General features: G+C 69.7%; 57 protein-coding genes and 1 tRNA gene (2 of these 58 cut by a window edge). 19 read left to right on the forward strand and 39 right to left on the reverse strand.

The genetic code is table 11. The annotated features are described in order from the left end of the window. The 12 genes from QE374_RS08390 to dnaK form a co-directional block, all read right to left on the reverse strand. A protein-coding gene (locus QE374_RS08390) for a ribokinase (protein ID WP_309733910.1) crosses the window boundary here: on the reverse strand, positions 1–60 show its start. It extends 846 nt beyond the left edge of the window; only the first 60 of its 906 coding nucleotides appear in the window; its start codon is at positions 58–60; its stop codon lies beyond the left edge, outside the window. Positions 61–67: 7 nt separating this feature from the next. Further along, on the reverse strand, positions 68–976 hold the full coding sequence (locus QE374_RS08395; protein WP_309733912.1) for a dihydrodipicolinate synthase family protein: 909 nt from the start codon (positions 974–976) through the stop codon (positions 68–70). After that, entirely contained in the window at positions 973–1710 is a 738-nt protein-coding gene (locus tag QE374_RS08400) for an SDR family NAD(P)-dependent oxidoreductase (protein WP_309733914.1), read from the reverse strand. The genes QE374_RS08395 and QE374_RS08400 overlap by 4 nt, the downstream gene beginning before the upstream one ends. Before the next feature lies 1 nt (position 1711). Beyond that, positions 1712–2605: a carbohydrate ABC transporter permease gene (locus tag QE374_RS08405; protein WP_309733915.1), complete on the reverse strand. Its 894-nt coding sequence runs from the start codon at positions 2603–2605 to the stop codon at positions 1712–1714. Beyond that, positions 2602–3528, reverse strand: a complete 927-nt coding sequence (locus tag QE374_RS08410; protein WP_309733917.1) for a sugar ABC transporter permease — start codon at positions 3526–3528, stop codon at positions 2602–2604. The genes QE374_RS08405 and QE374_RS08410 overlap by 4 nt, the downstream gene beginning before the upstream one ends. A gap of 56 nt (positions 3529–3584) precedes the next feature. Next, positions 3585–4892: a sugar ABC transporter substrate-binding protein gene (locus QE374_RS08415; protein ID WP_309733918.1), complete on the reverse strand. Its 1308-nt coding sequence runs from the start codon at positions 4890–4892 to the stop codon at positions 3585–3587. A gap of 40 nt (positions 4893–4932) precedes the next feature. After that, positions 4933–5925 (reverse strand): phosphoglycerate dehydrogenase, encoded by a 993-nt coding sequence (locus QE374_RS08420; RefSeq protein ID WP_309733920.1) that lies wholly within the window; start codon positions 5923–5925, stop codon positions 4933–4935. A gap of 149 nt (positions 5926–6074) precedes the next feature. Then, complete coding sequence (locus QE374_RS08425; protein WP_234073982.1) at positions 6075–6734, reverse strand: GntR family transcriptional regulator; 660 nt, start codon at positions 6732–6734, stop codon at positions 6075–6077. A 77-nt stretch (positions 6735–6811) separates the two neighbouring features. Next, complete coding sequence (locus tag QE374_RS08430; protein WP_309733922.1) at positions 6812–7255, reverse strand: heat shock protein transcriptional repressor HspR; 444 nt, start codon at positions 7253–7255, stop codon at positions 6812–6814. Positions 7256–7337: 82 nt separating this feature from the next. Continuing rightward, positions 7338–8330 carry a DnaJ C-terminal domain-containing protein gene (locus tag QE374_RS08435; protein WP_309733924.1) on the reverse strand — a complete coding sequence of 331 codons (993 nt, stop codon included), beginning with the start codon at positions 8328–8330 and terminating at the stop codon, positions 7338–7340. A 9-nt stretch (positions 8331–8339) separates the two neighbouring features. Continuing rightward, entirely contained in the window at positions 8340–8912 is a 573-nt protein-coding gene (locus tag QE374_RS08440; protein WP_309733926.1) for a nucleotide exchange factor GrpE, read from the reverse strand. 11 nt (positions 8913–8923) lie between these two features. Continuing rightward, a complete protein-coding gene (gene dnaK, locus QE374_RS08445; protein ID WP_309733928.1) occupies positions 8924–10795 on the reverse strand; it encodes a molecular chaperone DnaK in 1872 nt (623 codons plus the stop codon). A 262-nt stretch (positions 10796–11057) separates the two neighbouring features. Here dnaK and QE374_RS08450 point away from each other — a divergent pair, with 262 nt between their 5' ends. After that, positions 11058–12419 carry an MFS transporter gene (locus QE374_RS08450; RefSeq protein WP_309733929.1) on the forward strand — a complete coding sequence of 454 codons (1362 nt, stop codon included), beginning with the start codon at positions 11058–11060 and terminating at the stop codon, positions 12417–12419. Positions 12420–12543: 124 nt separating this feature from the next. Here the strand turns inward: QE374_RS08450 and QE374_RS08455 are convergent, their stop codons facing one another. The 4 genes from QE374_RS08455 to QE374_RS08470 all read right to left on the reverse strand — a co-directional run bounded on the left by QE374_RS08455 (position 12544) and on the right by QE374_RS08470 (position 16601). Further along, positions 12544–13179: an NAD(P)-binding domain-containing protein gene (locus tag QE374_RS08455; protein WP_309733930.1), complete on the reverse strand. Its 636-nt coding sequence runs from the start codon at positions 13177–13179 to the stop codon at positions 12544–12546. 38 nt (positions 13180–13217) lie between these two features. Further along, a complete protein-coding gene (locus QE374_RS08460; protein ID WP_309733932.1) occupies positions 13218–13676 on the reverse strand; it encodes a GNAT family N-acetyltransferase in 459 nt (152 codons plus the stop codon). Next, complete coding sequence (locus QE374_RS08465; RefSeq protein ID WP_309733933.1) at positions 13673–15346, reverse strand: BCCT family transporter; 1674 nt, start codon at positions 15344–15346, stop codon at positions 13673–13675. Before QE374_RS08465 ends, QE374_RS08460 begins: the two co-directional genes overlap by 4 nt. 73 nt (positions 15347–15419) lie before the next feature. Beyond that, positions 15420–16601 (reverse strand): ATP-binding protein, encoded by a 1182-nt coding sequence (locus QE374_RS08470; RefSeq protein ID WP_309733935.1) that lies wholly within the window; start codon positions 16599–16601, stop codon positions 15420–15422. A 105-nt stretch (positions 16602–16706) separates the two neighbouring features. Between QE374_RS08470 and QE374_RS08475 the strand changes: the two genes are divergently transcribed. Further along, a complete protein-coding gene (locus QE374_RS08475; protein WP_309733936.1) occupies positions 16707–19256 on the forward strand; it encodes a DUF2156 domain-containing protein in 2550 nt (849 codons plus the stop codon). Positions 19257–19262: 6 nt separating this feature from the next. Here QE374_RS08475 and dcd read toward each other — a convergent pair whose 3' ends face one another. Next, complete coding sequence (gene dcd / locus QE374_RS08480; protein ID WP_234073992.1) at positions 19263–19868, reverse strand: dCTP deaminase; 606 nt, start codon at positions 19866–19868, stop codon at positions 19263–19265. 50 nt (positions 19869–19918) lie between these two features. Between dcd and QE374_RS08485 the strand changes: the two genes are divergently transcribed. Beyond that, positions 19919–19989 (forward strand) — tRNA-Gly (locus QE374_RS08485). A gap of 616 nt (positions 19990–20605) precedes the next feature. Here QE374_RS08485 and QE374_RS08490 read toward each other — a convergent pair. Both QE374_RS08490 and QE374_RS08495 read right to left on the reverse strand, forming a co-directional pair. After that, positions 20606–21304 carry a hypothetical protein gene (locus QE374_RS08490; protein WP_309733939.1) on the reverse strand — a complete coding sequence of 233 codons (699 nt, stop codon included), beginning with the start codon at positions 21302–21304 and terminating at the stop codon, positions 20606–20608. Between the two features lie 106 nt (positions 21305–21410). Then, positions 21411–21626, reverse strand: coding sequence for a hypothetical protein (locus QE374_RS08495; protein WP_309733940.1), 216 nt, complete (start codon positions 21624–21626; stop codon positions 21411–21413). A gap of 92 nt (positions 21627–21718) precedes the next feature. On the opposite strand from QE374_RS08495, the gene QE374_RS08500 reads away from it, so the two are divergent. The 11 genes from QE374_RS08500 (at position 21719) to QE374_RS08550 (ending at position 31596) form a co-directional block, all read left to right on the forward strand. Beyond that, on the forward strand, positions 21719–22645 hold the full coding sequence (locus QE374_RS08500) for a DUF368 domain-containing protein (protein ID WP_309733942.1): 927 nt from the start codon (positions 21719–21721) through the stop codon (positions 22643–22645). A 110-nt stretch (positions 22646–22755) separates the two neighbouring features. Beyond that, positions 22756–23715: an aldo/keto reductase gene (locus tag QE374_RS08505; RefSeq protein ID WP_309733944.1), complete on the forward strand. Its 960-nt coding sequence runs from the start codon at positions 22756–22758 to the stop codon at positions 23713–23715. Beyond that, the gene (locus tag QE374_RS08510; RefSeq protein ID WP_309733945.1) at positions 23712–24584 is read left to right on the forward strand and encodes an amidohydrolase family protein; all 873 of its coding nucleotides are present in this window, start codon (positions 23712–23714) and stop codon (positions 24582–24584) included. The genes QE374_RS08505 and QE374_RS08510 overlap by 4 nt, the downstream gene beginning before the upstream one ends. Further along, positions 24581–25603, forward strand: a complete 1023-nt coding sequence (locus QE374_RS08515) for an alcohol dehydrogenase catalytic domain-containing protein (RefSeq protein WP_309733946.1) — start codon at positions 24581–24583, stop codon at positions 25601–25603. Before QE374_RS08510 ends, QE374_RS08515 begins: the two co-directional genes overlap by 4 nt. Further along, entirely contained in the window at positions 25600–26358 is a 759-nt protein-coding gene (locus QE374_RS08520) for an SDR family oxidoreductase (protein ID WP_309733947.1), read from the forward strand. The genes QE374_RS08515 and QE374_RS08520 overlap by 4 nt, the downstream gene beginning before the upstream one ends. Then, positions 26355–27002: a bifunctional 4-hydroxy-2-oxoglutarate aldolase/2-dehydro-3-deoxy-phosphogluconate aldolase gene (locus QE374_RS08525; RefSeq protein ID WP_309733948.1), complete on the forward strand. Its 648-nt coding sequence runs from the start codon at positions 26355–26357 to the stop codon at positions 27000–27002. The genes QE374_RS08520 and QE374_RS08525 overlap by 4 nt, the downstream gene beginning before the upstream one ends. Further along, positions 26999–27955 carry a sugar kinase gene (locus tag QE374_RS08530; protein WP_309733950.1) on the forward strand — a complete coding sequence of 319 codons (957 nt, stop codon included), beginning with the start codon at positions 26999–27001 and terminating at the stop codon, positions 27953–27955. The genes QE374_RS08525 and QE374_RS08530 overlap by 4 nt, the downstream gene beginning before the upstream one ends. Before the next feature lie 32 nt (positions 27956–27987). Then, a complete protein-coding gene (locus QE374_RS08535) occupies positions 27988–28839 on the forward strand; it encodes a fumarylacetoacetate hydrolase family protein (protein WP_309733952.1) in 852 nt (283 codons plus the stop codon). Further along, a complete protein-coding gene (locus QE374_RS08540) occupies positions 28836–29588 on the forward strand; it encodes an SDR family oxidoreductase (protein ID WP_309733954.1) in 753 nt (250 codons plus the stop codon). The genes QE374_RS08535 and QE374_RS08540 overlap by 4 nt, the downstream gene beginning before the upstream one ends. A gap of 55 nt (positions 29589–29643) precedes the next feature. Then, the gene (locus tag QE374_RS08545; protein WP_309733956.1) at positions 29644–30822 is read left to right on the forward strand and encodes a mandelate racemase/muconate lactonizing enzyme family protein; all 1179 of its coding nucleotides are present in this window, start codon (positions 29644–29646) and stop codon (positions 30820–30822) included. A gap of 9 nt (positions 30823–30831) precedes the next feature. Beyond that, on the forward strand, positions 30832–31596 hold the full coding sequence (locus QE374_RS08550; RefSeq protein ID WP_309733957.1) for an FCD domain-containing protein: 765 nt from the start codon (positions 30832–30834) through the stop codon (positions 31594–31596). 54 nt (positions 31597–31650) lie between these two features. On the opposite strand, the gene QE374_RS08555 is transcribed toward QE374_RS08550, so the two are convergent. The 9 genes from QE374_RS08555 to QE374_RS08595 form a co-directional block, all read right to left on the reverse strand. Next, positions 31651–31995 (reverse strand): L-rhamnose mutarotase, encoded by a 345-nt coding sequence (locus tag QE374_RS08555; RefSeq protein ID WP_309733959.1) that lies wholly within the window; start codon positions 31993–31995, stop codon positions 31651–31653. Next, the gene (locus QE374_RS08560) at positions 31992–32909 is read right to left on the reverse strand and encodes a carbohydrate ABC transporter permease (protein WP_309733962.1); all 918 of its coding nucleotides are present in this window, start codon (positions 32907–32909) and stop codon (positions 31992–31994) included. Before QE374_RS08560 ends, QE374_RS08555 begins: the two co-directional genes overlap by 4 nt. Next, positions 32896–33885 (reverse strand): sugar ABC transporter permease, encoded by a 990-nt coding sequence (locus tag QE374_RS08565; protein WP_309733964.1) that lies wholly within the window; start codon positions 33883–33885, stop codon positions 32896–32898. The genes QE374_RS08560 and QE374_RS08565 overlap by 14 nt, the downstream gene beginning before the upstream one ends. 16 nt (positions 33886–33901) lie before the next feature. Further along, on the reverse strand, positions 33902–35266 hold the full coding sequence (locus QE374_RS08570) for an ABC transporter substrate-binding protein (protein ID WP_309733967.1): 1365 nt from the start codon (positions 35264–35266) through the stop codon (positions 33902–33904). Positions 35267–35448: 182 nt separating this feature from the next. After that, positions 35449–36342 (reverse strand): ROK family protein, encoded by an 894-nt coding sequence (locus QE374_RS08575; RefSeq protein ID WP_309733969.1) that lies wholly within the window; start codon positions 36340–36342, stop codon positions 35449–35451. Continuing rightward, on the reverse strand, positions 36339–36626 hold the full coding sequence (locus QE374_RS08580; RefSeq protein ID WP_309733970.1) for a hypothetical protein: 288 nt from the start codon (positions 36624–36626) through the stop codon (positions 36339–36341). Before QE374_RS08580 ends, QE374_RS08575 begins: the two co-directional genes overlap by 4 nt. A 55-nt stretch (positions 36627–36681) precedes the next feature. Further along, the gene (locus tag QE374_RS08585; protein WP_309733972.1) at positions 36682–37722 is read right to left on the reverse strand and encodes an aldo/keto reductase; all 1041 of its coding nucleotides are present in this window, start codon (positions 37720–37722) and stop codon (positions 36682–36684) included. A 168-nt stretch (positions 37723–37890) separates the two neighbouring features. Beyond that, positions 37891–38727, reverse strand: a complete 837-nt coding sequence (locus QE374_RS08590) for an alpha/beta hydrolase (protein WP_309733974.1) — start codon at positions 38725–38727, stop codon at positions 37891–37893. A gap of 165 nt (positions 38728–38892) precedes the next feature. Then, entirely contained in the window at positions 38893–39717 is an 825-nt protein-coding gene (locus tag QE374_RS08595) for a ribokinase (protein WP_309733976.1), read from the reverse strand. Positions 39718–39826: 109 nt separating this feature from the next. Between QE374_RS08595 and QE374_RS08600 the strand changes: the two genes are divergently transcribed. Next, on the forward strand, positions 39827–40780 hold the full coding sequence (locus QE374_RS08600) for a nucleoside hydrolase (protein WP_309733978.1): 954 nt from the start codon (positions 39827–39829) through the stop codon (positions 40778–40780). 4 nt (positions 40781–40784) lie between these two features. Here the strand turns inward: QE374_RS08600 and QE374_RS08605 are convergent, their stop codons facing one another. The 3 genes from QE374_RS08605 to QE374_RS08615 are packed head-to-tail and all read right to left on the reverse strand — an operon-like array spanning position 40785 to position 42905. Then, positions 40785–41657 (reverse strand): EamA family transporter, encoded by an 873-nt coding sequence (locus QE374_RS08605; RefSeq protein WP_309733979.1) that lies wholly within the window; start codon positions 41655–41657, stop codon positions 40785–40787. Then, entirely contained in the window at positions 41654–42115 is a 462-nt protein-coding gene (locus QE374_RS08610; protein ID WP_309733981.1) for a hypothetical protein, read from the reverse strand. Before QE374_RS08610 ends, QE374_RS08605 begins: the two co-directional genes overlap by 4 nt. Before the next feature lies 1 nt (position 42116). Further along, a complete protein-coding gene (locus tag QE374_RS08615; protein ID WP_309733983.1) occupies positions 42117–42905 on the reverse strand; it encodes a serine hydrolase domain-containing protein in 789 nt (262 codons plus the stop codon). 76 nt (positions 42906–42981) lie between these two features. On the opposite strand from QE374_RS08615, the gene QE374_RS08620 reads away from it, so the two are divergent. Both QE374_RS08620 and QE374_RS08625 read left to right on the forward strand, forming a co-directional pair. Beyond that, the gene (locus tag QE374_RS08620; protein WP_309733984.1) at positions 42982–43290 is read left to right on the forward strand and encodes a DUF2470 domain-containing protein; all 309 of its coding nucleotides are present in this window, start codon (positions 42982–42984) and stop codon (positions 43288–43290) included. A 66-nt stretch (positions 43291–43356) separates the two neighbouring features. Then, complete coding sequence (locus QE374_RS08625) at positions 43357–44010, forward strand: biliverdin-producing heme oxygenase (RefSeq protein WP_309733986.1); 654 nt, start codon at positions 43357–43359, stop codon at positions 44008–44010. Between the two features lie 208 nt (positions 44011–44218). On the opposite strand, the gene QE374_RS08630 is transcribed toward QE374_RS08625, so the two are convergent. Further along, entirely contained in the window at positions 44219–45565 is a 1347-nt protein-coding gene (locus tag QE374_RS08630; RefSeq protein WP_307321021.1) for an ATP-dependent RecD-like DNA helicase, read from the reverse strand. Between the two features lie 86 nt (positions 45566–45651). Between QE374_RS08630 and QE374_RS08635 the strand changes: the two genes are divergently transcribed. Next, positions 45652–46716, forward strand: coding sequence for a hypothetical protein (locus QE374_RS08635; protein WP_309733990.1), 1065 nt, complete (start codon positions 45652–45654; stop codon positions 46714–46716). 1 nt (position 46717) lies between these two features. On the opposite strand, the gene QE374_RS08640 is transcribed toward QE374_RS08635, so the two are convergent. From QE374_RS08640 to rpmB, 5 genes are all read right to left on the reverse strand, one after another. After that, on the reverse strand, positions 46718–48751 hold the full coding sequence (locus QE374_RS08640) for a cytochrome c oxidase assembly protein (protein ID WP_309733992.1): 2034 nt from the start codon (positions 48749–48751) through the stop codon (positions 46718–46720). Between the two features lie 93 nt (positions 48752–48844). Beyond that, positions 48845–49132 carry an HU family DNA-binding protein gene (locus QE374_RS08645; RefSeq protein WP_137418589.1) on the reverse strand — a complete coding sequence of 96 codons (288 nt, stop codon included), beginning with the start codon at positions 49130–49132 and terminating at the stop codon, positions 48845–48847. A 258-nt stretch (positions 49133–49390) separates the two neighbouring features. Beyond that, the gene (gene rpsN, locus QE374_RS08650; RefSeq protein WP_137418588.1) at positions 49391–49696 is read right to left on the reverse strand and encodes a 30S ribosomal protein S14; all 306 of its coding nucleotides are present in this window, start codon (positions 49694–49696) and stop codon (positions 49391–49393) included. A gap of 3 nt (positions 49697–49699) precedes the next feature. Further along, entirely contained in the window at positions 49700–49870 is a 171-nt protein-coding gene (gene rpmG, locus QE374_RS08655; protein ID WP_005051772.1) for a 50S ribosomal protein L33, read from the reverse strand. Then, positions 49870–50106, reverse strand: coding sequence for a 50S ribosomal protein L28 (gene rpmB, locus QE374_RS08660; protein WP_137418587.1), 237 nt, complete (start codon positions 50104–50106; stop codon positions 49870–49872). The genes rpmG and rpmB overlap by 1 nt, the downstream gene beginning before the upstream one ends. A 297-nt stretch (positions 50107–50403) precedes the next feature. On the opposite strand from rpmB, the gene QE374_RS08665 reads away from it, so the two are divergent. Then, entirely contained in the window at positions 50404–55161 is a 4758-nt protein-coding gene (locus tag QE374_RS08665; RefSeq protein WP_309733996.1) for an SCO7613 C-terminal domain-containing membrane protein, read from the forward strand. Here QE374_RS08665 and QE374_RS08670 read toward each other — a convergent pair. Together QE374_RS08670 and QE374_RS08675 are read right to left on the reverse strand one after the other, a co-directional pair. Beyond that, a complete protein-coding gene (locus QE374_RS08670; protein ID WP_309736649.1) occupies positions 55145–55828 on the reverse strand; it encodes a DNA-3-methyladenine glycosylase in 684 nt (227 codons plus the stop codon). The two genes, QE374_RS08665 and QE374_RS08670, sit on opposite strands and share 17 nt — an antisense overlap. Beyond that, on the reverse strand, positions 55825–55975 hold the 3' end of the coding sequence (locus QE374_RS08675) for a hypothetical protein (RefSeq protein WP_309733998.1). The gene runs 1268 nt beyond the window's last position; only the last 151 of its 1419 coding nucleotides appear in the window; its start codon lies off the right edge, out of view; it ends in the stop codon at positions 55825–55827. Before QE374_RS08675 ends, QE374_RS08670 begins: the two co-directional genes overlap by 4 nt.

Raw genomic sequence — 55975 nt, forward strand, 5'->3', positions numbered from 1 at the left:
TGCCACCCGGACGACGAGATCCATGTTGGCGCTGCCGAGCACGGCGATCGACGAAGCCACGGCGGGCTCAGCGGTACGTCGCGATGACGCGCTCGATCTCGGCGAGCGCCGCCTCGTCGGGCTGCATGAGAGCCATGCGGCAAGTGCCGTCGGCGACGCCCATCGTCCGGTAGGCGGCCTTCATCCGGGCCATGTCCCCGCCGATGATCGAGACGATGTCGTCGACGGCGGCCTGGGCCTGCGCGATCTTCTGCGCGTCGCCGGTGTCCGCCGCGGCTGCGAGCGCTCGGAACGGCTTCGGCAGCACGGAGGAGACGCCGGAGACGACGCCCTGCGCGCCGACCTGACCGGCGGCGACGAGATCCTTGTCGGCACCCGTGTAGAGGATGAAGTCGTTCGGCACGACCGCGCGGTACGCGGCGAGCTCGTCCAGGCTGAGCTCACTGACCTTCGCCCCCACCACCGCGGGAAGCTCGGCGAGGCGAGCCAGCAGCTCCGGGCTCACCGTGATGCCGCTGCGTCGCGGATAGATGTAGACGTACAGGGCGCCGTCGCCCACCGCTGCCGCGACCTGGACGAAGTAGTCGTAGACGGCGGACTCGGCAGCGGGCAGGTAGTAGGGCGTGAGGGCGGCGAACTCGGTCACGCCGGCATCCTTCGCGATCTTCACGCGGCGCACGGCCTCGTAGGCGCTCGGCTGGCCGACGTGGGCGATGACGCGCATGCGACCCGCGAGCTCCTCGACCGCGGCGCGGATGAGCTGCGCGAACTCGTCGTCGTCGACCGCGGGGAACTCGCCCGTGGTGCCCAGCACGAAGGCGCCCTCGTTGCCGGAGTCGCCGACGTACCGGAAGATCGAGCGGCTGCCGTCGAGATCCAGCGAGCCGTCGGCGTGGAAGCTGGTGGGGATGGCGGTCACGATGTCGCGACGGGTCATGTCGATGCCTTTCGAGAGGATGCGGAGCGAGCCGCTCACGCGTAGGAGGTGTTGGCGGTGGGAGTCAGGACCAGCTCGTTCACGCAGACGCGCGGGGGCTGGCGGGCGATCCAGGCGACGGCGTCGCCCACGTCGTCGGGCGCGAGCATGAGGGCGCGGGCCTCGGCGGAGGGCGGGTTCGGCCGGGTATCGAGGATGTCGGTGGCCACCTCCCCGGGGCACAGGTGCGTGGCACGGATGCCGTGCAGCCGCTCCTGGGCGTTGAGCGTCTCGGCCATCACGCCGAGCGAGGTCTTGCTCATGGCGTAGGCGGCGCCCGCGCCCGGCGAGTGGCGCCACGCGGCCCACGAGGAGACCAGCACGACGAGTCCCGCGCCGGCGGCCCGCATCCCGGGCAGCACCGCGTGGACCGCGCGCACCGCGCCCTGCAGATTCACGTCCATGACGTGCGCGATGTCGGTCGCCGACACCTGGTCCCAGAACCGTCCGGCGACGTTCGTGCCCGCGCAGTAGACCAGGGTGTCGATGAGGCCGTGGGTCTCGGTGAGACGCGCGGCCGCATCCTGCACGGCATCGTCGTCGGTGACGTCGAGCACGAGCGCGGATGCGGCACCGCCGCTCTGGTGGACCGCGTCGAGGGTCGTGTCCAGCTCCGCCGCCCGGCGGCCCGAGACGACGACGTGGAAACCGTCGCGAGCGAGCGCCTGGGCCGCGGCGCGACCGATGCCGGTACCGCCGCCGACGACCCAGGCGGTGCGTGTTGCCTCGCCCATCTCAGCCCTTGGTCGCGCCGGCGGTCAGACCGCTGACGACGTAGCGCTGCGCGAACAGCGCGACGATCATGACCGGGACGGTGATGACCACGGCGGCGGCCATGAGCCCGCCCCAGTCGACCGACGCGTAGCTCGTGAAGTTCACGATCGCGACCGGCAGCGTGCGGGTGGACTGGCTGGAGAGCACCAGGGCGAACAGGAAGTTGTTCCAGCTGAAGATGAACGACAGGATCGACGCCGTCGCGATGCCCGGCAGCGACAGGGGCAGCACGACGCGGACGAAGGCGCCGATCTTGCTTGAGCCGTCGATCTGCGCGGCCTCCTCCAGCTCCGTCGGGATGCCGTCGAAGAAGCTCGACATGATGGCCACCACGAGCGGCATGGTCACGAACAGGTGCGTGAGGATCAGCACCGTGTAGCTGCCGACGAGCTGTACCTGCGAGAACAGGAAGTACCACGGGATCAGCAGGCTGACGCCGGGGATCACACGCGCCATCAGCAGGAAGCCGGTCGTGCTGCGTACCTTGTACCGGGCGATGCCGTACGCCGCCGGCACGCCGATCACGAGCGCGAGCAGGGTGGCCCCCACGCCGACGAGCAGGCTGTTGCCGATGACCGGCAGGAAGTTCTGCACGGTGAAGACGGTCTCGTAGTTCTTGAGCGTCGGCTCGAACGCGAACATCTTGTCCGGGTTCACGACGTCGAGGTTGCGCTTGAAGCTGGCCAGCAGCATCCACACGAGCGGCACGAGGAAGGCGAGCACGACGGCGACGATTCCGACGACGCGCGCGGTCTGCCCGGCGACGTCGATCGGGCGGCGGGGGCGGCGCTTGGGGGTGGCAGCGCGAAGGCCGCGACGGCCGACGGGCTGGACGAGGGCGCGGGTCTCACTCATACCCGGGTTCCTTTCTTGCGAAGGATCGCGAGGGCCAGCAGCACCACCACGATCAGCAGGAAGAAGAGGATCAGCAGCGCCGATGCCTTGCCGTACTGCGAGAACTGGAACGCCTGCCCGTAGGCGAGGATGTTGAGCGTCTCGGCCTCGTGGCTCGAGCCGCCGCCGATGCCCTTGGTGGCGTAGATGATGTCGAAGGTCTTCATCGCATCGATGGAGCGCAGGATGGCGGCCGCGCCGATCACGGGCGCGAGCAGCGGCAGGGTGATGTGACGGAAGCGCTGCCACGCGTTCGCGCCGTCCACCCGCGCCGCCTCGTCGGGCTCTTCCGGCAGGGTCGACAGACCGGCGAGGAGGATCAGGATGACCATCGGCGTCCACTGCCAGACGTCGATGAAGACGAGGGTGTTCAACGCGGTCGAGGGATCGCTGAGCCAACCTTGGCGCGGGAGACCGAGGAACTGCATGACGCTGTTGGCGAAGCCGATGGACGGCTCGAAGATCAGCAGCCACATCATGCCGACGGCGACGGGTGTGGCAACCAGCGGCAGCAGGATGAACACGCGAACCAGGCCCTGACCCCGGAAGGTCTTGCGCAGCAGGAGCGCGATCGCCAGCCCCAGGATGAGCTCGATGCCCAGCGCCAGGACCGTGAAGTAGGCGGTGCGGCCCACAGCCGGCCAGAACCGGTCGGTGTCGCCGAGCCAGGTGACGTAGTTGTCGAGGCCGACGAACGAGAAGGGCCGGGTGACGGCGCCCGCCGAGTCGGTGAGGGAGAGGAAGACCGTGTAACCGATCGGGAAGGCGATCAGCAGCGCGATGAACAGCACCGACGGGACGATCAGGATCCACTTCAGGCGAGCGTCGATCCAGTTGAGTGCGCGGTTGCCGAACGTCGACCTGCGCGCGGTGAGCGAGGACACGGAGCCTCCTTGGTCCGGGTGGCCCCGGGCGGCGAGCGCCGCCCGGGGCCGTGAGATCACTTCTCGGAATCGAGCAGTTCCTGGAACTGCGTGTTCGCGGTCTTGGCGGCGTCTGCGACGTCGCCCCCCTCGATCGCGGTGATGGCGGGACCGCCGACGATCTCGCGGGCCGCGGCGACCTGCTCGAGCTGCGGGCGGTCGTGGCCGACGCCGTGGTCGCCCACGTTCTGGATGATCTCGACGAGACCGGCGGGGAAGGATGCGGTGGCCTCGGCGTCGTTCCAGGCGGACTCACGCGCGCCGGGAACCGTCTCGTTGGCCAGCAGCCACTTGGTGTTCTCCTCGTTGGTGACCCACTTGATGAACTCCCACGCGGCCTCCTTCTTCTTGGAGAAGGCGTTGATGCCGACGGTCTGCGGGACGATGTTGTAGAACTTCGAGCCGGCCGGCCCCTCGGGGAACTGCGCGAAGCCGACCGTGTCGACGACGGCGCTGTTGTCGGCGTCCAGGAAGGTGTACGCCTGGCTGTCGGCGTCGATGTAGAACGCCGCCTTGCCCTGCGCGAAGAGGGCGGATGCCTCGACCCAGCCCATGTTGGTGGCTCCGGGAGGGCCCGACTGGCGCAGCAGGTCGCCGTAGAACTCGTAGGCCTTCTTCGCCTCCGGGGTGTCGACGCTGGCGTTGCCGTCCTTGTCCTGGAAGTCGCCGCCGAAGCTGTAGAGGAACGACGACAGCTGCGTGACAAGCGGCACGCGGGAGCCGCGCATGGCGATTCCGTACATTCCGTTGTCCGGGTCGTTGAGGGCTGCGGCCGCCGACTTCAGCTCATCGAGCGTCTTGGGCACCGGGATGCCGGCCGCCTCGAGCAGGTCGGTGCGGTAGTAGACGATCTGTCGCTCGGTCATGACGGGGACGCCGTAGACGACCCCGTCGAGCTCCACCGCGTCACGGGCAGCGGACTGGAAGTCCTCCCAGTTCCAGTCGGCGTCGCTCTCGACCTGCTCGGTCATGTCGGTGAGCCATCCGTTGCGCGAGAACTCGCGCATGACGTCCTGCACCTGGAAGGCCATGACGTCGAAGTCAGCGGACTGGGCGTTGAGCTTGACCTTGTAGTTGTCGTTGAGCTGCTCGTTGCCGTAGGCCTCGATGTTGACCTTGACGCCGGTCTCCTGCTCGTACTGGGTGCCAAGGGTCTTCAGACCTTCGACCCAGGGGCTGTTGGCGGCGACGACCGTGATCTCGGAGACGTCGGCGGAATCGCCCGCGTCGCCTGTGCCGCTGGCGCAGGCAGTGAGGCCCAGGGCCGCGACGGCGCCGGCGGCGATACCGATGACCAGCCGACGGGGTCTGCGTGTCGTGAACATCGTTGTTCCTTTCAGGAGGTGGGTGGTGCGTGGGTTCGGGTCAGAAGGCGAGGGCGGCCGGCACACGGCCCGCGAAGACGTCGACGATGGCCTGCGCGGTGGCGAGGCCGATACGCTCGTACGCCTCCGCGCTGTCGGCGGCGGCGTGGGGGGCCACGACGACGTTGGGGAAGGAGAAGAGGGGATTGTCCGCGGCGACGGGCTCCACCTCGAACACATCCAGTCCTACCCCGCCGATACGGCCGGAAGCGAGTCCGCGCACGACCGCGGCCTCGTCGACCAGGCCGCCGCGGCTCGTGTTGATGAGGAGCGTTCCGGGGCGCATCGCGGCGATCAGCTCGTCGTCGACCGTGTGGTGGGTGTCGGGCGTGTGCGGGGCGTGCACCGAGACGATGTCGACGTCGCGCACGACCTCCGTGACACGGTCCACGAGGCGCACGCCCAGGCGCTCGGCCGCCTGGCGGTCGGCGAACGGATCGAAGGCCACGAGGTCGACATCGAAGCCGGCGAGACGGCGGGCGACGGTCTGCGCGATGGCGCCGAAGCCGATGAGACCGATGCTCTTTCCCGCGAGCTCGCGGCCGACGTAACGGTCCCAGCGACCGTTCTTGGTCGCGGCGTCCAGCTCGGGGATGCGGCGCAGCAGCGCCAGCATGAAGCCGATCGCCAGTTCGGCGACGGCTGCGGCGTTGCCGCCGGGGACGTTCACGACGCGGATGTCGCGGGCGCGCGCCGCGTCGAGGTCGATGTTGTCGAGTCCCACACCGAGGCGAGAGATGATCTGCAGCCGGTCGGCGCGATCGAGGGCATCGGCGTCGTAGACCTCGACGCCGGCGACGGCGGCATCCGCATCCGCGATGCGGGCGTGCAGTTCGTCGGCCGTCCACGGCACGGTGGACTCGTTCTCCACGAGCGTGAAGCCGTGCTCGAGAAGCAGCGCACGGCCGGAGGCGCACAGGGCCGGGTAGCGGACCGGTCCGACGATGACGGTGCGACCTGCACCCACCGGTGCGATCGAATCGTGTCCTGCCATCTGGAAGCCCCTCCTCGAAACGGGTCGGGGCTGCTCCAGGCGGAGCGACCGGTCACCGTTGAACGATCTGTTTTCTGTTAACAGTCAACATAGGACAGCGCGAGGGCCGTGTCAAATGCCCCGCCAGACGGGGATCGACGACGGGGCCGTCAGTGCGCGGCGTCGGGCAGGCTGCGCAGGGCGTCACGCACGTGACCCTTGGCGAGGGTCAGGTGCAGATGCAGCCGCTTGACGGCGGCATCGGCGTCGCCGGTGCGGATCACATCGAGAAAGCCCTGATGATCGGCTGTTGCCGAAGCGATGTCGCTCGTGTCGCTGAGCTCGAACAGGATCGCGAAGATGCGCTGGTACGGGCGCCACGCCTCCATCAGCCGGCGGTTGCGCGCGTTGACGTAGAAGCTCGTGTGGAACTGCATGTCCGCATCCGCGAAACGCTCGCCGTCGTCGCTCTCGGCGGCCGCCGCCATGTCGTCGACGATCGCCTGCACGCGGTCCCAGTCCTTGGAACTGGCGTTGGCGATGGCGAGCCGGATGGCGAGGGACTCCAGCACCTCGCGCAGCATGTACAGCTCTTCGATGTCGGTCATGCCGACGGCGCGCGTGTAGATGCGTTTGCGGCGATCCTCGACCAGTCCCTCCGCCTCCAGGTGCCGCAGAGCATCGCGAACGGGACCGCGGCTGACGTCGAAACGCGTGGCGAGGGCATCCTCGGCGAGGTGCGTATCGGCGGGGATGATCCCCTTGATGATCTCGACGCGAAGGCGATGGGCTATCTGGTCACCCATCGCAAGGGGGCGGAGATCGGACACGAGCACCTCACTGTCGTCGGTTAACAGTCAGCGTTGCACCGCGCTTGTCCACGGGTCAAATCCACCGCGGCGCGGACTCAGTCCGCGGGAGGCAGTTCGCGCCGCGGTCTCCAGACCACGATCTCGGTGGAGCGGCGCACGCGCGTGCCCGAGCGCAGCGACACCACCGAGCCCGAGGGGCCGGCCGCGAACACGCGCGCTCCGGGCCTGCGATCGAGCTCGGCGCGCATCGCGTTCTCCAGGTCGCGCACGCGGCCGTGAAGCTCACGCACGCGGTTCTCGAGCTCGATGATGCGGGCGATGGCGGGCAGGCTCATGCCGTCCGCCGACAGGCGCGAGACCTCGCGCAGCTGCTCGATGTGGCGCACCGAGTACCGGCGCGAGCCGCCCTTGGTGCGTCCGGGCACGACCAGTCCGAGCCGGTCGTACTGACGCAGGGTCTGCGGGTGCATGCCGGCGAGTTCCGCGGCCGTCGCGATCGCGAACACCGGCGCCTCGTCGTCGATCTCGTTCTCGTCCATCCCGCTCACCTCCTTGCCCCGATCATCTCGTGACCCGCGGGTGCGGCATCCGGATCCGGATACCGCATCCGCGGATCGTTCGTCAGTTGCGCGCCTTGGCCATCAGCTCGGCGCGCGGGTTCTCCTTGGGCTCGAGCTCCTGGAAGCGCTCGAGTGCCTCCTTGGCCGCGTCGTCGAGGTGGGCGGGCACCGCCACCTGCACCTCGGCGAGCAGATCGCCCGTGCCCTTCTGGGTGTGCACGCCGCGTCCCTTCACCCGAAGGACCCGACCCGAAGGCGTCCCCGGAGCCACGCGCAGGCGCACCGGGTCGCCGCCCAGGGTGGGGACCTCGATGGTCGCGCCGAGCACGGCCTCGGTGAAGGTGATCGGCACGGTCAGGCGCAGGTTGAGCCCGTCGCGCGTGAAGACCGGATGCGGCCGCACCGAGACCTGCACGACGATGTCGCCGGCCTCGCCGCCGTCGGGCGAGGGGCGCCCGCGGCCACGGAGCCGGATCTTCTGCCCGTCGGCGACGCCGGCGGGGATCTTCACCTTGAACGGCTTGCCGTCCTCGCCCTGGAGCGTGATCGTCTCGCCGCCCACGGCCGTCGCGAAGTCGAGCGTCGTGCGCGCCGTGACGTCGGCGCCCTTGGTGGGTCCGCCGAAGCCGCGGTAGCCGCCCGAGGTCTGACCGAAGCGGCCCGTTCCGAACGAGCTCGATCCGCCGCGGTCGAACATCGTGAAGAAGTCCTCGAAACCGCCCGCGTCGAACTGGCTGCCCCCGCGGCCCTGGCCGAAGCGCGAGAACACGTCCTCGAAACCGCCCGCACCCGCACCGCCCGCGGTGAAGCGGGCGCCGGAGCCCATGGCGCGCATCTGGTCGTACTCCTCGCGCTGCTCCTTGTCGCTGAGCACCGAGTACGCTTCGCTGATCTCCTTGAAGCGCGCCTCGGCCGCCGCATCCCCGGGGTTCGAATCCGGGTGGTACTGGCGGGCGAGCTTGCGGTACGTCTTCTTCAGATCGGCGTCGGAGACGTCCTTCGCGACGCCGAGCACCGCGTAGAAGTCCTTGTCGAACCAGTCCTGACTGGCCACGTTCTCCTCCTAGTCCGCCGGCACGGCGACCACGACCTTCGCGGGGCGCAGCTCGACGGAGCCGAGTCGGTAACCGACCTCGACCACCTCGAGGATCGTCGCCTCGGTCTGACCGGGTGTCGGCTGCTGGAAGATCGCCTCGTGCTGCTGCGGGTCGAACGCCTCGCCGGCCGCACCGTAGGTGACCAGGCCCATGCGCTCGGCCACGCCGCGCAGCTTCTCGGCGATCGCCGCGAACGGGGTGCCCTCGGCGAGGTCGCCGTGCTTGGCAGCACGGTCGAGATCGTCGAGCACGGGCAGCAGGTTCTTGGCCACCGAGCCCTTCGCGCGCTCGATCTCCACCTCCCGCTGCTCCTCGGTGCGACGCCGGTAGTTGGCGTACTCGGCCTGCAGGCGCTTGAGATCTCCCAGCAGGTCGGGGTCCTCCGCCGCCGCATCCGCGTTCTGCTCGGCACCCAGGATGTCGTCGACCGTCAGCTCCGGCTCCTGCGAAGCGGGGTCGGAGGCCTGCGCCTCCGACCCCTCCTCGCCGGGCCGAACCTCGTCGCCGTCGTCCGACTGTTCGAAGTTCTTGTCCGTCATGGTCGTATCTCTTACTTCTTCTCGTCCTCGTCGTCGACGACCTCGGCGTCGATGACGTCCTCCTCGGGGTTCGGCGTGGTGCCGCTGCCCGGGTCGGTGGCGGACGGGTCGGCGGGCTGACCCTCGGCCTGTGCGGCCTGGTACAGGGCCTCGCCCAGCTGGCTCTGGCTCTGGTTCAGCTTGTCGAACGCGGTCTTGACCGCGTCGTCGTCCTCACCGGCGAGCGCTGCCTTCAGCGCGTCGACGTCGGCCTGCACGGAGTCCTTGACCTCGGCGGGCAGCTTGTCGGCGTTCTCGGAGATCAGCTTGTCGACGGAGTACGAGAGGGTCTCGGCCTGGTTGCGGGTCTCAGCCGACTCGCGCCGCTTCTTGTCCTCGGCGGCGTGCTCCTCGGCCTCGCGCACCATGCGCTCGATGTCCTCCTTGGGAAGCGACGAGCCGCCCGTGATGGTCATCGACTGCTCCTTGCCGGTGCCCTTGTCCTTCGCCGAGACGTGGACGATGCCGTTCGCGTCGATGTCGAAGGTGACCTCGACCTGCGGGATGCCGCGGGGCGCGGGAGCGATGCCGGTCAGCTCGAACGTGCCGAGCGGCTTGTTGTCGCGGGTGAACTCGCGCTCGCCCTGGAAGACCTGGATCGCGACCGACGGCTGGTTGTCGTCGGCGGTCGTGAAGGTCTCGCTGCGCTTGGTCGGAATGGCCGTGTTGCGCTCGATGAGCTTGGTCATGATGCCGCCCTTGGTCTCGATGCCGAGGCTCAGGGGGGTGACGTCGATGAGCAGCACGTCCTTGCGCTCACCCTTCAGCACGCCGGCCTGCAGGGCGGCGCCGACGGCGACGACCTCGTCCGGGTTGACGCCCTTGTTGGGCTCCTTGCCACCGGTGAGCTTCTTGACGAGCTCGGTCACCTGCGGCATGCGGGTCGAACCACCGACCAGCACGACGTGGTCGATGTCGTCGACCTTGATGCCGGCCTCGCGGATGACGTCGTCGAAGGGCTTCTTCGTGCGATCGAGGAGGTCCTTGGTGAGGTCCTCGAACTTGGCACGCGAGAGGGTCTCGCTCAGCGACACGGGGCCCGAGTCGGTCAGCGACAGGTAGGGGAGGTTGATCGAGGTCGAGGTCGAGCTCGACAGCTCCTTCTTCGCCTGCTCCGCGGCCTCCTTGAGGCGCTGGAGCGCGATCTTGTCGCCCGAGACGTCGACGCCGGTGGTCTGGCGGAACTGCGTGATGAGGTAGTCGACGACGCGCTGGTCCCAGTCGTCACCGCCGAGGCGGTTGTCACCGGCCGTGGAGCGCACCTGGATCGTCGAGAAGTCGTCGTCCTTGCCCACCTCGAGGAGGGACACGTCGAAGGTGCCGCCACCGAGGTCGAAGACGAGGATGAGCTCGTCCTCCTTGCCGCGGTCGAGGCCGTAGGCCAGAGCCGCAGCGGTGGGCTCGTTGATGATGCGCAGGACGTTCAGGCCCGCGATCTCGCCGGCCTCCTTCGTGGCCTGGCGCTCGGCGTCGTTGAAGTACGCCGGAACGGTGATGACCGCATCCGTGACGCTGTCACCGAGGTACTGCTCGGCGTCGCGCTTGAGCTTCTGGAGGATGCGGGCCGAGATCTCCTGCGGCGTGTACTGCTTGCCGTCGATCGCCTGCGTCTTCCAGTCGGTGCCCATGTGGCGCTTGACCGAGGTGAGCGTGCGGTCGACGTTGGTGACGGCCTGACGCTTGGCGGTCTCACCCACCAGAACCTCGCCGTCCTTGGTGAAGGCGACGACGGACGGGGTGGTGCGGAAGCCTTCCGCGTTCGCGATGACCTTCGGCTCGCCGCCCTCGAGGACGCTGACGACGGAGTTCGTCGTACCGAGGTCGATACCTACTGCACGGGGCATGTGTTTCCCTCTCCCTTTGCAAAGACCCTCGCGAGATGCGACGGCCCGATGTGTGTGAAATCTGCTCGCCGACTCAGGTTGAGCCGCGATGACTCAAGGATAGACACATCGAACCTGAGCGTCAAGTGAACTTGATATGAATGCGCTCAACTTTGTTCGTCGAGGCGGCGTCCGCCAGCCGTTACGCTGAGCGCACCGCGACGACGCGGGCCGGCCCATCCGCGGCACCGGCTGTTCACCGAGAGGTTCTACCGTGCCCGACATGTCCGACAAGCCTGTCCCGGCCCCCGCGGAAGCCGCGGCGGCCTCCGTCGCCGGCACTCCCGCACCCGAACGCACCCGGCGCGGACCGGTGATCGCCTGGGGACTGTGGGACTGGGGATCGGCGGCGTTCAACGCGGTCGCCACGACCTTCGTGTTCACGGTCTACCTGACCAGCAGCTCGTTCGGGAGCACGGCAGGCACCTCGGCGGCCATGTCGTTCGCCCTCGCCGCGGCCGGCATCGTCGTGCTGCTCACGGCTCCGGTCACCGGTCAGCGCTCCGACGTGTCGGCGCACCGCAAGCGCTGGCTCGCCGTCAACACGGCCGTGGTCGTGCTGATGCTCGCTCTCATGTCGCTCGTCGCGCCCGACCCGGCGTTTCTCTGGCTCGGCCTCGCGCTGCTCGCGATCGGCACGGTGTTCTTCGAGCTCGCATCCGTGAACTACAACGCGATGCTCGCGCAGGTGTCGACGCCGAGCACCGTCGGCAAGGTGTCGGGCTTCGGCTGGGGCATGGGCTATCTCGGCGGCATCGTGCTGCTGCTCATCGTCTACTTCGGCTTCATCAGCCCCGAGGTCGGGCTGTTCGGCGTGACGAGCGAGAACGGCTGGGCCGTGCGCGTGTCGATGATCGTCGCCGCGGTGTGGTTCGGCCTGTCCGCGATCCCCGTGCTGATCGCCGTGCCCGAGAACACGCTCCTGCGTCCGATCGAGACAGAACGCGTCGGGTTCTTCGCGTCCTACGCGCTGCTGTTCCGCAACATCGCCAAGCTGTGGCGCGAGAGCCGCCACACGGTGTACTTCCTGTTCTCCAGCGCGGTGTTCCGCGACGGGCTGACGGGCGTCTTCACGTACGGCGGAGTGCTGGCGGCGGGCACCTTCGGCTTCAGCCCGGGCGAGGTCATCATCTTCGCCATCGCGGCGAACGTGGTCGCCGGCCTCGCGACCATCGCCTCGGGGCCTCTCGACGACCGCTTCGGCCCGAAGCCGCTGATCCTCGTCGCGCTCACCGGACTCATCGTCAGCGGCTCGTGCATCTTCATCTTCCACGCCGGAGGGGCGAGCATGTTCTGGGTGTTCGGCCTGATCCTGTGCCTGTTCGTCGGGCCGGCGCAGTCCGCATCCCGCACTTTTCTCGCCCGACTCATCCCGCCCGGACGCGAGGGCGAGGTCTTCGGCCTCTACGCCACCACGGGCCGCGCTGCGGTGTTCCTCGCGCCCAGCGCGTTCGGGCTGTTCGTGGTCATCGGCGGCGAGCAGTACTGGGGCATCCTCGGCATCGTGCTGGTGCTGGCCATCGGCCTGGCGATGCTCATCCCGGTGCGCGCCGCATCCCGTCGCGCCTCCTCTTCCTCCGTGTAACCCGCCCTCGTCCCCCCTACCGAGCCCGCGAGACTGCATTTCCGTCACGAGATCACTGTGTTTACCCGTGATCTCGTGCGAGAGATGCAGCCTCGCGGTGAGTAGGGCGTGGCCCGGATGCGGGTCAGCGGGTGGCGCGGGCCAGGTTGGCGCGCAGCTCGTCGGCGTTCTGGCGCACGACGTAGGCGGGCTGATCGCGCTCGACGCGCCAGCTCTCGGACAGCGACCCGGTCGTGACCGTGTCGTAGCCGAACTCGTCGTAGAGGGCGGTGATGAAGGCGAGGCCCTCGTCCGTGTCGGCGGCGGTCGCCAGCGCCCGGCGGTTCTCGGTGCCCGCGGGGGTGCCGTCGGTGTTGATCTGGGCCGCCACGATGTGGTTGAAGCCCTTCACGACGGTGGATTCGGGCAGACGCTCCTGCAGCATCTCGCTCGTCGTGGTCTGCTTGTCCTCGAGCACCTGGATGCGGCCGTCCCGCTCCCAGTAGTAGTTGTTCGTGTCGACGACGAGCTTGCCCGAGAGCTCCGCGACCGGCAGCTGGTCGATGGCCTTCAGCGGGACCGTGACGATGGCCCACTCGCCGAAGGCGGCCGCATCCGCCGCCGTGGCGGCGTGCGCCTTCGGACCGAGTTCGGCGACGAGGTCTGCGAGCGTCTCCGGCCCCCGGGAGTTGGCGATCGCCACCTCGTACCCTCGGTCGACGAGGCCCTTCGCGAGGGCCGATCCGATGTGTCCTGCTCCGATGATTCCGACGCGTGTCATGGTGAAGCACAACGCGGACGGATGCGGCGCATTCCCGCTCAGTCGGCGATCCGCCGCATCGGCACGTGGGGGATGCCGTCCTCGTGGAAGCGCTCACCGTCGACGGCGAACCCGAAGCGCGCGTACCAGGGTGCAAGGTGCTCCTGCGCGTCGAGCACGATCGCCGCCCCCGGCCAGCGCTCCCCCGCGCGCAGCACGGCGCGCGTCATGAGCTCGGCGGCCACGCCCCGCCCGCGCGCGGCCTCGGCCGTCGCCACGCGCCCGATGCGGGCGTGACCCGTCTCCTCGTCGTGCAGTAGGCGGAGGGTCGCGACGACCTCACCCTCCTGCTCGGCCCAGAACAGCTCCGCGTCCGGCTCGAGGTCGCGCCCATCGAGCTCCGGATATGCGGCGGCCTGCTCGACCACGAACACCGTGACGCGCAGCCACATCAGCCGATAGAGGGTCTCGGCGGGGACTTCCGCGAGACGGGCGAAGCGGTAGGAGGGTTGCGTCACTCCTTCACGTTAATGCGCGGGCGCCGCATCCACGCGGGCATCCGAAGCCCGCCCTCGTTCTCCTGCTCGACCTCGAGGCCGTAGTGGTCGCCGATCTGCTCGAGCAGCTGCGCGCGCTGCGCCCGGTCGTACACGCGTCTCTCGCGCTGGAAGGCGACGATCGTGGACCAGCACATCAGCAGCATCACCACGCTGAACGGCAGGGCGATGAGGATGGCGGCAGACTGGAGGGCCGTGAGGCCGCCGGCGATCAGCAGGGCGATGGCGAGCACCGCGGTGGCGAGGGTGAAGAACACGCGCACCCACCGCTTCGGCTCGGGGTTGCCACCGGTTGCGAGCATCGCCATGACGAGGGCTCCCGAGTCGGCCGAGGTGACGAAGAAGATGGCGATCAGCACGATCGCACCGATCGTCAGCACGGGAGTGCCCGGCAGGAACTCGAACAGGCGGAAGAGCGCACCCTGCAGGTCGACCTCGCCGTCAGTGAGCATCGAGCCGGGGTTGTGCAGCTCCTGGTACAGGCCCGACCCGCCGAGCACGGCGAACCACAGGATGCCGACGAGGGTGGGCACCAGCAGCACGCCCATCACGAACTGACGTACCGTGCGACCGCGGCTGACGCGTGCGATGAAGACGCCCACGAACGGGGCCCACGCGATCCACCAGCCCCAGTAGAACGAGGTCCACGCCGCCTGCCACTCCTCGCCCGCGGTTCCCTGGAACGCGCTCACCGTGAAGCTGAGCCCGACGTAGTTCTGCAGGTAGGCGCCGATCGACTGCACCCACTCGCGCAGGAGGTACTCGGTCTGCCCGAACACCAGCACGAACACGAGCAGAACCGCCGCGAGGATGAGGTTCGCGCTCGAGAGCCACTTCATGCCCTTCGTGACGCCGGAGAGCACCGAGAAGAGCACGAAGACGGTGATGACGGCGATGATCAGGACGTTCATGAGGGTGTCGGGTTCGGGCAGGCCCGCGGCCTGCAATCCGGAACCGATCTGCAGCACACCGAGGCCGAGCGAGGTCGCGACGCCGAAGATCGTGCCGCACAGCGCGATCGCGTCGATAGCGTTGCCCCACCCGCCGCGCACGCGCCGCCCGAGCAGGGGCTCCAGCGCCCAGCGGATGGAGATGGGGCGCCCGCGTCGGTGGATCGCGTACGCCAGGGCGAGTCCGACGACCACGTAGATCGCCCACGCCTGCACACCCCAGTGCAGGTAGGTCTGGGTGAGCGCGCCCTGCGCGAGCTGCTCGGGCGTTCCGGTGACACCGGGGCGGGGATCGACGTAGTGGCTGAGCGGCTCGCTCACGCCGTAGAAGACGAGACCGATGCCCATCCCGGCCGCGAACAGCAGCGAGAACCAGGCACCGAGCGAGAACTCCGGCTCGTCGGTGTCCTTGCCGAGCTTGATGTCGCCGAAGCGGCTGAAGCCCATGAACAGGGCGAAGGCGACGAAGAACGCCGCGATCAGCACGTAGTACCAGTTGAAGGTGTTCACGATGCCGGTCTGGATGGTGCCGAAGAACACCTCCGCCGCGCTCGGGAAGATGATCGCGAATGTCGCGGCGATCAAGACGACGGATGCGGCGGGCCAGAAGACCCACCGAGCGATGCCTCGCGTGGGCGCGGGTGCGGGCGGGGTGGCCGATTCGGGTGCGGTGCTCACCACCTCACCGTAGACAGGTCACGCGAGAGACCCCCTCACCTCTTGTGCGGCACGGCACTGCGAGGTAATGGCCGCGTCACTGGCGGGATGCGGGCAACTGGAACCAGGCGGTGGTGCCGCCGCCCGCGCGCGGCTGGATGCCGATCGTGCCACCATGCGCCTGCACGATGCGACGGCAGGTGGACAGGCCGATGCCGGTGCCCTCGACCTCCGTGTTCGCGCGGACGAGGGGGTCGAAGACGCGCTCGACGTCGGCGGGGTCGATGCCGGGGCCGCGATCTCCGACCTCGATGCACCATCCCTCGGGCGTGCGCTGCGCGCGCAGGTCGACCCGAGGATCCGTCCCGCCGAACTTCAGCGCGTTGGAGACGAGGTTCTGCAGCACCGCGCGCAGCTGGGTCGCATCGCCCGCCACGACGGGAAGGTCGCCGATCGTGATGCGCGGGTCGTCGTCGGTGACACCCAGGTCGGCGCGCACGTCGTGCGCGAGAGCACCGAGGTCGGTCGGGGCGAGGTTCAGCACTCCACCGAGGCGTGCGAAGGCGAGGATGTCGCGGATCATCTCCTGCATCCGGGACGTGCCGCGGATGCCGGTGGCCACCCAGTTCTCCACGGAGGGGGGAACCTTCAGCTCCTCCTCGAACTGCTCCTGCAGCAGGTGCAGCGACATCGTGACGGAGGTGAGGGGACCGGCGAGGTCGTGACTGATCTGACCGGCGAAGGCGGACAGGTGATCGTTGGAGCGACGCAGCTCGTCGCGGAGCTCCTCCGCCCGCTGCAGCACGGTGTGGAGATATCGCGTGCGTCGCTCGAGCTCGAGGATGTCGACGATCCGTGCGGCGAGCACGGCCAGCAGCGCTGTGCGGTGCTCGTCGATCTCGCGAGGCACGGTATCGAAGACGCACAGCGTGCCGATGGTCTCTCCCGCGAGCACGAGCGGATGGTTGGCATAGAAGCGGACGGACCCGAGGTCGCCCGTGACGAACGGGTTCGAGCGGTAACGCGGGTCCTCGCTCGCATCCGGGACGGCGACGGGTTGCCCCAGGTGCAGATTGAGCGCGCACATCGAGTCCTCGCGGCGGCAGATGTCCGCATCGAAACCGACAGCGGCGAGCTGATGCTGCGCGTCGTCGGTGATGATGTTGATCGTCGCCATCGGGACCTCGGCGACGAAGGCGGCGAGCTCGACCACCGAGCGCAGCGCGTCGGGAGGGCTTCCCAGCACGTCGTACTCCGAGATCACTTCCTGCACAGTCATCGTGTCGTCTCCCGGCCCCGTGGTCGCGTTCTCGATCCAGGTTAGGGTGCTGGCCCGCACTGTGGCGCGCAGTGGGTCGAAAGGTCCTCCTGCGACAATGACGCCATGTCCGCAGCTCCACCCGCATCCGTCTCGGAATCGCCTCTGAGCAGGATGCGGGGCATCGCGGCGATGGTGGCCGCGTGGCTGCGGCGGCATCCGTTCACGACGGTGCTGCTTCTCGTGATGCTGGTGACGAGCGTCGCGCAGATCGTCATCACCTCTCCCCCGGATGCCGATACCGGGCTGCTGCCGCCATGGAACGACTCGTTCGACGACTTCCGCTGGTGGTCGGCCATCACCCCCATGTTCGTCACGGGCTCCGTCCCGGAGCTGCTGACGACACTCGTGCTCGCGGTCGTCGTGGTGGGCCAGGCGGAACGGGTCATGGGTACGGCGCGGGCTGCGATCGCCTACGTCGCCGGCGGCTTGCTGGTCACCTCCGTCTCGATCGTGGTGGGGCTGCTCGAGGAACGCTTCCTCGCGTTCCTGCCGCTCAACGACGTCTTCTTCTTCACGCTCACCCCACTGGCCGCGATCGTGTGCACGGCGATGGCGGCCAGCTGCTTCATCGGTGCGCTCTGGCGACGGCGGGTGCGTCTCGCATCCCTTCTCGCCGTGTGCGTGCTCTTCCTCTACCGCGGCGACGCGGACAGTCTCTTCATCCTCGTGGCGCTGCCGGTCGGACTCGGCGTGGGCTTCCTCCTCGGCGGGCGGCGGGCGCGGACCCTCGTCGTGCGCAGCTCGCACCACGAGATCCGCGTGCTGCTCGCGTCGCTCGTGGCCGTGGGCGGCATCGGCCCCGTCATCGCGACGTGGTTCGGATCGGGCACCGGTCTGCTGTCGTTCTACGGGTTCCTCAGCATCGACCCGGTCGTCGTGGTCGACGGCACGACGTGCGCGTTCGGCTCAGTGGTCGACTGCCCCTCCGAGTACACGACGGCTGCCGAGGTGTTCCCGGCGGCGGGCTGGATCGCGCTGCTGCCGATGATCATCGCGCTGATCGCGGCGTGGGGCATCCTCCGAGGCCGGCGGGCGGCACTGTGGATCGCGGTCGTTCTCAACGCCGCGGTGTTCGGCTGGATCCTCGTGCAGTGGATCACGCTGCAGCCGGAGACGGTCGCCGACATCGCCGCGTATCAGGGGACGGATGCGGAGACCTACGTCTGGCAGACGATCTCCGGCGCGCTGCTGGCCGCCGTGGCACCGCTCGGCACGACGATCGCGCTGCTGGTCTTCCGGCGGCACCTCCGCGTGACGTCGAGCCCCGCCGCGCGCCGGCGTTACCTCGCGGTGCTGGGCGGCGCGACGGTGCTCACCGCGCTCATCGCGACCGCGGGACAGGTGCTGACGCGCCAGGGCCACGATCCGGTGATCGATCTGGGCGACATCCTGCTCGCTCTGCCGCTGCGCTTCATCCCGCCCACGCTGCTGCCGCCCGATGTGGTGACGTTCGTGCCGGAGACGTTCGAGGCGCGCATCTTCTGGTACCTGCCGCCCGCGATCTTCTGGGCGGGCGCGGTGCTCGCGACGGCGTACCTGATCTTCGCGCCGGCGGCGGTGGGCGACCGGGACGACCGCATCCGTGCGCGCGAGCTGCTGCGCGCGGGCGGCGGCGACTCGTTCAGCTTCATGTCGACCTGGCCCGGCAACTCCTACTGGTTCTCGCCCGACGGCACCGCCGCGATCGCGTATCAGGTGCACCACAATGTCGCCGTGACGGTCGGCGGCCCCTTCGGCCCGGCGTTCGCGGAGGTGCGGGTGTTCGAGCAGTTCGCGGCGTTCTGCGGAGACAACGGATGGCGGCCGGTGTTCTACAGCGTGAGCGATGGACCGAGCGCCGAGCTCGCGTCGAGGGGCTGGTACCGGCTGCGGATCGCCGAGGAAGCGCTGCTCGACGCGCAGGAGTGGACGCCCGCGGGCAAGAAGCGGCAGGACATCCGCACGGCGACGAACAAGGCTGCGCGCGAGGGCGTGACGGCGGTGTGGACGCGCTGGGCCGAGCTCAGCATCGCGCAGCACCTGCAGCTGCGCACGCTGTCGGAGTCGTGGCTGGCCGACAAGGAGCTCCCCGAGATGGAGTTCACGCTCGGAGGGCTCGACCAGGTCGACGATCCGGATGTGCGGCTCATGCTCGCCATCGCCGAGGACGGTCGTATCGAGGCGATCACGAGCTGGCTGCCGCTGTACGGTCCTGAGGGACTCCGCGGCTACGTGCTCGATGTCATGCGTCGGCGGCACGAGGCGTTCAACGGCGTGATGGAGTTCGTCATCGGCGCGGTGGTCGTACAGCTCAAGGAGGAGGGGCTGCAGACGCTGAGCCTGTCGGGCGCGCCCCTCGCGTACACGGCGGAGGCCGGAGCGGAATCGGATGCGGTGCAGCGCATGCTCGATCTCGCGGGGTCGCTGCTGGAGCCGGGTTACGGCTTCCGTTCGCTGCACAGCTTCAAGCGCAAGTTCCAGCCGGACTTCTCCCCCGTCTGGCTCGTGGTCGCCGATTCGGCGGCGCTGCCCGCAACGGGTCTCGCGCTCGTGCGGTGCTACCTGCCTCAGCTCACGCTCCGGCAGGCCGCGCGCATGGCGGCGACCCTCGGCCGCGACCGCGCGCGAAGCTGAACCGGGTCAGCTACCGGCGGCTCCCGCATCCGTGATGCCGACGTCGGTGACGTGGAAGTTGCGCGAGGAGCGGGATGCGGTGGGCCCGCGCTGGCCCTGGTAGCGGTTGCCGTAGGGGCCGGAGCCGTAGGCGTTCTCGGCGGGCGAGCTGAGGCGGAAGAAGCAGAGCTGCCCGATCTTCATGCCGGGCCAGAGCTTGATCGGCAGGGTCGCGACGTTGGAGAGCTCGAGGGTCACGTGACCCGTGAACCCGGGGTCGATGAATCCGGCCGTGGAGTGGGTCAGCAGGCCGAGGCGGCCGAGCGACGACTTGCCCTCGAGGCGGGCGGCGACGTCGTCGGGCAGGGTGACACGCTCGAAGGTCGCGCCGAGCGCGAACTCGCCCGGATGCAGGATGAACGGCTCGTCGGGGCGCACCTCGATCAGCCGAGTGAGCTCGGGCTGATCCTCCGCCGGGTCGATGAAGGGGTACTTGTGGTTGTCGAACAGCCGGAAGTACCTGTCCAGACGCACGTCGACGCTGGAGGGCTGCACCATCTCAGGGTCGGAGGGCTCCAGCCCGATGCGTCCGTCGGCGAGTTCCTGCTTGATGTCGCGATCCGAGAGCAGCACGCGCCCAGCCTAGCGAGCAATGCCCTTTGCTATGCTGGCCGCGTACCCCCGGGGCTGTAGTTCAATGGCAGAACTTCTGCTTCCCAAGCAGACAGCGCGGGTTCGATTCCCGTCAGCCCCTCAAAATGACTGAAGGCCCGGCTCGTCCGGACCTTCAGTCATTTCCAGTGACGCGGGAATCGAAAGCAGGCGAAGCCTGCGTATTCGATTGGGCCCACGACGCAGAGGCTCCGCGGCCCGCGCAGCGGGACGTGGAGAAGCGTTGGGGACCGTCAGCCCCTCTGATGGAAATAGCGGTCCGGCTCGTCCGGGCCGCTATTTCCATGTAACGGCAGAGTGAATCGAACCCTTGAGTGGGCCCCCGCCGCCAGAGGCTCCGCGCGCGGCGCAGCCGCGTGTGGAGAAGGCGGCGGGGACGATTCCCGTCGGCCCCTCCACACGACGGAAATCGAGAGCGGGCGAAGCCCGCGAGGGGCCCCGCTTGCCCTGGCCCTTCGCGCGCGCCCGGGCCCCCTCTGTTTCGTGTCTCATCTTTGGGGTCTTGCGAGCCTTGGTCCGATGACCCTCGCGATGCGCCGTCGCAGGATCCGATCCCGAACTCTCCGCAACCGTCGGCGAGTGCGGGCTTCTCTAGCGCCCTATCCACAAGCGTTCCGAGCACCTGAGTAGCGTCCTACCTCCGTTGCGTACGCAAGCAGTGCCCCCCCCACGCGGCGGCCAGAAGGCGCCGCCCATAGTCATCGGATGCCGTTCCCTACATGGGAAGCAATCGCACGGAGCGCCTTGACCGCGTTCTTCAGGTGGTCTTCAGCGGTTCGCCCGTCAGACTTCCCACCAGTGCCCGCCAAGGTGATCAAGGCGGGGTAGTCGCGCAGGTCGTACTGGATTGAGTCGCTATACGAGCGTCGATCCCTGCCGTCGCCCGGCTCCCACTCGTAGCTGATTCCGATCTTCCCTGCATCCGGCGCACCTATGTTCTCTGGGCGGCTTGCTCCGTTGCTCGCCAGGACCTGCCAGAGCAGCCGTCGATGCGCTCCGGGAGCCAAATCGAACGGATTCGCGAATACCCTCGCTTGCGCAGAACCGACCACGTCATCGCCGTTTCGTGCGCCGAACTCGCCGTCAAGCAAAGTGATCCGTATCCCCCGGGCACTGGTCTTACCGTGATTCCGAATCACGACATCGAACGATGGCAGCGATGCAATACCTGGCACGATGTCCACCCCGACGTACGGGCGTGTCTGCGCATCCGAGTTCTCAGCCTCGCTGCGAGCCGCAGCACGCATCTGTCGTCCGGTCTGCACGATTGACATAGCAGCGGCGACAAAAGCGGCACCCGCGATCACGACGCCAACGACGGTAGCGACCGCGGTCAGCCACGTCGCGGCAAGCATCGACTCGGCCACCTCGTCGGCACGGGCAAGAAGCGGATCCACACCCCGAGAGTAGCGAGGGGCACTGACGACGCTCCGGGACGACAACCCACGCGAAGGCACGCGTGCCCCTGAGATCGGAGGACTCGCGCGACTGCGGTGAGATAGCTCAATCAAACACACGCATTTCCGGTACGAAGGCGCTCGAGTTGCGCGACCCATTCGTTGCGGCCCATTTCCCCAAAAGTTCGTGCGAACGCAGCGGATCCATATCGATCGCGATGCGAACGGGCGTGCAGCCCGTCTCCTCCTTGACACGCGTAATCTCGCCGATCGCCACGACCGTCGCATCGACGTTAACAATCACCGCAAGCTCGGAGTTCATGACCTGTCCGCACGAGTCCGCCACCACTGAGATCCGCGCTCGGCCCCTGCCCGAGTAGCCCCTCCCCGACCCCTCCCGTAGCGTAGGGAGGTATGGCCGACACCCTTGCCGACCGACGCTCACCCCTCCGACCCGCCGTGGATCTCGTCCGCGGCACCCTGATCGGCGCGGTGGAGGTGGTTCCGGGGGTCAGCGGCGGCACGGTCGCCCTCATCGTCGGCGTCTACGCCACGCTCATCGAAGCGGCCAGTCACGTGGTGCGCGGCACGCTCGCGCTGACCGATGTCTTCCGCCGCAAGGGTCTGGCCCGCGCCGCATCCCACTTCCGCGCCGTGCGCTGGGCGGTGGTCGTACCGGTGCTCCTGGGGATGGTGCTCGCGGTCGTGCTCGGCGCGAAGCTCCTCGCCCCGCTCGTGCAGGACTTTCCGACCGAGACCCGCGCGGTGTTCGGCGGCATGATCGCCGCATCCCTGCTCATCCCGATCCGGATGCTGGGCCGCGACTGGACCTGGCGCCTCGCCGTCGCGACCCTCGGCGCGGCGGTCGCCGCCTTTCTCCTCACCGGCCTGCCGTCGGGAACCATCGAGGATCCGCCGCTCGTGATCGTCGCCCTCGCCGCATCCGTGACCGTCTGCGCCCTCGTGCTCCCCGGCCTGTCGGGTGCCTTCCTGCTGCTCGTGTTCGGCCTCTACGAGACGACGCTCGTCGCCCTGAACGAGCGCAACGTTCCCTACATCGTCGCCTTCGCGATCGGCGCGGTCGTCGGCCTCAGCCTGTTCGTCAACATCCTGCGGATGCTGCTCGCCCGCTTCCACGCGGCGATGCTGGCGATCATGACCGGACTCATGCTCGGCTCCCTCCGGGCTCTCTGGCCCTGGCAGGATGCGGCAGGCAGCGCCGTCGCGCCGACGGGCGACGCCGTGGGCCCGGTGCTGCTGGCCGCCGCCGGCGCCGCCGTCGTGCTGGCGGTCGTGGCGGTGCAGGCGCTGCTCGAGCGGCGAGCGCAACGCGCCGGTTAACCGATCTGCCCCCAGAAAACCCAGAGCATCCGCATCCCGGACTCTGGCGCGATTCGCCATGCGCACATCCCTACATAAGATGTATGATCATTCGCGGACGAAGGGGTTTCATGCATCAGCGGGCGATCGGTGGGCTGGCCGTATCCGAAGTGGGCTTCGGCGCGGCACAACTGGGCAACCTCTACCGCGTGACGACCGACGACGAAGCGTCCGGCGCGGTCGACACCGCGTGGGCGCGCGGCATCCGGTACTTCGACACCGCGCCGCACTACGGCGTCGGCCTCTCGGAGAAGCGCCTCGGCCTGGCGCTGCAGGGCCGCCGCCGCGAAGACTTCGTCGTCTCCACGAAGGTCGGGCGCGCCCTCATCCCGACCCCGGAGCGCGCCGCCGCAGGCATCCTCGACAACGACCACGGCTTCATGGCACCCGCGACGCACCGCCGCGAATGGGACTTCTCGCGCGACGGCATCCTGCGCTCGCTCGAGGGGAGCATGCGCCGCCTGGGGTTGGACCGCATCGACATCGTCTACCTGCACGACCCCGACGAGCATTGGGATGCGGCATCCACGACCGGCGTCGACGCCCTCATCGAGCTCCGCGAGCAGGGCGTGGTCAGCGCGATCGGCGCGGGGATGAACCAGACCGCGATGCTGGTGCGCTTCATCGAGCAGTGCGACATCGACGTGGTCATGGTCGCCGGTCGCCACACGCTCTTCGATCGCACCGCGCAGGAGCGACTGCTGCCGCTCGCGCACGAGCGCGGTGTCTCGGTCGTCTCCGCCGCGGTCTACAACTCTGGTCTTCTGAGCAACGCGGTCGTCCGCGACGACGCCACCTACGACTACGGCCCCGCCCCCGCGGAGGTCCTGGCCCGTGCGCGGCGCCTTGCGGCGATCGCGGAGCACCACGGCATCACCCTCCCGGATGCGGCGGTGCAGTATCCGCTGCGCGACGACGCCGTCGCCTCGGTCGTGGTCGGGATGCGGACGGCCGCGCAGGTGAACGGAACCGCTGACCGGTACGAGACCGCGATCTCCGACGACGCCTGGAAGGAACTGGAGTCCGCATGATCGTCGACGCCCACCTGCACGTCTGGGACCCGAGCCGCGCTCCCTACCCCTGGCTCACCGCCGACCTGCATCCCCTCGATCGCGCGCTGCTGATCGACGATATCGCAGCGGATCTCGACCGGGCGGGCGTCGCCCGTGTCGTGCTCGTCCAGGCCGCCGACAACGCCGACGACACCGCCGTCATGCGTGTCGAGGCCGCGCGGCACCCCGACCGGGTGGCGGCGATCGTGGGCTGGCTGCCGCTGGACGATCCCGACGCCGTCGAGGAGGGTCTCGCCGTCTTCACCGAGGATCCGCTGCTCGTCGGGGTGCGCAACCTCATCCACGAGCGCGAGCCCGGATGGTTGTCGCAGCCCGCCCAGAGCGCCGCGCTGGGCCTGCTCGCCGAGGCGGGCCTCAGTCTCGACTTCGTCACCGGCTCGGCCGACGCCCTCGCCGAGATCCCCGAAATCCTGGAGCGTCACCCGACGCTGCGCATCGTCATCGACCACCTGGGCAAGCCTCCGATCGGCGGCAGCCCTTCGGACCGCGCGACCTGGCGAGAACTCCTCGCCGAGGCGGCCGCGCATCCCCTGGTGCACGCCAAGGTGTCGGGGCTGTACCCGCCCGTGGGCGACGCCCGCGCCTGGGACGTCGACGACGTCCGCCCGTTCATCGAGGATGCGGCCGAACTGTTCGGCGCCGGCCGCCTCATGTACGGCAGCGACTGGCCCATCGTCGAGCGCGCCGGCGGGCACGGGCGCGTGCACGGCGCACTGCTCGAGATCCTCGACGGCTGGGGCGCCAGCGAACGCGCCGCCGTGCTGTCCGGCACCGCCACCCGCTTCTACCGCTTCTCCCGCATCCCCCTGGAAAGGACCACCGCATGAACGGCCTCGTGTACGAGGGCAACGGCACCGTCAGCCCCACGCAGCTCACCGCCGCATCCCCCGCCGCGGGCGACGTGCAGATCGCGGTCGCCTACACGGGACTCTGCGGCACCGACCTGCACATCGTGCACGGGAGCATGGACCAGCGGGTGCGCACCCCGCTCGTGTTCGGACACGAGATGAGCGGTACGGTATCGGCCGTCGGCGAGGGCGTGACCGACTGGCAGGTCGGTGACGCCGTGACCGTGATGCCGCTGGACTGGGACGGCACGTGCCCCGCGTGCCTCGCGGGCAACCAGCACATCTGCCAGAACCTCGATTTCATCGGCATCGACTCTCCCGGTTCCCTCCAGCAGCTGTGGAACGTTCCCGAGCGCACCCTCGTCCGCATCCCCGCCGGCACGCCGCTGGATCACGCGGCCCTCATCGAGCCCGTGGCCGTCGCCGTCCACGACGTCCGACGCAGCGAGCTGGCGCCCGGCGACCGCGCTGTCGTCATCGGAGGCGGCCCGATCGGTCTGCTGATCGCCACGGTGGCTCGCCACTTCGGGGCCGACGTGCTCGTCATCGAGCTCGACGAGAAGAGGCGTGCGCAGATCGCCGACCTCGGATTCGCCACCCTCGACCCGCGCGAGCGCGACCAGAAGGATGCCGTCGACGAGTGGACGGGCGGGGCCGGTGCCGACGTCGTCTTCGAGGTCTCCGGCGCGGCGCAGGCTGTGCTGGGCGCGACCGACCTCGCGAAGGTGCGCGGCACCATCGTCGTGGTCGCCATCCACCCCACGCCCCGCCCGCTCGATCTGCAGCGCGTGTTCTGGCGCGAGCTGCGCATTCTCGGCGCCCGCGTCTACCAGCGCACCGACTTCGAGACCGCGGTCGAGCTCATCGCCGCGGGTGTCATCCCAGCCGATCGCCTCATCAGCGGCATCGTCTCGCTCGACGAGGCCCCCGCCGCGTTCGCGGAGCTGGAGTCCGGACGCGCGATGAAGATCCTCGTGGATGTGGGGGGCGCGCGGTGAGCGGGCTCTTCGACCTCACCGGACTCACCGCCGTCGTGACCGGCGCCCGGCGCGGGATCGGCTCCGCGATGGCTCTCGCCCTGGCCGAGGCCGGCGCGGACATCATCGGAGTGAGCGCGTCGCAGGCGTCGTCGGGCAGCGAGATCGAGCGCGCGGTCACGGAGCTCGGCCGCGGGTTCGAGGGAATCGCCTGCGACTTCTCCGACCCGATCGCCGTCGAGGCGCTCGCACGCTCGCTGGCCGAGCGACGCGTCGACATCCTCGTTAACAACGCCGGCACCATCGAACGCGCGCCGGCCGCCCGGCATCCGCTCTCGTCGTGGGATCGTGTGCTGCAGATCAACCTGTCCGCGCCCTTCGTGCTGGCCCAGGCGATCGGCGGGCAGATGCTCGCCCGCGGGCGGGGAAAGATCATCTTCACCGCGTCGCTGCTGAGCTTTCAGGGCGGCATCAACGTGCCCGGCTACACGGCCGCCAAGTCCGGCATCGCCGGGCTCACGAAGGCGCTCTCCAACGAGTGGTCGGCGCAGGGCGTCAACGTCAACGCGATCGCCCCCGGCTACATCGCGACCGACAACACACAGGCGTTGCGCGACGACCCCGACCGCTCGGCCGCGATCCTCGAGCGCATCCCCGCCGCCCGCTGGGGGCGGCCCGACGACCTGGCGGGCGCCACGGTGTTCCTCGCCTCCCGCGCCTCGGACTACGTCGACGGCATCACCCTGCCGGTCGACGGGGGCTGGCTCGGGAGATGACGACGACGGATGCGGTCGCCGAACTCGAGCGGATCGGTATCGTCCCGGTCGTCGTGCTCGACGACGCGCACCACGGCGCCGCATTGGCCGAGGCGCTGCTCGCCGGCGGTATCGGCTGCGCAGAGTTCACGCTGCGCACGCCCGCCGGCCTCGGCGCGCTGCGTGAAGCGGCACAGGTCGAGGGCTTCCTCGCGGGCGCCGGTACCGTGCTCGACGCGGCGCAGGTCGACGCGGTCGCCGAGGCGGGGGCCGGTTTCCTCGTGTCGCCTGGCTTCTCACCTGCCGTCGATGGCCGCGCACGCGCACGTGGAATCGCCGCCGTTCCCGGCATCGCGACGGCGACCGAGCTGCAGCGCGCACGCGAGGGCGGCCACACCCACGTGAAGCTCTTCCCGGCGGGCACGTTCGGCGGCCCGGCCTATGTGGATGCGCTGGCGGGGCCCTTCCCCGACATGAGGATCCTGCCCAGCGGAGGCGTGTCGGCGCAGAACGCAGCGGCGTACCTCGAGCGCACCACGGTTTTCGCCGTCAGCGGCAGCTGGATGGTGCCGCGGGCCGCGATCGCCGCGGGCGATTTCGCCGCGATCCGGAAGCTGGCACGCGCGTGCCGGGAACTCCACGACCAGGCCAGGAGCAGCGCATGACGACACCGAAGCGCGTGCTGACGTTCGGCGAGAGCATGGGCCTCATCCGCGGCGACGCCCTCGGCGGATTCGAGCGCCTCGCCACCGCATCGGTCGACACCGGCGGGGCTGAGGGCAACACCGCGATCGGGCTCTCGCGTCTGGGGGTGCCGGTGACCTGGCTCGGGCGCGTCGGACATGACGCACTGGGCCGACGGGTCGTCGCCGACCTCCGCTCCGAAGGCGTCGACGTCGTGGCCGTCACCGACGAGTCGGCCCCGACCGGCCTGATGCTGAAGTCGACGCCGCGCTCCGGCGCAACCGTCGTCAACTACTACCGCTCTGGCAGTGCGGGCAGCAAGTTCGATGTCGCCGACCTCGATCGGGTGGACTTCTCGGCCTACGACATGCTCCACGTCACGGGGGTGACCCTGGCCATCTCCCTCCGCGCACGCGAGGCCCTCTTCGAAGCGGTCCGGCGCGCGAAGACCCACGGTCTCATCGTGTCGTTCGCGGTGAACCACCGCGCGAAGCTCTGGAGCATGAGCACGGCGCGCAGCGTCTGCAACGACCTCCTCCCGCTCGTGGACATCCTGTTCGCAAGCGACGAAGAGGCGCGGATGCTCACGCCCGCCGCGCGCTCCGCCGCAATCAACGACCTGCCGCCGCTGCTCATGCGGTCGGGCCCCTCCGACGTCATCGTGACGCGCGGCAGTCGCGGATGCGTCGCCGGGATCGACGGCACCGTTTACCAGGTGCCCGCCGAACGCATCAGCCCTGTCGATACGGTCGGCGCCGGAGATGCCTTCGCGGCGGGCTATCTTGCGGGTCGCGCCCGCGGACTGTCGACCGACGAGAGCCTGCGCATCGCAACGCGGTGCGGCGCCTGGGCCTGTCTCCATCCCAGCGACTGGCAGGGAGCAGCCCGCGAGGAAGATCTCGCGGTCCGTATCGACGACGTGGTCATCCGCTGACCGCCGACCCCGCGAACGAGCAAAGGAAGAGCATGAGCCTCGCGAGACTGGGCCCGGTGGGCCAGGAGATCCCCGTTCTGTGGCACGACGGCGTTCCGCTCGATCTGCGTCCGATCACGACCGACATCGACGCGCACTTCTTCGCCGCCGATGGGATCGCGTCCGCCCGTCGGGCCGCCGCGAAGGGCGAGCTGCGAGAGGTCGCGGGATGGCAGAGCCTCCGCGTCGGTGCGCCTCTCGCCCAGCCCGGCAAGATCGTGTGCGTCGGTCTCAACTACCACGATCACGCCGCAGAGACCGGCGCCGCCGTTCCCGCCGAGCCCGTCGTGTTCATGAAGGACCCGAGCACGATCGTCGGTCCCTTCGACGACATCCTCATCCCGCGCGGGTCCGCGAAGACGGACTGGGAGGTGGAACTGGGCGTTGTTGTCGGCTCGACCGCGCGATACCTGCGTTCCCCCGATGAAGCCCTCGGCCACGTCGCCGGTTACGTCGTCTCCCACGACGTGTCGGAGCGCGAGTTCCAGCTCGAACGCGGCGGACAGTGGGACAAGGGCAAGAGCTGCGAGACCTTCAACCCGCTGGGCCCGCTCATCGTCCCCGCGGCCGATGTCCCCGACCCGCAGTCCCTCGCGCTGCGGCTGTGGGTCAACGGTCAGCTGCGCCAGAACGGATCGACCGCGCAGCAGATCTTCTCCGTCGCTCACGTCATCTGGTACCTCTCCCAGTTCATGGTTCTGCGCCCCGGCGACCTGATCAACACGGGAACGCCCGCCGGCGTCGCCCTGGGTCTGCCGGATCACCCCTACCTGCGTCCGGGCGACGAGGTCGAGCTGGAGATCGAGGGACTCGGGCGCGCGCGACAGCGGATGGTGGCGGCATGAGCACCGGCGAGTTCGACGGCCTGGTGGCCGCGGTCACCGGTGGGGCGTCGGGGATCGGTCTCGCGGCGGCGATCGCGCTCTCCGGCCGGGGAGCGCACGTCGTCGTGCTCGATCTCCACGTCGACGCGCTGCCGGCGCCACTGGAGGGTGTGCGCGCGGACGTCCGGGACCGCGCGTCGCTCGAGGATGCCTTCGCCTGGATCGTGGATCGCTTCGGCGGCCTGGACGTCCTCGTCAACAGTGCGGGCGTCAGTTGCGTCGGCACCGTCGAGGAGACGACCGAGGAGGACTGGGAGCGGGTGCTCGACATCAATGTGCGCGGGACAGCGAGGGCGAGCGCGGGGGCGCTCGTGCATCTGCGGCGTTCTGCGCACGCCGCGATCGTCAACGTCTGCTCCATCGGAGCCCTCAACGGTCTGCCGCGTCGCGCCGTGTACAACGCCTCGAAGGGTGCCGTCCTGTCGCTGACCTACGCCATGGCCACGGATCATGTCGCAGAGGGCGTGCGGGTGAACTGCGTGAGCCCCGGAACCGTCTCGACGCCGTTCGTCGACAGGATGCTCCAGCAGTTCGACGATCCGGTCGCCGAACGCGCGGCGCTCGATGCCCGCCAGGCCACGGGCCGGATGGTGACTCCCGAAGAAGTGGCGGGCGCGATCGCGTATCTCGCGAGCCCGCGCTCGGGATCGACGACGGGAACAGCCCTCGAGGTCGACGGCGGCGTGACGCATCTGCGCACCCGCACGTAGTTCATATGATGTATGCTCTATAGCAGGTCACGGTCCCAGAAGTGTCAAGGACGATATGAAAATCACGGGCTACCGCACGATTCGCACCCACCGAGATTGGGGGCGGCCCGTCGGCGACGTCAACGGCTACATCGCCTCCGGGATCACCGAGGTGTCCATCGTCGTCGTCGAGACGGATGAGGGCGTCGACGGCGTGGCCCTCGGATCCGACCACGACATCGAGCGCATCTTCCCCGCGCTGGAAGGGCAGGACCCCCGGGGTGTGTCGGCGCTGTACGACCGGATGCTGGCCCACGTGTTCAAAGCGGGCCACAACGGTGCCACCTTCGGCGGGATCGCGACCCTCGACGCGGCACTGTGGGACATCAAAGCGAAGCTCGTCGGAGAACCTCTCTGGCGGCTGCTGGGCGCGAGCGACCGCTTCGTGCCAGGCTATGCGTCGGGTCTCGACATCGCCTTGACCGACGAGCAGCTCGCCCACTTCTACTCCGTCATGGCCGAGCACGGTTTCGCCAGCGGAAAGCTCAAGGGCGGCCGCGATCTGGAAGCCGACCTGCGCCGGCTCCGCATCATCCGCGACACCCTGGCTCCCAACTCGTCGCACCCCACCCTCATGCTCGACGCCAACGAGTCCTGGAACCTCAAGCAGGCCGTGCGGTACGTCACCGCCGTCGAGCAGGAGCTGGATCTCGCCTGGATCGAGGAGCCACTGCGCCGCTGGGACGCGCACGGTCACGCCCGCCTGTCCCAGTCGGTCAAAGCCGCCGTGGCGACGGGTGAGAACCTCACCGGTCTCGAGCAGTTCCGAAGCCTCTTCGACCTAGGCTCCGTGGACGTCGTCCAGGCAGGCGCCGTCTGGGGAGTGACCCACTTCCTGCGCCTGGCCTACGCCGCGCACGCGCGAGACCTCCCGATCAGCCCGGTGGGCCTGACCAGCAACCCCGCCGTGGCGCACGCCGCGGCCGCCATCCCGAACCACCTGACCGCTGAGGTGCAGGATCTCGGCGCACCCTTCGGCGTCGACGTCGACGAGGAGTACGCCGACGGCGGCATCGTCCTCGGCGATCGTCCCGGAGCGGGGCTCTCCATCGACGAGGCGGCGATCCGCTCGGTGCAACACGAGGGCGACTGGCTGCAGGCCGCAGGTCCCCATGTGCGTCCGGCACGCGCAGGACTGACCCTCGATAGGGAGCTGTCCGCGAGCAGCCCCGCATTCGCGCCCCGCGGCGCCTAGAATGTTGCGATGAATGATCTTCGCGCGAACGGCACTCCGGCGCGCGTCTTCGATCGGGGCCCCGCGCGTACTCCAGTGTCACGCCTGGGTGTCGCCGTGGTCCACGACCTCGTCACCGCCATCATCACCGGCGAGATCGCCGAAGGCGCCATGCTCCCGATCGAAACGGAACTGAGCGCACACTTCGGTGTGAGCCGCACCGTCATCCGCGAGTCGATCAAGCGCATCGAGGAGAAGGGGCTGGTCGCCGTCGTCCAGGGCAGCGGCACCACCGTGCGCACGCGCGAGTCGTGGAACGTGCTCGACCCTGTCGTGCTGCAGGTGATGCTCGAGAACGACGCGTCCCTGGGCGTGCTCGACGACCTCGCCATCGTCCGCGGCTCGCTCGAGGGTGCGATGGCGGCCGCCACGGCCGCACGTCGGACCGACGACGAGCTGGCAGAGCTCCGCGGCGCCTTCGAGCGCATGGAGCACACGATCGACCGCGAGGACGAGTACAACGACGCCGACATGCTGTTCCACCTCGCAGTGATGCACCAGTCGCACATCCCGCTCGCCGAGAGCATCACGCGCACGCTTTACTCGCGGGCGCGCGAATCGGCGCGCTTCACCACAAACCCTTCGAAGGATGTGTTCCAGCAGACCCTCGAAGAGCATCGCCGTGTGCTCGAGGCGATCGAGGCGGGGGATGCGGCGGCCGCCGAGTCGGCGATGCGCGCCCACATCCTCGACGCGTGGCAGCGCCGGCGACAGCCGACGACTCGTCAGCCCTGAGACGGCGCAGCGACGACGAGGGCGGGGCGCCCCCCAGAAGCCCCGCGCCCGTCGTCAGTCCTGGTGCCAGACCTCTGCGAAGTGCTCCCAGTTCGGGGAGGTCGATCCTTCGCGGAAGGGCAGCTGGCACGGTGCGGTGTACGACCACCACTTCTGCGTGACGGGGTCTTCGGCCATGAGCGCCTGGTCGGCCTCGTAGTCGTCGCCCACGTACTCGTAGTAGCCGATGATCACGTCGTCGAGCACGAAGATCGTGAAGTTCCGGATGCCGCACTGTGTGATGGTCGCCTCCACCTGCGGCCAGACCTCGGCGTGCAGGGCGAGGTACTCCTCGCGCTTGGCGGGCGCGAGACGCGCGGCCATCCCGAACCGGCGCACACCTCGATCGTCGGTGCTCATTCCTTCGTCCCTCCGGCCGTCATCCCGCTCACGAGGAAGCGTTGCGAGAACAGGAAGATGACAAGCACCGGCGCAACCGACACGAGTGTCGCAAGGGCCAGCACCGGCAGGGAGATCGTGATCGACGCCCCGCTCGTCGGGTTGAACAGGGGCACGTTCGACAGAAGCTCCGCCAGACCCACCTGGATCGGCGACTTGCGCCCCGGTGCCATCACGAACGGCAGGAAGTAGTTGTTCCAGTTGCCGACGAGGTTGAAGAAGCCCACCAGCGCGATCACGGGCGTCGCCAACGGCATCGCGATGCGCGCGAACACGCGCCATTCCCCCGCGCCGTCGATGCGCCCCGCATCCAGGAGGTCCTTCGACACGCTGGTGGAGAAGTAGATGTAGGTGAGGTACACGCCGAACGGGAAGAACGAGAACGGCAGGATCACCGCGAGCGGGTTGCCGACGAGCTTCACCGCCGACATCTCCAGGAAGACGGGCAGCACCAGGGCGGTGCTCGGAATGAGCATCACGATCAGCGTGACGATGAGGAGCGTCTTGCGCAGCTTGAACTCGGTGAGCGCCAGGGCATAGCCGGCGGGGATCGTCACGATGAGCGTGACGATCAGCGCGACGCCCGTGTACAGCACCGAGTTGCCGATCCACGTCCACACGATGCCGTTCTGGAACTGCATGAGATCGTTCCAGTTGGCGGCGAGCGTGTCGAAGCCGCCGAAGCTGAACGGGCCGTCCACCAGGAGCTCCCTGGGCGTCTTCGTCGGCGCCAGCAGCAGCCAGACGATCGGCACCACGAAGAACAGCACGAAGAAGATCAGGACGACGGCGACGAGCGCCTTGGCCATCCACCGCGCCGGCGAGATCGCGGAGCGCGCTCGGCGCACGCCCGGGTTGAGGCTAGTCGCGCTCAAAGAGTCCTCCTCGGAAGACGAAGACCGCCGACAGTGCGCCCGCGACGAGCAGCAGCAGGAGGGAGATCGCGGCCGAGCCGTTGAAATCGCCCTGGCGGAACGCGTACAGGTACGCGAGCTGGTTGATGGAGTAGTCCGGGGGCACGACGCCCTTCGACGCCTGCGAAAGCACACGGGGCTCGACGAAGAGCTGGGTACCGGCCGCCAACGACATGATCGCCATGTAGGAGATCCACTTGCGCAGCAGCGGGATCTGGATGTGGATGGCGGTCTTGACCGGACCTGCGCCGTCGATGCGCGCGGCTTCGAGCACGTCCGCCGAGATGTTGTTCAACGCGCCGTACATGATCACGATCCATCCACCCGCGCCGGTCCAGAACGCGATGATCGTGAAGATGATCGGCAGGTTGTCGACGGAGACCGTCTGCACGAAGTTCTCGAACCCGAACCAGCGCAGCACGAACGCGACCGGGCTGACGGTGGGGTCGAGGAGGAAGAGCCACAGCATGACGCTCGAGGCACCGGCGAGCGCCCCGGGGATGTAGTAGACGAAGCGGTAGCTGCTAGAGAGCCAGCGACGTCCGACCCCGTGCACCAGCAGCGCCAGCAGCACGACGAACACGAGCAGCGAGATCAGATAGAAGACCAGGTAGATACCGACGTGCATGACGGCCGGGAGGAACCGGTAGTCGGCGAAGACCTTCACGAAGTTCTCGACACCGGCGAAGGCGCCGTCCTTGGTGAAAGAGAGATAGACCGCGTAGAGCGTCGGGAAGATGCCGAACGCCAGCAGCAGAACGGTGTAGCCGGAGACGAACACGTAGCCGATACGACTCTGCGAGTGATCGGGCCGGCGACGGACGGGGGAACGGGGCTCCCGCCGCCGCCCCGCCTCGGAAGAGGCGGAAGCGGCGACGGGAGCGGTGACCGAGGTGACGATGATGTCTTCCTTTGCTCGCGGCGGATGCGGCGGCATCCGCGTGGAACGGGAACTACTTGACGGTGTAGCCCTGCACCTGCGCCTGGTTCTGGTACTCCTTCTGGAGCGCATCCACCAGGTCGGACTGGCTCTTGCCGGCGGCGATACCCGGGACCACGATCGAGGCGTAGGCCGTCTCAGCGCTGAACGACGGGTAGCCCCAACCGTTCCACACGCTACTGGCCGCGGTGGACAGAGCGGAGGTGAAGTCGCCCACGTAGTAGCCGGAGCTCGACTGCTCGGCGAGCCACGCATCCGCGGCCGACTGGTAGGCCGGAAGGCCGGCGGCGAGCTTCACGGCGTCGTCGGAACTCGTGACGTACTCGAGGAACTTCGCCACGGCGGCGAGGTTCTTGGAGTGGCTCGAGCCGTACCAGACACCACCGCCGACGTTGCCGGTCACCTTGTCCGATCCGTCCCAGTAGAGGGGAGCTGCCGCGCCGATGGTGCCCGTGGCGGCGTTGAGGCTGTCCTTGTTCTGGAACAGAGCGCCGGAGTACCAGGCCGGGCCGGGCATGCCGAGCACCTTGTCGCTGTACTTCTGCACGAAGTCGGCGCCGAAGACGCTGTCGTTGACGAGCGTCTTGTTCGCGAGCATGTGATCGATGAGCTTGGTGGCCTTCTCGGAGTTCGGGTCGGAGAAGTTGCTCGTGAAGGTGTCGCCGTCGACCTGGAAGATCGGCGCCTCGGAACCCCAGTAGTAGATGTAGGGACCCTGGAACGAGTCGCCCACCGAGCCGAGGATGTAGCCGGGGTGCTCGGCCGCGACCTTGTCGCTGAGCGCCTGGTAGTCCTCCCACGTCTTCGGGATCTCGTAGCCGAACTGCTTCATCAGGGCGTCGTTGTACCAGTAGACGACGGGAGCGAGGTCGTTGCGCACGCCGTAGACGTTGCCGTCGACCGTCATCGGGTCGTTGGCGCCCTTGGTGAACCCGCTGAGGAAGTCGTCGGAGAGAAGACCCTTGTTCAGAACGGCCGCGAAGGGCTGACCGCCGTTGTTGGACTTGCTCGCCCACGAGGTGTCGTTCTGCTGCGTCGAGAAGACGACGTCGGGCCAGCCGGAGTCGGACTGGTCGAAGAGCGCGATCTTCGTCTTGAACGAGTCGCTTCCACCGGAGTTGCCGTCGTACGTCTCGATGTTGACGGTGAGATCGGGGTTCGCGGCCTTGAACGCGTTGGCGATCGGTTCGCGGGAGGAGTCGACCCACACGGTGATGGGGGCACTCGCGTCCTGTTCGGCGGCGTCGAAGCCGTACTCGGACCCGCCTCCGCCATCGGTTCCGCCGGAGCAGGCGGTCAGTGCCGCGACGGCGGCGAATCCCACGGTCAGGGCGAGGGAGCGGGTCAGGAGACGAGAGCGTCGGTGCTGTGAAGCCATTGCGCGTCCTTTTCTGGTCGGCGTCTTTGACGACAGGGCCGTCGGGCGACGGCGGGAGCTAGTACATCATACATCTCACCTAATCGCAATGAACGAGGTGTGACCGTGAGAAACACGCGGTCCGCGCACGCGAGAACGCCCCACCGCATGAGGTGGGGCGTTCTCGCGACGAGTGCCGGGCCTCAGCCGGCGGCGGCCTGCTCGGCGAGCAGCAGCGAACCGTAGAGGCCCGCCTCGCCGTCGAGCTGGGTGCGGGCGATGGCGAGCTCCCGCGACGAGCCCCGCGCGCCTTCGGGACCCACGCGCACGGCGGCGGCTTCCTGCAGAGCCTCGATCAACCCCGGTGTCTTGAGCACGCCGCCACCGAACACGATCAGTTCGATGCCGAGAGTGAAGTACAGCGTCGCGGCGAGCTGGGCGAGGTAGAACGCAGTGATCTCGTTGCTCTTCGCGCGGGCGGCCGCATCCAGCTCCTGGGTGTCGACGCCGTTGCGTGCACGGACGGCAGGACCCGCCGCGACGCCCTCGAGACAGTCGCCGTGGAAGCGGCAGATACCGGCGAAGGTGTCATCGGGGTGCCGTGCGACGGGAAGGTGAGCGATCTCGGGCCACCCCGTGCCCACCAGCACGCGGCCGCCCGCGATGAGCCCGGCACCCACTCCGGTGCCGACGGTGACGTAGGCGACATCGCTCGCGCCCTGTGCGGCACCCCACTGCAGCTCGCCGAGAGCGGCGCCCGTGACGTCAGTCGTGATGCGGGCGGGAGCGCCGGCGGCAGCAGCCCGGATGCGGCCCAGCACGTCGACGCCGTCCCACCCCGCCTTCGGGGTGGAGGTGATGGATCCGTAGGTCGGCGAGGCGGGGTCGAGGTCGAGCGGACCGAAGGCCGCGATCCCGACACCGGCGATCTCGTCATCGAGCGACCGGATGAAGTCGCCGACCGCCGCGAGCGTGACATCTGGCGCACCCGTCGCCACGGAACTCCGGCTGACGATGCGGCGAGGGTCGCCCTCCGGTGCCGCCGCGCAGACGATCTTCGTGCCGCCGGTCTCGATGCCGACGAGCACTCGACTCACGCCTCGACCTCGTCGCGGGGCACGATCCCGCCGAACACCGAGTTGTTGCGCATGGCGCGGCTCTCGTCGTCGTCACCGAGCAGCGCCCGCCGCAGGCCGTCGACGTCATGCGTGCGCAGCAGCGCGTTCCACCGCTCGACAGCGGCGCGTGCTCCGCCCTCAGCGGTCTCGCGCTTGCGCGGCACGTTCTGCAACGCCCGGGTGATCACATAGATCGGCTCGGTCTCGAGCAACTCGGCGATCCGCCGGTGCTGAGCCAGCTTCTTCTGGTCGTTTCGCGACATTCCTGCCTCCGCGTCCCATCCTGCCGCGGGCGAGGCGCCCGCGGGTGAACCCGCGTCAGTTGACCGAGCCGCCGACGGGCGCGGCGAACTCATCGAGGGCGGCGACGACCTCGGGCGACAGCTCTGCCTTGCTCGCGGCGATGGCGTCATCGATCTGACCCGGACGCGAGGCGCCGATGATCGCGGTGGTCACGACCTCGTCGCGCAGCACCCACGCGATCGCGAGCTGCGGGATCGACAGACCCGCATCCCGAGCAACGGCATCGATACCCCGGATGCGGCGCAGGTAGTCGTCGGTGAGCGCGCTGCTGTTGAGGAAGTGACTGTCGGCGGCGCGCGAGTCGGCCGGGACGGTGCCGTCGAGGTACTTCGCGGTCAGCAGCCCCTGGGCCAGCGGCGAGAAGACGGCACTGCCGACCCGCAGCTCCCGCAGGGCGGGGAACAGCTCCGCCTCGGGGGTGCGGTCGAACAGCGAGTAACGGGGCTGGTGCACGAGCAGGCGCACGCCCTCGGCGGCGAGCAGCGCGTGCGCGCGACGCGTGAGCTCTGCCGGGTAGTTGGAGATGCCGACGTACAGCGCCTTGCCGCTGCGCACGATGTCGACGAGCGCCTGCATCGTCTCTTCGAGGGGCGTGTCGGGGTCGACGCGGTGGGAGTAGAACACGTCGACGTAGTCGGTGCGCATCCGCGTGAGACTCTGCTCGAGCGAACGCATCAGATACTTGCGTGACCCGCCATCACCGTACGGCCCCGGCCACATGTCGTAGCCGGCCTTCGTCGTGAGGAACAGCTCGTCGCGGTAGCGGCGCAGGTCGCTCTCGAGCACGGTGCCGAACGTCGTCTCGGCGGCGCCGTAGGGCGGGCCGTAGTTGTTCGCGAGATCGATGTGAACGACGCCGCGGTCTACCGCGTGGAGGAGGATCTCACGCTGTGTCTCGATCGAGCGGCCTCGGCCGAAGTTCTGCCACAGCCCCAGCGAGACACGGGGCAGACGCACCCCGCTGGCGCCGGCTCGCGCGAACGGCACATCGTCGTAGCGGGTCGCCTTCGCGATGTACGGCGAGAGCAGGCGGGGGTCATCGGCGGCGATGGGCATGACAATCCTTCGGGAGGGAAAGGGGTGCAGTTCGCAAGCCTGCCACACCCGGACGACACCCGGCCCGCCGCCGGCACGTTTCGTCTCGCGGCTGCGCCGCTCGCTCAACGACCGGGGACCAGTCCGGCCGTTGAGCGAGCGAAGCGAGACGAAACGTCGTTCAGCAGATCACTGCTGGATGAAGGCCAGGATGTCGGGGTTGATCACATCGGCGTGCGTGGTCAGCATGCCGTGCGGGTAGCCCTCGTAGATCTTCAGCGTGGAGTTCTGCAGGAGCTCGTGCTGCTTGAGGGCCGCATCCTTGTACGGGACGACCTGGTCGTCATCGCCCTGGATGACGAACACGGGAACCGTGATGGCCTTCAGGTCCTCGGTCTGGTCGGTCTCGGAGAACGCCTTGATGCCCAGGTAGTGGGCGAGCGCGCTGCCGGTCATGCCCTGACGCCACCAGTTGTCGATCACGGGCTGCGAGGGGGTGACGCCCTCGCGGTTGAAGCCGTAGAAAGGCCCGGATGCGACGGCCTCGAAGAACTCCGCACGGTTGGCGGCGAGCGCCTCACGGAAGCCGTCGAACACCGAGATCGGCGTGCCTTCGGGGTTCGCCTCGGTCTGCACCATGAGCGGCGGCACGGACGACACGAGCACCGCCTTGGTGACGCGTCCCTGGGGCTCGCCGTACTTCGCCACGTAGCGGGCCACCTGGCCGCCACCCGTCGAGTGGCCGATGTGGATCGCATCGTGCAGGTCGAGGTGCTCGACGACGGCGTTCACGTCGCTCGCGTAGTGGTCCATGTCGTGGCCGGTGCCGATCTGCGAGGAACGGCCGTGGCCGCGGCGGTCGGTCGCGATGACGCGGAAGCCCTTGCTGAGGAAGAACAGCATCTGGGCGTCCCAGTCGTCCGACGAGAGGGGCCAGCCGTGGTGGAACACGATGGGCTGGGCGTCGGTGCTGCCCCAGTCCTTGAAGTAGATCTCTGCGCCGTCTTCGGTGGTCACGTAAGCCATGGGAAGCCTCCAGGGGTGTCTTGTTTCGCAGTCGTTGAGGGGAGCGCTCTCGAGCCGCAGGGCCGAGGGTGCGTTCACGATAGCTCCGGGCCTCGCGCCCGGTGCTTCGACATCTGTCCAGACAATTCCCACGGGTCCGCCCGGCTCCGCGCACCTCGGGAGGTGTCAGCAGTAGGTCTCGAGGCGGCGCAGAGGCGGCTGCGCACCCTCGTAAGTGACCGCATCCGCGCCGACCGCGCAGGCGGCGGTGAGGGCCGCGACGTCGTCCCATCCGGCGTGCAACGCCAAGGTCAGTGCCGCGCAGAACGCGTCGCCCGCTCCGACGGAGTTGATCGCGGCGACCCGCGGGGCACTCACCCGTGCGACCTCGCGGCCGCCCTCTCGCAGCGCGGCACCGTCGGAGCCGTAGGTGACCGCCACACGGCGGGCGGCGGCGAGCGCCGGCAGCAGTTCGTACTCGGTCTCGTTCACGATCACGAGGTCCGCGCGCTCGAGGATGGCCTGCGGCACCTCGCGTGCGGGCGCCGCGTTCAGGGCGAGGAAGCCGGGCACCTCGGCCAGCGCCGCGATCGCGGACACCGGGATCTCCTGCTGCGCCAGCACGGCTTCGTGCGCCTGGAACCCCACGCCGTCGAGTCGCACGGTGTCGTTCGCGCCCGGGCACACGACGATCTGATTCTCACCGGCCTGGTCGACGATGATCAGTGCGGTGCCGGTCGGATCGTCGCCGAGCCACACATCGCTCGTGTCGACGCCCGCCTCCCGCAGGTTCTGCAGCATCGCGTGCCCGTCGGTGTCGTCGCCGACGGCGCCGACCATGCGCACGCTGGCGCCCAGACGCGCCGCGGCCACCGCCTGGTTGGCCCCCTTGCCGCCGGGGTCGCGCCGCAACCATCCGCCGAGGACGGTCTCTCCGGCGCCGGGCAGCCGATCGGTGGTGGCCGTCAGATCGACGTTGATGCTACCGACGACGCAGAGGGGACCGAGCATCCCCCCATTCCACCACGCACCGAGGCCCCGGATGCGGCGCCTGGGCGCAGGAGGAGATATAACCGAACAGGCGGACGAGGGGGTCGCGCCGCGACCACCGAGGAGAACGATGACCGAGCCCACCCCCGTCTATCTGGACTGCGACACCGGCGTGGACGACGCCGTCGCGCTGGCGTACCTGCTGGCCTCTCCGGCGATCGAGCTCGTCGGAGTCGGCACCGTGAGCGGCAACATCTCCGCCGCCGAGGCCACGCGCAACACACTCGACCTGCTCGCCCTCGCCGGCCGTGACGACATCCCCGTGGCGCAGGGCGCGCACGACCACCTCGACCATCCCTACGGGGGCGGGGCGCAGTGGGTGCACGGCGAGAACGGCATCGGCGGCGTCGAGCTGCCGCGAAGCCAGCGGGAGGCCGAGTCCCGCACCGCCGTCGAGCTGCTCATCGACCTGTCCCACACATACGCCGGGCGCCTGCACGTGCTGACGATCGGGCCGATGACGAACCTCGCGCACGCCCTCGAGGCCGACCCCACCCTTCCCGAGCGCGTCGCCGCGGTGACCACCATGGGCGGCGCGGCCCTCGCGCCCGGCAACATCACGGCGGCCGCCGAGGCGAACGTCTACAACGACCCGCAGGCGGCGGCCGCCCTCCTCGCCGCCGACTGGGACGTCACGCTCGTGCCCCTGGACGCGACCATGGAGCACACCATGAGCGAGCAACAGCGCGAGCGGCTCGCCGCCGACGAGCGCCCGTTCGTCTCGGCGATCGGACGGATCCTCGATCACTACTTCGACTTCTACCGCGACACCTACGGGCACCGCACGTGCGCGCTGCACGACCCGCTCGCGGCCGCGATCGTGGGCGGCGTCACGCCGTCACGCGCACCCCGTGTGCCAGTGACGGTCGACGTCACCGACGGACCCGGACGCGGTCAGACGATCGCCGACCTCCGCGGCCAGCGCGTGGCGATGCGCGACCACGACGGCGTGCGCACGCGCATCGTGCTCGACGTCGACGCGGATGTGGCCGACCACCTGATCGGCACGATCCTCGCGGGCTGAGCGCTCAGGCGACCGGTTCGTCCTGGCGCCGGGCGCGCGGCGCCATGAGCACCGCACCGATGCTCGCGGCGATCACCAGGGCGATGCCCGCGACCTCGAGCACGCTCAGGTGCTGCCCGAGGAGGAGAAAGCCGGCGATCGACGCCGTCGCCGGTCCGAGGCTCATGAGGATCGCGAACGTGGATGCGGCCAGTCGCCGCAACGCCGACAGCTCCAGCGCGTAGGGGATCGTCGAGGACAGCACGGCCACCCCGGCCCCCAGCGCCAGCAGGTCGGGGCGCAGCAGCGCACCACCCGCATCCACGATGCCGAAGGGCAGGGAGAGCACGGCTCCCACGGCCATGGCCAATGCGAGGCCGTCGAGGCGGACGAACTCGCGTCCGACGCGCGCCGAGGCGAGGATGTACAGCGCCCAGCTCGCGGCGGCTCCCAGCGCGAAGACCACGCCGAGCGCATCGAGGCGGTCCCATCCGCCCCCGCCGAGCGCGACGACGCCCAGGAACGCGAGCCCCGCCCAGAGCCACGCGGAGGCCCGACGCGCGGCGATGATCGACAGCGTCAGCGGCCCGAGCACCTCGATCGTCACGGTGACGCCGAGCGGCAGGCGCTCGAGAGCGAGGTAGAACAGCCCGTTCATCAGCGCCAATACCAGCCCGAACCGGACGACCGCGAGCCACGCCGCCCGCGAGTGCCCCCGCAGGCTCGGCCGCGCGATGAGCAGCAGCACGATCGCCGCGAAGACGAGCCGCAGCATGACCATGCCGAGGGGTCCGACCTCGTCGAACAGCAGGACGGCGAGCGAGGCGCCGACCTCCTGACAGGCGAGGCCGACCAGGACGAGGGCGACAGCGGAGGTGGATCCGGAGCGAGCGGTCACGAAGCGGGCAGCGGGCACACGGCCGCAGCGGCGATCGCATCGTGATACTGCTGCGCGGTCCAGGGCAGACCCGCATCCGGAGCGCTCTGGCCACTGGCCGCGGGCGCCTTGGAAGCGATGGATGCGAGCTCCCACGCCAGGTACGCGCCCACCCAGTCGGTGGCCGCCGAGTTGTTGAGCACGACCGAGACGGTCATGCCCGTGGTGGGGTCGGCGAAGGATGCGGTGATGTATCCCGGCACCGATCCGAACTGTCCGATGAGCGAACCGGCCTGGAAGGCGCCGCCCGTGGCCGTGAGCCACGACGGCTGGTCGGAGGACACGAGCATCGGCGAGGCGAAGCGCTCCTCGCCGCCGAACGATCCTGCCGCGAGGGCCTGCGTGTACCGCCCGACATCGGCGATCGTGGAGACGACTCCCGCGTTCGTGAACCCGAAGCTGGACGACATCGTGGTCATGTCACGCGGCTCGGCGCAGTTCAGGGCGCCATCGGGGCCCGGCTGCGACAGCAGACCCGGTCAGCGAAGGCTGTCCCGGCTTCGCGGCCGTGCTCCCGGGCAGGCTGGTGCGGGTCAGACCCAGCGGCGCGAACACGTGCTCGTCGAGCAGGGCCGAGGCGCTCTCGGAGCCGGCGTTCTCGAGGGCGAGTCCGAGCAGCACGTACCCCGTGTCGGAGTCGTGCCACGCGGCGCCCGCCGTGGCCGGGTCGAACCCGGTGATGCCGTAAGCGGCGAGCTCCGCGGCATTCCACTGGCGTGCGGGCAGGCCGATCGCGTCGTCCTGCAGCACGGCACCGTACGAACCGAGACCGCTCGTTCCGTCGCACAGCATCCCGAGGGTCACGCCGCTGAGGCCCGCGACACTCGGGACGTATGTGCGCACCTCGTCGTCGAGCGAGACCTTGCCCGCATCCACCATCTCGTAAAGGACGTCGCAGATCATCGGACGGGTGAGATCGCCCACCCGGAACACGTCGTCGACCGAGGCCTCGCCGACACCGGCCACCCACGATCCACTCCACGGCGCCCAGACTCCGACGATCGCGCCGGTCGAACCGGTCGCGGCCATCGCGAAGTCCACCGCGGATTCGAGCTGCGTCTGCGTGTCTGCCGGGAAGGCGCCCTCCACCTGCGTGGGAACGTCGATCTCGATGCTCTTGGCCTGCGTGCAGCCCGCGAGCGCGAGAACGATGGCGGCTGCGCCGGCGATCGCGGCGGCAGCGCGTTTGAAGCCGGAACTGATCGGCATTTCACCCCCGCGGTCGTGCTCCAGCATTCAAACACACCCACATCACAAGACCATCACGGCTCTTAGGCTGTGCTGCATGACGCACGTTTTCGACGACGAGACACTGGCCGGTGTCCTCGGGCACATGAACTCCGACCACTCCGACGACAACATGCTCTTCGCGCGCGCCTTCGGTCCGCATCCAGCGCCCGTGGGCGCACGCATGGTCGGATTCGACGGCGACGGCGGGGACTGGGTCATCACGGCGGCCGGGGGCTCGAGCATCGACATGCGGCTGACGTGGCCCGGAGGTCCCATCACCCAGCGCGCCGAGGTGCGGCGCGAGATCGTCGCGCTGTATGACGCCGCGTGCGCCGAACTGGGCATCGAGCCGCGTCCTCACTGACCGCATCCGAGATCCTGGACGAAATGACGATTTAGGTTCTGCTTACCTGAAGGTATAGTGGGCCGCATGAGCGAGCCGATCCCGTTCTCCGCAGCCCTCCGCGAGCGTTCCAGTGGTGCCCACTCGGGCAGCGAGGGCGCCGGATTCATGTCCGACCTCATCAAGGGCGAGGGCACGCGCGACGATTACATCGCGCTCGTCGCGCAGCACTGGTTCATCTACGAGGCGCTGGAGTCCGCCGCCGAGCGGATGCGGCGCGACCCGGTCGCGGCGGTGTTCATCAGCGAGCGGCTGACCCGTCTGCCCGCTCTCGCCGCCGATCTCGAGTACCTCGTCGGTGCCGATTGGCGTGAGCGCATCGAACCGCTGCCGACCACGCGCCGCTACGTCGACCGCATCAACCAGGTCGGCGCGACGTGGCCGGGCGGATTCGTCGCCCACCACTACACCCGCTACCTCGGCGACCTCTCGGGCGGGCTGTTCATCGGCAAGCTCATGCAGCGGCGGTTCGGCTTCGACACCAACGGCATCGGGTTCTACATCTTCGCGGACATCGCCGACCCGAAGGAGTTCAAGGAGCACTACCGCGTGCAGCTCGACGCCGCCCCCTGGGACGAGGCCGAGAAGGAGCGCGTGATCGACGAGGTGCTGCTGGCCTACCGGTTCAACACCGAGCTGTTCGAGGACCTCGCCCGCGCGAAGGCCGAAGCCGCCGCCTGACCCCGCGCGCCGCGTCCGTGGGCGGGCTCGTGTCGGGGTACCCAACGCGGTGCGAACCCTTGCTGTGCCCGAGTTGCGTCGCATATGCGCAACTGCGACGCAACTCGGGCAAGGAGAGCCGCCCCTCGGGCACCGAGAACCCCGCGCCTCAGGCACCGAGAACCCGCCCAAGGGCCGAGACCCCGCGGCGGGACCGGAGCGGATGCGGTCAGGCGCGGGCGCGGGACATGAACCGCTGCACGTCGGCGTCCACGCGGATGTCGGAGGGCCGGAGCGGCCGCGACAGGTACAGGCCGTCGAGCGAGGTGAGCCGCGACAGCGCGACATAGGTCTGTCCGGGTGCGAAGGCGCCCGCCCCGAGGTCGACGATGGCGCGGTCGTACGTCTTGCCCTGCGACTTGTGGATCGTGACCGCCCATGCCAATCGCAGTGGGAACTGCGTGAACTCGGCCACGACCTCCCGGCTGAGCGAGCGGGATGCGGCGTCGTACGCGTAACGGAAACGTTCCCAGACCGCGGGCTCGACGTCGTAGTCCCGGCCGTCGATCTCGACCCGGACGATGCTGCCGGCGATCTTGACCACCGTGCCGATGGTGCCGTTCACCCAGCGCGGGCCGTCGCCGTAGGACTGGGTGTCGTTGCGCAGGAACATGACCTGCGCACCCACCTTCAGCTGCAGCTCCTGCTCGGCGGGGAACGCGGCCTCTCCCCGCCCGAAGTCGCCGCTGACCTCGGCGCGCGCCGTCTGCACGCGACCGGCGAGGGCGTCCAGGTGGCGCCGGTTGATCGCGTTGACGCGGTCGTTGCGGGTCGCGAGCGTGATGATGGGCTCGTCCGCGGAGAACTCCGGGGGCGTGCGGGCGCCCGTGTCGTTGAGGATCTTCGCCATGTCCGCGGTGACCTGACCGTAGCGCACCGCGTTCAACAGGGCCTTGAACCCCGGATCCGACTGCCGATGGATCTCGCGCAGCTCGGCGACGTGGAGGTCGGCGCCGTACCGCCCCATGTCCATGAGGCCGTCTCCGCTCGACTCCCCTGCCCACACGTGCGCGTCGAAGAACCAGAACGAGTGGTAGTGATCGCGCACATAGCGCAGCTCGTCGCCCCGCGGCGGCACGGGTGCCAGCTGGTACGGATCGCCGAACATGACCATCTGCACGCCGCCGAACGGCTCGGCGCGTCGGCCACGGGCCTGGCGCAGCGCCCGGTCGATGGCATCCATGAGGTCCGCGTTGACCATCGAGATCTCATCGATCACGAGCGTGTCGATCGCGTTGAGGAGCTTGCGGGTCGCATCCGACTGGTCGAGTTCGCTGTTCGCGATGAGGCCGATGGGCAGCCGGAACAACGAGTGGATCGTCTGTCCCTCGACGTTGAGCGCGGCGACGCCCGTCGGCGCGCACACGGCGATCTGCTTCGACGTGTTCCAGGCCAGGTGCTGCAGCAGCGTCGACTTGCCGGTGCCGGCACGGCCGGTGACGAAAACGTGCTCCCGCGTGTCCTCGATGAGCCGGAACAGCGCCTGCTGCTCGGCGGACAGGGCGGGGGTGCTCACCGATCCATGCTAGGCGCCATGCGGCCGCGTGACGCCCGAGGGCGACTCCCCGCGCTTTCGCGGGGACCCTTTCCTAGACTTGCCCCGTGAGCCGTTTGAGACGATCCCGGCGCCGTGGCGCGCGCCTGGCGTTCGATCTCACGACCCTCAGCCTCGTCGGCGCCCTCCTGATCGCGGCTCTGGGCGCCGCAACGGCGGCCCTGTACCAGGAGTTCTACAGCCCCTCCGCCTTCGTGCAGCGCTATCTGAGCATGCTCGAATCCGGCCGCGCCGCCGACGCTCTGGCCCTGCCCGGCGTCTCGCTCGATTCGTCAGAGCTGACGGATGCGGGACTGCCCGCATCCGCATCCGACGCACTTCTACGCAGCGCCGCACTCAGCTCCCTCACCGACGCCCGCGTTATGTCCGAGCAGACCGACGGCGCCGACACGGTCGTGACGGCCAGCTACGTCGCCGGCGGACACGACGGGACCACCACGTTCCGCGTCCGCAGCAACGGGACGCTGGGCATCATCCCGACGTGGCGGTTCAGCCAGAGCCCCCTCGCCGTCATGAACCTCATGGTCCTCGGCTCATCCACCTTCGACGTCAACGGGTTCCGCGTCGACCGTCGCCAGGTCTCCCCCGACGGCGTCGACGCCGACCCCGTCGCACCCGTGTCGCTGCTGGTCTTCTCGCCGAACCTCTATTCGGTGACGGTCGACAGTGCGCTCTCGACCTCCGAAGGGGTCGCCGTTCTCGCGGACGCACCGATGGTCGACGTGCCCGTCACGGTGCAGACCAAGCCGACGGACGAGTTCGTGAAGGTTGTGCAGCAGCGGGTCGAGGAGTTCCTCACGGCCTGCACCACGCAGCAGGTGCTGCAGCCGACGGGCTGCCCGTTCGGCTTCGTCGTGCGCAACCGCGTCGAGAAGCTCCCGACCTGGTCGATCACCGAGCAGCCCACCGTCGAGGTCCTTCCCAACGGTGCCGGATGGGTCATCCCCGATGCGGATGCGGTGGCCCACATCGATCTCGAGGTGCGCTCCCTGGCCGACGGTTCGCTGCGCGAGGTGTCGGAGGATGTGCCGTTCGTGGTGAACGGCACGATCGACATCCTCCCGGACGGCACCGCGTCGATCCGTATCGGCGGTTACGACCCCGGGCTCTGAGTCAGCCCTGACCGCGACGCGCGTCGCGGGCGGCGATGGCCGCCAGGCGCGCGTTGTACTCCTCGAGCTCCGCGTCGCCGGTGCGATCGGCCTGACGGTCGTTCGAGCGCTGCAGGCGCTCGTCGCTGCGGCTCCACTGGATCGCGACGGTGATGCCGAGGATCAGGGACGGGATCTCTCCGACGCCCCAGGCGACGCCGCCGCCGACGTACTGGTCCTCCAGCGGTGTCACGCCCCACGTCCGACCCATCGCGCCGAACCACTCGGCGGCGAACAGGCCCGTCTGCATCATGATCGCCACGCCGAAGAAGGCGTGCATCGCGATCACGACCACGAGGGTGAGCAGCCGGAAGGGGTAGGGGAAGCGCAACGGCACCGGGTCGATGCCGATGAGGGAGAGCACGAACAGGTAGCCGGTGATCAGGAAGTGCGTCACCATCCAGATGTGTCCGAGGTGGTCGTAGAGCGACCACCGGAACAGGTCCGTGTAGTAGAAGATCCACAGCGACGCCACGAAGTTGAGTGCGGTGAAGATCGGATGCGTGACGACCTTCGCGAAGGGCGTGTGCACCGCCCACAGGATCCACTCCCGGCCGCCGCGCGTGCCGTCGTCGCGCTTGCGGATGGCGCGCAGTGCGAGCGTGACCGGTGAGCCGGGCACGAGCAGCAGCGGGATCGCCATCGTGAGCAGCATGTGACCGACCATGTGCACACTGAACAGGTACTCCTGGTATGCGTTCACCGCGCCCGAGGTCACCCACAGCAGCAGCAGCATGCCGGCGACCCACATGATCGTGCGATAGAGCGGCCAGCGGTCGCCGCGGCGATGCAGGCGCCACACGCCGGCGAGGTACAGGAAGATCCCGAAGGCCACGACGAACAGCCACAGCAGGTCGATGTTCCACGCCGTGATCCACCGCAGCGGCGTGAGCTCCGGCGGCACGGGAGCGTCGGTGAGGAACTCGGCGGGGGTGCGTGCGACCGGCGGCTGCTGGTCCGTGGGCGGGGGCGTGCGCGCGAGAGCGGCGGCGGCCCCGCTGGCGATGCCCATGAGGGCCAGCTCCACACCGATGAGGGTCCAGAACCGCCGGGCGCTCGCGTTCTCGTTCATCCGCGAGATGAGCCGCAGCCGGTACCAGGCGCCGAGCAGGCCGAGACCGATGAGGGCCAAGACCTTGACCGCGAGGATGCCGCCGTAGGGGCTCAGCAGGGCGGGCAGCGCCTCGACGCTGACCCAGGCGCGGACGGAGCCCGAGACCGCGACGACGATGAAGGCGACGAGGGCGATGCTGGAGTAGCGCCGCAGCAGGGCGATCTGACCCGAGCGCGCCACGACGGGCCGGATCACGACCAGCAGCACGAGGCCTCCCAGCCAGACGGCCGCGGCCAGGATGTGCAGCACGAGCGAGGTGACCGCGACGCTGTGGTTCGCCAGCTCTCCGGAGTGGCCCTGCGTGCCCATCGGCACGAGGGAGGCGAGCGCCAGCATGGCGACGAGCAGAGTCGGGGTCCACGCACGCACCGCGAAGGTCAGCACCGTGAGCACGGCGCCGGCGACCGTGGTGATGAGCCAGGTCCGGCCGAGCTCGACCTCGACGAGGAAGCGGCCGAGTTGCTGTCCGAACACCGCATCCGCGCTCGGGGCCGCATTGAAGACGTTGACGAAGGTGAAGAACCCGGTGACGGCGGCCGCGACGGTGAACACCGCGGCGCCGATGGATGCGGTGTCCAGCGCGATCTCGAAGGCACGGTCCTCGGGCCGCAGGCCGAACAGCGCGAGCACGAGAGAGCCGACCATGGTCGCCGCCGCGAGGTTCAGCACGAGGGTGGCGATGGGAAGGCCCCAGCGGACGACGGGTCCGGCGTCGGCGATGACCAGAGGCGCCGCGCCTCCGCCGTAGGCCAGGGCGACGATGAGTGCCACGAGGGCGGTGACTCCCAGGATGACAGGGCCCGCGACGCGCAGCGTGGTCGCCGAGACCCCTCCCGGGCCGCCCGATCGGGGGCCGGCGGCGCGGGCAGAGGCGGTCGTCATCACTGCTCCAGCCTAGGCGCGCTGCGCTGTCAGCTCGCTCAGACGACGAAAAGGGGGGAGCCTCACGGCTCCCCCCTCACAGACGGTCGTCGACTACTTGACGGCAGCCTTCAGCTTCGAACCGGCGGTCACCTTGACGCGCTTGCCGGCGGGGATGGCGATCTCGGCGCCGGTCTGCGGGTTGCGGCCGGTGCGAGCGGAGGTCTCGACCTGCTCGAACGCGATCCAACCGGGGATGGAGACCTTGGTGCCCTTGGCGACGGCCTCGGAGACCGTGGAGAAGAGGGAGTCGAGCACGCTCGACACGGTGGACTGGCTCTGTCCCGTGGCGCTGGCGATGCTCGCGACGAGCTCGGTCTTGGTGATGGACTTGTCGGCCATGTGGGTTGTCCTCCAGGCGGCGGTGCGCCGCTTTCTTGACTTCGGTCCGGGGCTCGGCCCCGGTTGGTCGGATCGACCGAGCACGAATATACCCACGAACCCCGTGATTCCGCGGATTTTGGGCGTGAACCGCCCACATCCGACGGCGTGTCTCACCCGAAATCACCCAAAAGGGTCGGAATCGGCCCGACGAGGCGACCGAGAACGACGAAGGCCCGGAACCTCAAGGGTTCCGGGCCTTCGTGCGGATGCGGGTGCTTACCAGCTGGACTTGGTCACACCGGGCAGCTCGCCACGGTGGGCCATGTCGCGGAAGCGCACACGCGAGATGCCGAACTTCGACAGCACACCGCGGGGGCGGCCGTCGATGACGTCACGCGAACGCAGGCGCACGGGCGACGCGTTGCGCGGCAGCTTCTGCAGGCCGACACGGGCGGCCTCGCGCTGCTCGTCGGTGGACTCGGGCGAGACGAGCGCCTTCTTCAGCTCGGCGCGCTTGGCGGCGTAGCGGTCGACGACCTCCTGGCGCTGCTTGTTGCGCGCGATCTTGCTCTTCTTAGCCATGGATCAGCGCTCCTCTCGGAATTCGACGTGCTTGCGGATGACCGGGTCGTACTTCTTGAGCACGATGCGGTCGGGGTTGTTGCGACGGTTCTTGCGCGTCACGTAGGTGTAGCCCGTGCCGGCGGTCGAACGCAGCTTGATGATCGGACGGACGTCCTGAGCCTTCTTCGCCATTAGAGCTTCACACCCTTCGCGATGAGGTCCTTGACGACGGACTCGATGCCGCGTGCGTCGATGACCTTGATGCCCTTCGCCGAGACGTTGAGCTTGACGTTACGGCCCAGCGAGGGCACGTAGTACGTCTTCTTCTGCACGTTCGGGTCGAAGCGGCGCTTCGTCCGGCGGTGCGAGTGCGAGATGTTGTGACCGAAGCCGGGAACCGCTCCAGTCACCTGGCACACTGCTGCCATGGTGATGTCTCCTTCTGTACCGTGACGCCGGACGGCGCCACCCAAGATCCCTTGTCTGCGCCCACGATCGACCCGGCCGTTTCCGACCCGGAAGAGGATGTGGACACGAACTGCGCGCAGGAGTGCGCACAGACAAGAAGTCAGTCTAGCACGCGCGGCGTGTCGCCTTGACGAGAGCCCTCCCCCGCCGCCTCAGCGCCCCCGTTGTCCACAGCACGCCGTGCGCTGACGCTCTCGACCGTTGCCGCACTGCCACGATGGCGTGACGGCTGCGACGCCGTCGATTCAGGGGAGACGATGACGGACACACCGCAGGGCGGCCGCTGGCCCGCATCCGCGCGCGAGCTCGGCGATCCGCACAAGTGCCCCTCCTGCTTCACGGTCATCAGCGGTTCGCCCTGCCCCGCCTGCGGGCAGCCGCTGGACGATCCGCGCATGGGGCAGGTCCTCGCGATCGGCCAGACGATGGCGGATGCGGAGGCCACGCGTCAGAGCATCATGACCGCCGTTCGCGAGAGCGCCGTGGCCGCGCGGCAGGCGGCCCTCGCGGAGCGCGCAGTCCTCGCCGAACAGGCCGCCGTCGCCGCTCGGCAGCAGGCCGTCCCGCCGGCCGTGGTCACCCCCGCTCCCGCCGCGCCCGAGCCCGCCGCGTCCGGCGCCGCGCGTGTGGGTCCCGCGCTCTCCGCACCTGTTGTCGCGGCCCCCGCATCCCCGCCGCCCGGGCCCCAGTCACCGACTCCCGCACCGGCGCCCCGCCGGCGCCGGCTCACTGTGCCGGTGCTGCTGCTCATCGTGGGTGTCTCGCTCGTCGGCGTCGCGGCGGTCTTCTTCCTCCTGCTCGCCTGGTTCGTGGCCGGCATCGCGTTGCGCGCGGTGATCGTGGCGGCGATCACGCTCCTCACGATCGGCGGCGCGTCACTGCTGCGGCGACAAGGCCTCACTGCCACGGCGGAGGGCGTCGCGGCACTCGGCGTCGTGCTGCTGGGACTCGACGCCTGGGCGGTGTACGCCAACGATCTGTTCGGCGCGGCGAGTTTCCGACCGGCCGTGTGGACGGGCATCGGCGCCTTCGCGGTGGCGGTCATCGGCCGCGCGTGGGCCCGCATCTCACGTCTGCGCACTCCCGATCTCGCGGCATCCCTCGCACTCCCCGCGGGGATCGGGTTCCTGGTCGGCGGCGCCGTCGCAGTGCCGCCGCCCGAGGCGCTGATCGCGGGACTCCTCGGCGCCGCGGTCGGCGGGCTCGCGCATGCGCTCCCCGCGCCCGCATCCTCGGCACGGTCGGGCGAGACCGGCGCCGTCGAGCGCTTCGTGCTCGCGATCGTCGGCCTGTTCGCCCTCGCGGTGGGCGCGCTGCTGACGCCGCTGTTCGCCGAAGGGATCGGCGCAGCCGTCTGGGCCAACGCCGGCGTGGTCGTGATCGGCTCGGCGTACGCGTTCGTGCTGCGCCCCGCCGCATCTGAGCGCGTCGCCGGCGCGTGGCTCGGCGCCGCGGCATCCGTTCTGGCTGCCCTCTCCCTCGCGACCGCCGGGTGGCAGCTCGCCGCCCGCAGCGATCTGCCCGTGTTCGGCGTGCTCGTGGCGCCGGTCCTGGCGGTCGCCACGGCGGTCGCGCTGGATCGTCTGCGGGTGCGGCTGCCCTGGCTGGTTCCCGCCGCCATCGCCGCCGGGGTGGTCGCGGTCTGCTCGCTCGCCGTGCACATCCTGATGTGGTCGACGCGAGCAGCGCTCGCGATCTCCGGCAACTGGTCGCTGTGGCGCACGCCGGCGTTCGAGTCCGCCGGCGGCTCGCTCGAGATCCCGCTCCTGGCACTCGTCGCCGCCGCGGTGCTCAGCGTGCTCCTCTTCGTCGCGCCCGCGGCACGACGAGACGCCGTGCGCCACCTCCGCCCGATCGTGGGCACCCTCCTGCTGACCTCCGCCGCGGGCCTCACCCTGATCCCCGCGGCGGCAGTCGCGGGCGGCGTCGTCGTGGCGGCCGCATCCGTCGTCGCGATGCGCCGCCGCGCCGACACGACGGGATGGGTCGTCGCGGGCTTCATCGGCGCCGGCACCGCGTACCTGACCGGCCTGTCGGCGATCTGGCTGTGGGTCGCCGCGGTCGCCGTCGCCTCGCTGCTGCCGGTGGCGCACCGGCTCGCCGCGCGCGCGGCCGGCGGGCTCGCCGTGGCCTTCGCCGTCCTTCCGATCGGCGTGCTCGCGGTGTCCGCGACGATCGCGCCGAATGCGCTGTCCGTGCAGCTCGGCGGCGCATCGGATGCCGCCGCCGCGGGCTGCGCGTTCGTGCTGCTGCAGTGGGTCGCCCTGGTGGCGGCGCTCGCCTCGTTGCTCGGCTGGCGCGACGCCGCATCGCGCCGGGCGCTCGCCCTCGCGACGACGGTGCTGCTCGCCGTCTCCCTGCCCGCTGCGGCGGCACTGGGCACCTCGCCGCTCGCCGAGCGCGCCCTGCTCGAGCCGGGGCTGGGCATCGCACGAGCGGCCCTGCTGGTCGTCGCGTTGATCGCGCTGACCGCGCGACACCGTGAGAGCCCGGTCGCCTGGGCGAGCGCCGCGTTCGTCGCGCTCGCCGCGGCATCCGGCGCGGTGGCTCTGCTCGCCCTCATCGTCGCGCCGCGGTTCGCCGCTGCGCTCGTGACGGCCGCGGTCGCCGCGGTCGTCATCGCCGGCGGTGCGGCCCTCGCGCTCCGTGTCCGCGTGCCGCGTGTGCGGCTCGCGGCGGATCTGGGCGCGGCGGTCGTCATCCTGCTGGCGGCGTGGCCGACTCCCCTCCCGGGCGGTCGGGTGCTCTTTCCGATCCCTGCCGAGTGGCGCGGGACGTTCGTCGCGATCATCGCGATCGCGATCGGCGCCGCATCCGTCACGCGGGGCTGGCGCGCCCAGCGGGCCGGCGGAGTGCCCGTGACCGCTGCGCCCCGACGCCTCCTGGCCTGGCCGGCGTTCGCGGGAGCGACCGCCGCGCTGTGGCTGTGGCTCGGGTCGGCATGGCCAGACGCCGCTCTGGAGGCGTACGTGGTTCCACCGGCCGTGGGCCTCGTCGCCTTCGCGGTCCTGCTGAGCAGACTCGGCCGCATCCCCGAGGCAACGGTGGCAGCGGCGGTCGGTGTGGGGGTGGGACTTCTGCCGCTCGCGGCCACCGCACTGAGCGCGGACGCGACGCGCGGAATCGTCGCGGCAGCGATCGCCGCGGCCGTCGCCGGCGCGTCGGCGTTCCTTGCGCGCCTTCGTTCGTCCGCCCCCGGGCTCGCCATGGCCGCTACGGCGCTCGGTGCGCTGCTCCTGGCGACCAGCGGCCTCGTCGTCACCGGACCCGAGGTGGCGGGCCTGTGGGCGGCGGCCGCCGTGGCGGTCACGCTGATCGTCAGTGCCGGTCTCGCACGCGAGGCCTCGGCCGCCGCGGTGAGCGTCGCGACCGTGGCCGGACCCGTTGCGACCTTCGTGGCCGCAGCCGCCGTCGTCATCGCCGTCGCGACGCACGGCTCGTTCGCTGTCGGCCTGACCCTCGTCCTCGTCCTGCTCGCGCTGCACCTGGTCTCCGCCGGTGCGCACCGGGTCCCACTGACGCCGGCACTGCGCTGGACGACGTGGGCCGTCGCGCTGGTGGCCGGCGCCCTGATGTTGGCCGGCGGAGTGTTCACCGAGGTCGAGCCGGCCTTCGCGCCCGCCGGCGTCGCGCTCGCGGCGGGTGCGGTCGTCGCCGCGCTCCGCGCCGACCGCACCAGTCCCCTCGAGAGGACCGCCTGGCTGGCGGGCCTCGCGATCACCGCTCTGCCGAGCGTTCTCGCCCCCGTCGAACCGCTGCGCACGTGGCTCGTGATCTCGCTGGCGCTCGCGGCCGCCCTCATCCTCGTTCTGGCTCCCCTGCCCGACATCGGCCGCCTCAAGACGCCCTCCGCGCTCGTACTCCTCGTCGCGGTCTGGGCGATGGCGGTGCGCAGCGCGGGAACGGATGCGACGGCACCCACGATCGCGTCTCTGGTCGCCGGTATCGGCACGGTCGCGGTGGCGGTGGGTATGGTCCGGATCGGCGCGCGGGCGGGCGTGCCCTCCTCCGTCGCCGCGGTCGGCTCGACCTTCGTGGTCGCGAGCGTCGCCCTGCGGCTCGACGGGGCACCGGCGACGACGGCCGTGACGATGATCTCCGCGGCGCTGGTCGGTGTGGCGTCCGCCCTCGTGCTCGGACGCGAGCGCTGGCGGGGCGTCGCGGCGGTCGCGGCGGTCGCGAGCGCGGCGACGCTGGCCACGGCGGCGGGAACCCGCATCCTGCTCCTGACGGATCTTCCGGGCGCGCTCTTCACGATCGAACCGGAGATCTGGACTCTCGCGGCGTTGGGGCTCGTCACCGCCATCGCGGTCGCCGCGCTGCGCACCCGTTCCGGCAGCCATGTCGACATCGCCGCCATGATCGTGCTCTCGGCAGGGGTGGGCGCGTTCACGATCGCCGAGCTCGCCGCGTTCGAGGGCGCGCAGTTCACGCTCCGCGTCCTGCTGATCATGGTCACGCTCAGCGCGGCGGGAACCGCGGGGTGGGCGCTGCGTCGCCGGAACGGCCTCGTGCTGCTGGGCGCCGCCGGCGCCTTCGCCCTCGTCACCGCCGCGTCGACGGCACCCGCGGTCATCACGATGATTGAGGTCATCACCGCGCCGCCCGCCGTCGCGGGACTCGCGGTGGGCATCGCCCGGATGCGGGCCGAACCCGCGCGGCGCTCATGGCCCGCGCTCGGAGGCTGGCTCGCCCTGCTGACGCTGCCGTCGCTCGCGTACGACATCGACCCGGACGCGGCACTGTGGCGCGTCGTCGCACTGGGTGCCGTGGCCATCGCCCTCGTCGTCATCGGAGCGGTCCGTGCTCTGCAGGCGCCGCTCGTGGTGGGCTCGGCGGTCCTGCTCGTTCACGCGATCGCCCAGCTGTGGCCCTGGATCGCCGCGGCCTACGTCGCGTTCTGGTGGCTGTGGCTCGGACTCGGCGGAGTGGCGCTCATCTTCCTGGCGGCCCGCTACGAGAAGCGGATGCGGGCCCTCAAAGCGGCCTTCGCCGCGGTCACCGCGCTGCGCTGAGTCCGGGACCGGCGCCGCGCCCCCAGCGGAACGCCGAGACGGTGGGGTCGCCGGGGATCCAGAAGCGCCACGGGAACTCGTCGCCGCCCGCGACACCCGCCACCCCGACGCGCGGGCCGGTGGCGATGTCCCGGCGCGGGCTGGCCGGCAGGAGGAGTCGGGCGCGTGCGCCCGCCCTCATGCCGCCGGTCACGGCGTCGATGCCGTCGTGCACGGGATGGCGGAGGCCCGAGGCATCACCGAGACGCCCCGGCCCGCGGGCCAGGTCGCGGTCGTGGCGCACGACACCGCGCTCGCTGCGGCGGCGACGGGCCGCATCCGCGCCCTCGACGACCTCCGCGCCACGCAGGAGCACACCGCCGGCGACCCCCGCGGGCCCGCACACCACGTTCACGCACGAGTGGATGCCGTGGCTCAGGTACACGTAGAGGTGCCCGGGCTCGCCCCACATCGTGGCGTTGCGCGGCGTCGGCCCCATGCGGGCGTGTGAGCCGGGATCGGGGACGTCACCGGTGCCGCGGCCGTGGTACGCCTCGACCTCGCTGAGGCGCAGCACGACGCGTTCGCCGTCCCGTTCGGTCTCCAGCAGCGCGTCGAGCAGAAGCGGCGCCACCTCCACCGGTAGGGCGCTGAGCACCTCGCGTGTGGCCAGCACATGGGTCGTCATCGCAGCGGGACCCGGCACCAGGAGATGTCGAAGGCGCCGAGGCTGGACACCTCGGTCTCGCTGTCGAGATCAAGGATGTGGGTCTCGACCGTCTCGGGAACCGGCAGGGCGTAGCTCGTCACGTAGGGGTTCTTCGCCGCATCCGGC

The organism is Microbacterium sp. SORGH_AS_0428, assembly GCF_031453615.1.
Lineage (GTDB): Bacteria > Actinomycetota > Actinomycetes > Actinomycetales > Microbacteriaceae > Microbacterium.

Coding starts and splice junctions, on each gene's coding strand:
- QE374_RS08615 (WP_309733983.1), bottom strand. CDS start 42,905: ATGCCGATCAGTTCCGGCTTCAAACGCGCTGCCGCCGCGATCGCCGGC.
- rpmG (WP_005051772.1), bottom strand. CDS start 49,870: ATGGCGAAGAAGGCTCAGGACGTCCGTCCGATCATCAAGCTGCGTTCG.
- QE374_RS08430 (WP_309733922.1), bottom strand. CDS start 7,255: ATGGACGAGAACGAGATCGACGACGAGGCGCCGGTGTTCGCGATCGCG.
- QE374_RS08565 (WP_309733964.1), bottom strand. CDS start 33,885: ATGCCGCCGCATCCGCCGCGAGCAAAGGAAGACATCATCGTCACCTCG.
- QE374_RS08610 (WP_309733981.1), bottom strand. CDS start 42,115: ATGACCACGATGTCGTCCAGCTTCGGGTTCACGAACGCGGGAGTCGTC.
- QE374_RS08415 (WP_309733918.1), bottom strand. CDS start 4,892: ATGTTCACGACACGCAGACCCCGTCGGCTGGTCATCGGTATCGCCGCC.
- QE374_RS08455 (WP_309733930.1), bottom strand. CDS start 13,179: ATGACACGCGTCGGAATCATCGGAGCAGGACACATCGGATCGGCCCTC.
- QE374_RS08670 (WP_309736649.1), bottom strand. CDS start 55,828: ATGACGACCCATGTGCTGGCCACACGCGAGGTGCTCAGCGCCCTACCG.
- QE374_RS08585 (WP_309733972.1), bottom strand. CDS start 37,722: ATGCCCATCGCCGCCGATGACCCCCGCCTGCTCTCGCCGTACATCGCG.
- QE374_RS08500 (WP_309733942.1), top strand. CDS start 21,719: ATGGCCGACACCCTTGCCGACCGACGCTCACCCCTCCGACCCGCCGTG.
- QE374_RS08535 (WP_309733952.1), top strand. CDS start 27,988: ATGAGCCTCGCGAGACTGGGCCCGGTGGGCCAGGAGATCCCCGTTCTG.
- QE374_RS08570 (WP_309733967.1), bottom strand. CDS start 35,266: ATGGCTTCACAGCACCGACGCTCTCGTCTCCTGACCCGCTCCCTCGCC.
- QE374_RS08545 (WP_309733956.1), top strand. CDS start 29,644: ATGAAAATCACGGGCTACCGCACGATTCGCACCCACCGAGATTGGGGG.
- dnaK (WP_309733928.1), bottom strand. CDS start 10,795: ATGCCCCGTGCAGTAGGTATCGACCTCGGTACGACGAACTCCGTCGTC.
- QE374_RS08470 (WP_309733935.1), bottom strand. CDS start 16,601: ATGACTGTGCAGGAAGTGATCTCGGAGTACGACGTGCTGGGAAGCCCT.
- QE374_RS08440 (WP_309733926.1), bottom strand. CDS start 8,912: ATGACGGACAAGAACTTCGAACAGTCGGACGACGGCGACGAGGTTCGG.
- QE374_RS08515 (WP_309733946.1), top strand. CDS start 24,581: ATGAACGGCCTCGTGTACGAGGGCAACGGCACCGTCAGCCCCACGCAG.
- QE374_RS08450 (WP_309733929.1), top strand. CDS start 11,058: ATGTCCGACAAGCCTGTCCCGGCCCCCGCGGAAGCCGCGGCGGCCTCC.
- QE374_RS08420 (WP_309733920.1), bottom strand. CDS start 5,925: ATGGCAGGACACGATTCGATCGCACCGGTGGGTGCAGGTCGCACCGTC.
- QE374_RS08400 (WP_309733914.1), bottom strand. CDS start 1,710: ATGGGCGAGGCAACACGCACCGCCTGGGTCGTCGGCGGCGGTACCGGC.
- QE374_RS08505 (WP_309733944.1), top strand. CDS start 22,756: ATGCATCAGCGGGCGATCGGTGGGCTGGCCGTATCCGAAGTGGGCTTC.
- QE374_RS08580 (WP_309733970.1), bottom strand. CDS start 36,626: ATGTCGCGAAACGACCAGAAGAAGCTGGCTCAGCACCGGCGGATCGCC.
- QE374_RS08625 (WP_309733986.1), top strand. CDS start 43,357: ATGAGCGAGCCGATCCCGTTCTCCGCAGCCCTCCGCGAGCGTTCCAGT.
- QE374_RS08405 (WP_309733915.1), bottom strand. CDS start 2,605: ATGAGTGAGACCCGCGCCCTCGTCCAGCCCGTCGGCCGTCGCGGCCTT.
- QE374_RS08475 (WP_309733936.1), top strand. CDS start 16,707: ATGTCCGCAGCTCCACCCGCATCCGTCTCGGAATCGCCTCTGAGCAGG.
- QE374_RS08665 (WP_309733996.1), top strand. CDS start 50,404: ATGACGGACACACCGCAGGGCGGCCGCTGGCCCGCATCCGCGCGCGAG.
- QE374_RS08645 (WP_137418589.1), bottom strand. CDS start 49,132: ATGGCCGACAAGTCCATCACCAAGACCGAGCTCGTCGCGAGCATCGCC.
- QE374_RS08495 (WP_309733940.1), bottom strand. CDS start 21,626: ATGAACTCCGAGCTTGCGGTGATTGTTAACGTCGATGCGACGGTCGTG.
- rpmB (WP_137418587.1), bottom strand. CDS start 50,106: ATGGCAGCAGTGTGCCAGGTGACTGGAGCGGTTCCCGGCTTCGGTCAC.
- QE374_RS08600 (WP_309733978.1), top strand. CDS start 39,827: ATGACCGAGCCCACCCCCGTCTATCTGGACTGCGACACCGGCGTGGAC.
- QE374_RS08555 (WP_309733959.1), bottom strand. CDS start 31,995: ATGAGCACCGACGATCGAGGTGTGCGCCGGTTCGGGATGGCCGCGCGT.
- QE374_RS08530 (WP_309733950.1), top strand. CDS start 26,999: ATGACGACACCGAAGCGCGTGCTGACGTTCGGCGAGAGCATGGGCCTC.
- QE374_RS08590 (WP_309733974.1), bottom strand. CDS start 38,727: ATGGCTTACGTGACCACCGAAGACGGCGCAGAGATCTACTTCAAGGAC.
- rpsN (WP_137418588.1), bottom strand. CDS start 49,696: ATGGCTAAGAAGAGCAAGATCGCGCGCAACAAGCAGCGCCAGGAGGTC.
- QE374_RS08525 (WP_309733948.1), top strand. CDS start 26,355: ATGACGACGACGGATGCGGTCGCCGAACTCGAGCGGATCGGTATCGTC.
- QE374_RS08540 (WP_309733954.1), top strand. CDS start 28,836: ATGAGCACCGGCGAGTTCGACGGCCTGGTGGCCGCGGTCACCGGTGGG.
- QE374_RS08640 (WP_309733992.1), bottom strand. CDS start 48,751: ATGACGACCGCCTCTGCCCGCGCCGCCGGCCCCCGATCGGGCGGCCCG.
- QE374_RS08620 (WP_309733984.1), top strand. CDS start 42,982: ATGACGCACGTTTTCGACGACGAGACACTGGCCGGTGTCCTCGGGCAC.
- QE374_RS08550 (WP_309733957.1), top strand. CDS start 30,832: ATGAATGATCTTCGCGCGAACGGCACTCCGGCGCGCGTCTTCGATCGG.
- QE374_RS08595 (WP_309733976.1), bottom strand. CDS start 39,717: ATGCTCGGTCCCCTCTGCGTCGTCGGTAGCATCAACGTCGATCTGACG.
- QE374_RS08510 (WP_309733945.1), top strand. CDS start 23,712: ATGATCGTCGACGCCCACCTGCACGTCTGGGACCCGAGCCGCGCTCCC.